At 69.1% G+C, this 56,446-nt stretch carries 53 protein-coding genes, 1 tRNA gene and 1 other RNA gene (1 of these 55 cut by a window edge); 27 read left to right on the forward strand and 28 right to left on the reverse strand.

Annotation, left to right across the window (positions count from 1 at the left end; genetic code table 11):
• On the forward strand, positions 1-678 hold the 3' portion of the coding sequence (locus RCP80_RS09910) for a serine hydrolase domain-containing protein (protein ID WP_308482162.1). It extends 147 nt beyond the left edge of the window; only the last 678 of its 825 coding nucleotides appear in the window; its start codon lies beyond the left edge, outside the window; the stop codon is at positions 676-678.
• 115 nt (positions 679-793) lie between these two features.
• Positions 794-1,306 carry a DUF3145 domain-containing protein gene (locus RCP80_RS09915; protein ID WP_308482163.1) on the forward strand — a complete coding sequence of 171 codons (513 nt, stop codon included), beginning with the start codon at positions 794-796 and terminating at the stop codon, positions 1,304-1,306.
• Positions 1,307-1,391: 85 nt separating this feature from the next.
• Here the strand turns inward: RCP80_RS09915 and RCP80_RS09920 are convergent, their stop codons facing one another.
• From RCP80_RS09920 to RCP80_RS09935, 4 genes are all read right to left on the reverse strand, one after another.
• Positions 1,392-1,919 carry a hypothetical protein gene (locus RCP80_RS09920; RefSeq protein WP_308482164.1) on the reverse strand — a complete coding sequence of 176 codons (528 nt, stop codon included), beginning with the start codon at positions 1,917-1,919 and terminating at the stop codon, positions 1,392-1,394.
• 1 nt (position 1,920) lies between these two features.
• Positions 1,921-4,278, reverse strand: coding sequence for a glycoside hydrolase family 183 protein (locus RCP80_RS09925; RefSeq protein ID WP_308482165.1), 2,358 nt, complete (start codon positions 4,276-4,278; stop codon positions 1,921-1,923).
• Positions 4,279-4,460: 182 nt separating this feature from the next.
• A complete protein-coding gene (locus RCP80_RS09930) occupies positions 4,461-5,375 on the reverse strand; it encodes a diacylglycerol kinase (protein WP_308482166.1) in 915 nt (304 codons plus the stop codon).
• Positions 5,372-6,964 (reverse strand): FAD-binding oxidoreductase, encoded by a 1,593-nt coding sequence (locus tag RCP80_RS09935; protein WP_308482777.1) that lies wholly within the window; start codon positions 6,962-6,964, stop codon positions 5,372-5,374. The genes RCP80_RS09930 and RCP80_RS09935 overlap by 4 nt, the downstream gene beginning before the upstream one ends.
• 32 nt (positions 6,965-6,996) lie before the next feature.
• On the opposite strand from RCP80_RS09935, the gene RCP80_RS09940 reads away from it, so the two are divergent.
• Together RCP80_RS09940 and RCP80_RS09945 are read left to right on the forward strand one after the other, a co-directional pair.
• Positions 6,997-7,575, forward strand: a complete 579-nt coding sequence (locus RCP80_RS09940) for a TetR/AcrR family transcriptional regulator (protein ID WP_308482167.1) — start codon at positions 6,997-6,999, stop codon at positions 7,573-7,575.
• Complete coding sequence (locus tag RCP80_RS09945) at positions 7,572-9,107, forward strand: glycerol-3-phosphate dehydrogenase/oxidase (RefSeq protein ID WP_308482168.1); 1,536 nt, start codon at positions 7,572-7,574, stop codon at positions 9,105-9,107. The genes RCP80_RS09940 and RCP80_RS09945 overlap by 4 nt, the downstream gene beginning before the upstream one ends.
• Positions 9,108-9,114: 7 nt before the next feature.
• Here RCP80_RS09945 and RCP80_RS09950 read toward each other — a convergent pair whose 3' ends face one another.
• Entirely contained in the window at positions 9,115-9,381 is a 267-nt protein-coding gene (locus tag RCP80_RS09950) for a helix-turn-helix domain-containing protein (RefSeq protein ID WP_308482169.1), read from the reverse strand.
• 78 nt (positions 9,382-9,459) lie between these two features.
• Between RCP80_RS09950 and map the strand changes: the two genes are divergently transcribed.
• Positions 9,460-10,227 carry a type I methionyl aminopeptidase gene (gene map, locus RCP80_RS09955; protein WP_308482170.1) on the forward strand — a complete coding sequence of 256 codons (768 nt, stop codon included), beginning with the start codon at positions 9,460-9,462 and terminating at the stop codon, positions 10,225-10,227.
• Between the two features lie 13 nt (positions 10,228-10,240).
• Here map and RCP80_RS09960 read toward each other — a convergent pair whose 3' ends face one another.
• The 7 genes from RCP80_RS09960 to aceE form a co-directional block, all read right to left on the reverse strand.
• Positions 10,241-11,662, reverse strand: a complete 1,422-nt coding sequence (locus RCP80_RS09960) for an acyl-CoA carboxylase subunit beta (protein ID WP_308482171.1) — start codon at positions 11,660-11,662, stop codon at positions 10,241-10,243.
• 26 nt (positions 11,663-11,688) lie between these two features.
• On the reverse strand, positions 11,689-12,939 hold the full coding sequence (gene kasB, locus RCP80_RS09965) for a 3-oxoacyl-ACP synthase KasB (RefSeq protein WP_308482172.1): 1,251 nt from the start codon (positions 12,937-12,939) through the stop codon (positions 11,689-11,691).
• 99 nt (positions 12,940-13,038) lie between these two features.
• Positions 13,039-14,289, reverse strand: a complete 1,251-nt coding sequence (gene kasA / locus RCP80_RS09970; RefSeq protein WP_308482173.1) for a 3-oxoacyl-ACP synthase KasA — start codon at positions 14,287-14,289, stop codon at positions 13,039-13,041.
• Positions 14,286-14,579, reverse strand: a complete 294-nt coding sequence (acpM, locus tag RCP80_RS09975) for a meromycolate extension acyl carrier protein AcpM (RefSeq protein ID WP_308482174.1) — start codon at positions 14,577-14,579, stop codon at positions 14,286-14,288. Before acpM ends, kasA begins: the two co-directional genes overlap by 4 nt.
• A gap of 90 nt (positions 14,580-14,669) precedes the next feature.
• Positions 14,670-15,611: an ACP S-malonyltransferase gene (locus RCP80_RS09980; protein WP_308482778.1), complete on the reverse strand. Its 942-nt coding sequence runs from the start codon at positions 15,609-15,611 to the stop codon at positions 14,670-14,672.
• A 146-nt stretch (positions 15,612-15,757) separates the two neighbouring features.
• Positions 15,758-17,053, reverse strand: coding sequence for a PucR family transcriptional regulator (locus tag RCP80_RS09985; protein WP_308482175.1), 1,296 nt, complete (start codon positions 17,051-17,053; stop codon positions 15,758-15,760).
• 104 nt (positions 17,054-17,157) lie between these two features.
• On the reverse strand, positions 17,158-19,947 hold the full coding sequence (gene aceE / locus RCP80_RS09990) for a pyruvate dehydrogenase (acetyl-transferring), homodimeric type (RefSeq protein ID WP_308482176.1): 2,790 nt from the start codon (positions 19,945-19,947) through the stop codon (positions 17,158-17,160).
• Between the two features lie 136 nt (positions 19,948-20,083).
• Between aceE and RCP80_RS09995 the strand changes: the two genes are divergently transcribed.
• The 4 genes from RCP80_RS09995 to RCP80_RS10010 all read left to right on the forward strand — a co-directional run bounded on the left by RCP80_RS09995 (position 20,084) and on the right by RCP80_RS10010 (position 21,768).
• Positions 20,084-20,641 (forward strand): Rv2240c family protein, encoded by a 558-nt coding sequence (locus RCP80_RS09995; RefSeq protein WP_308482177.1) that lies wholly within the window; start codon positions 20,084-20,086, stop codon positions 20,639-20,641.
• 112 nt (positions 20,642-20,753) lie between these two features.
• The gene (locus RCP80_RS10000) at positions 20,754-21,182 is read left to right on the forward strand and encodes a DUF3052 domain-containing protein (RefSeq protein WP_308482178.1); all 429 of its coding nucleotides are present in this window, start codon (positions 20,754-20,756) and stop codon (positions 21,180-21,182) included.
• A complete protein-coding gene (locus RCP80_RS10005) occupies positions 21,182-21,640 on the forward strand; it encodes a peroxiredoxin (protein WP_308482179.1) in 459 nt (152 codons plus the stop codon). Before RCP80_RS10000 ends, RCP80_RS10005 begins: the two co-directional genes overlap by 1 nt.
• Positions 21,641-21,693: 53 nt before the next feature.
• Positions 21,694-21,768 (forward strand) — tRNA-Val (locus RCP80_RS10010).
• 156 nt (positions 21,769-21,924) lie between these two features.
• Here the strand turns inward: RCP80_RS10010 and RCP80_RS10015 are convergent.
• The 5 genes from RCP80_RS10015 to RCP80_RS10035 all read right to left on the reverse strand — a co-directional run bounded on the left by RCP80_RS10015 (position 21,925) and on the right by RCP80_RS10035 (position 27,321).
• Complete coding sequence (locus RCP80_RS10015; RefSeq protein ID WP_308482180.1) at positions 21,925-23,508, reverse strand: MFS transporter; 1,584 nt, start codon at positions 23,506-23,508, stop codon at positions 21,925-21,927.
• Between the two features lie 217 nt (positions 23,509-23,725).
• Entirely contained in the window at positions 23,726-24,349 is a 624-nt protein-coding gene (locus RCP80_RS10020) for an SOUL family heme-binding protein (protein WP_308482181.1), read from the reverse strand.
• Positions 24,350-24,376: 27 nt separating this feature from the next.
• Positions 24,377-26,089, reverse strand: a complete 1,713-nt coding sequence (locus RCP80_RS10025) for an amidohydrolase (protein WP_308482182.1) — start codon at positions 26,087-26,089, stop codon at positions 24,377-24,379.
• 12 nt (positions 26,090-26,101) lie between these two features.
• Positions 26,102-26,497 (reverse strand): VOC family protein, encoded by a 396-nt coding sequence (locus tag RCP80_RS10030; protein ID WP_308482183.1) that lies wholly within the window; start codon positions 26,495-26,497, stop codon positions 26,102-26,104.
• A gap of 11 nt (positions 26,498-26,508) precedes the next feature.
• The gene (locus tag RCP80_RS10035) at positions 26,509-27,321 is read right to left on the reverse strand and encodes an oxygenase MpaB family protein (RefSeq protein WP_308482780.1); all 813 of its coding nucleotides are present in this window, start codon (positions 27,319-27,321) and stop codon (positions 26,509-26,511) included.
• 45 nt (positions 27,322-27,366) lie between these two features.
• Here RCP80_RS10035 and RCP80_RS10040 point away from each other — a divergent pair, with 45 nt between their 5' ends.
• Positions 27,367-28,353, forward strand: a complete 987-nt coding sequence (locus RCP80_RS10040) for a cobalamin biosynthesis protein (protein ID WP_308482184.1) — start codon at positions 27,367-27,369, stop codon at positions 28,351-28,353.
• On the opposite strand, the gene RCP80_RS10045 is transcribed toward RCP80_RS10040, so the two are convergent.
• The 3 genes from RCP80_RS10045 to RCP80_RS10055 are packed head-to-tail and all read right to left on the reverse strand — an operon-like array spanning position 28,307 to position 30,280.
• A complete protein-coding gene (locus tag RCP80_RS10045) occupies positions 28,307-29,128 on the reverse strand; it encodes an SURF1 family cytochrome oxidase biogenesis protein (RefSeq protein WP_308482185.1) in 822 nt (273 codons plus the stop codon). The genes RCP80_RS10040 and RCP80_RS10045 overlap by 47 nt on opposite strands.
• Positions 29,125-29,613, reverse strand: coding sequence for a low molecular weight protein-tyrosine-phosphatase (locus tag RCP80_RS10050; RefSeq protein WP_308482186.1), 489 nt, complete (start codon positions 29,611-29,613; stop codon positions 29,125-29,127). Before RCP80_RS10050 ends, RCP80_RS10045 begins: the two co-directional genes overlap by 4 nt.
• Positions 29,606-30,280 (reverse strand): HAD-IA family hydrolase, encoded by a 675-nt coding sequence (locus RCP80_RS10055; protein ID WP_373693481.1) that lies wholly within the window; start codon positions 30,278-30,280, stop codon positions 29,606-29,608. Before RCP80_RS10055 ends, RCP80_RS10050 begins: the two co-directional genes overlap by 8 nt.
• Before the next feature lie 43 nt (positions 30,281-30,323).
• On the opposite strand from RCP80_RS10055, the gene RCP80_RS10060 reads away from it, so the two are divergent.
• The 3 genes from RCP80_RS10060 to RCP80_RS10070 are packed head-to-tail and all read left to right on the forward strand — an operon-like array spanning position 30,324 to position 33,273.
• A complete protein-coding gene (locus tag RCP80_RS10060; protein ID WP_308482187.1) occupies positions 30,324-31,445 on the forward strand; it encodes a Nif3-like dinuclear metal center hexameric protein in 1,122 nt (373 codons plus the stop codon).
• Positions 31,445-32,173: a zinc ribbon domain-containing protein gene (locus RCP80_RS10065; RefSeq protein WP_308482188.1), complete on the forward strand. Its 729-nt coding sequence runs from the start codon at positions 31,445-31,447 to the stop codon at positions 32,171-32,173. Before RCP80_RS10060 ends, RCP80_RS10065 begins: the two co-directional genes overlap by 1 nt.
• Positions 32,170-33,273 carry a bifunctional RNase H/acid phosphatase gene (locus tag RCP80_RS10070; RefSeq protein ID WP_308482189.1) on the forward strand — a complete coding sequence of 368 codons (1,104 nt, stop codon included), beginning with the start codon at positions 32,170-32,172 and terminating at the stop codon, positions 33,271-33,273. Before RCP80_RS10065 ends, RCP80_RS10070 begins: the two co-directional genes overlap by 4 nt.
• A 3-nt stretch (positions 33,274-33,276) precedes the next feature.
• Here the strand turns inward: RCP80_RS10070 and RCP80_RS10075 are convergent, their stop codons facing one another.
• A complete protein-coding gene (locus RCP80_RS10075; RefSeq protein ID WP_308482190.1) occupies positions 33,277-33,852 on the reverse strand; it encodes a helix-turn-helix domain-containing protein in 576 nt (191 codons plus the stop codon).
• Between the two features lie 48 nt (positions 33,853-33,900).
• On the opposite strand from RCP80_RS10075, the gene RCP80_RS10080 reads away from it, so the two are divergent.
• A complete protein-coding gene (locus RCP80_RS10080; protein WP_308482191.1) occupies positions 33,901-34,527 on the forward strand; it encodes a class I SAM-dependent methyltransferase in 627 nt (208 codons plus the stop codon).
• A 45-nt stretch (positions 34,528-34,572) separates the two neighbouring features.
• On the forward strand, positions 34,573-35,859 hold the full coding sequence (locus RCP80_RS10085; protein WP_308482192.1) for an HNH endonuclease: 1,287 nt from the start codon (positions 34,573-34,575) through the stop codon (positions 35,857-35,859).
• Positions 35,860-35,865: 6 nt separating this feature from the next.
• Here the strand turns inward: RCP80_RS10085 and RCP80_RS10090 are convergent, their stop codons facing one another.
• Both RCP80_RS10090 and RCP80_RS10095 read right to left on the reverse strand, forming a co-directional pair.
• Complete coding sequence (locus RCP80_RS10090; RefSeq protein ID WP_308482193.1) at positions 35,866-36,294, reverse strand: VOC family protein; 429 nt, start codon at positions 36,292-36,294, stop codon at positions 35,866-35,868.
• 9 nt (positions 36,295-36,303) lie between these two features.
• The gene (locus RCP80_RS10095) at positions 36,304-36,729 is read right to left on the reverse strand and encodes a helix-turn-helix transcriptional regulator (protein WP_308482194.1); all 426 of its coding nucleotides are present in this window, start codon (positions 36,727-36,729) and stop codon (positions 36,304-36,306) included.
• Positions 36,730-36,773: 44 nt separating this feature from the next.
• Between RCP80_RS10095 and rnpB the strand changes: the two genes are divergently transcribed.
• Positions 36,774-37,162: RNase P RNA component class A (rnpB, locus tag RCP80_RS10100), an RNA gene on the forward strand.
• 2 nt (positions 37,163-37,164) lie between these two features.
• On the opposite strand, the gene RCP80_RS10105 is transcribed toward rnpB, so the two are convergent.
• Positions 37,165-38,646, reverse strand: coding sequence for a CYTH and CHAD domain-containing protein (locus tag RCP80_RS10105; protein ID WP_308482195.1), 1,482 nt, complete (start codon positions 38,644-38,646; stop codon positions 37,165-37,167).
• 162 nt (positions 38,647-38,808) lie between these two features.
• Here RCP80_RS10105 and RCP80_RS10110 point away from each other — a divergent pair, with 162 nt between their 5' ends.
• The gene (locus RCP80_RS10110; RefSeq protein ID WP_308482196.1) at positions 38,809-40,620 is read left to right on the forward strand and encodes a fatty acyl-AMP ligase; all 1,812 of its coding nucleotides are present in this window, start codon (positions 38,809-38,811) and stop codon (positions 40,618-40,620) included.
• A 43-nt stretch (positions 40,621-40,663) separates the two neighbouring features.
• Positions 40,664-41,473 carry an enoyl-CoA hydratase/isomerase family protein gene (locus RCP80_RS10115; protein ID WP_373693482.1) on the forward strand — a complete coding sequence of 270 codons (810 nt, stop codon included), beginning with the start codon at positions 40,664-40,666 and terminating at the stop codon, positions 41,471-41,473.
• Here RCP80_RS10115 and panB read toward each other — a convergent pair.
• A complete protein-coding gene (gene panB, locus RCP80_RS10120) occupies positions 41,464-42,339 on the reverse strand; it encodes a 3-methyl-2-oxobutanoate hydroxymethyltransferase (protein ID WP_373693521.1) in 876 nt (291 codons plus the stop codon). The genes RCP80_RS10115 and panB overlap by 10 nt on opposite strands.
• 162 nt (positions 42,340-42,501) lie before the next feature.
• Here panB and RCP80_RS10125 point away from each other — a divergent pair, with 162 nt between their 5' ends.
• The 9 genes from RCP80_RS10125 (at position 42,502) to ahpD (ending at position 54,337) form a co-directional block, all read left to right on the forward strand.
• Positions 42,502-43,911, forward strand: coding sequence for a WS/DGAT/MGAT family O-acyltransferase (locus RCP80_RS10125; RefSeq protein WP_308482198.1), 1,410 nt, complete (start codon positions 42,502-42,504; stop codon positions 43,909-43,911).
• A gap of 37 nt (positions 43,912-43,948) precedes the next feature.
• Complete coding sequence (locus tag RCP80_RS10130; protein WP_308482199.1) at positions 43,949-45,496, forward strand: alpha/beta hydrolase; 1,548 nt, start codon at positions 43,949-43,951, stop codon at positions 45,494-45,496.
• Between the two features lie 70 nt (positions 45,497-45,566).
• Complete coding sequence (locus tag RCP80_RS10135; protein WP_308482783.1) at positions 45,567-47,081, forward strand: alpha/beta hydrolase; 1,515 nt, start codon at positions 45,567-45,569, stop codon at positions 47,079-47,081.
• Between the two features lie 60 nt (positions 47,082-47,141).
• Positions 47,142-48,482, forward strand: coding sequence for a type I glutamate--ammonia ligase (glnA, locus tag RCP80_RS10140; RefSeq protein WP_308482200.1), 1,341 nt, complete (start codon positions 47,142-47,144; stop codon positions 48,480-48,482).
• Positions 48,483-48,524: 42 nt separating this feature from the next.
• A complete protein-coding gene (locus RCP80_RS10145; RefSeq protein WP_308482201.1) occupies positions 48,525-51,500 on the forward strand; it encodes a bifunctional [glutamine synthetase] adenylyltransferase/[glutamine synthetase]-adenylyl-L-tyrosine phosphorylase in 2,976 nt (991 codons plus the stop codon).
• A gap of 65 nt (positions 51,501-51,565) precedes the next feature.
• Positions 51,566-52,192: a PaaI family thioesterase gene (locus RCP80_RS10150; protein ID WP_308482202.1), complete on the forward strand. Its 627-nt coding sequence runs from the start codon at positions 51,566-51,568 to the stop codon at positions 52,190-52,192.
• Positions 52,189-53,046: a TIGR03619 family F420-dependent LLM class oxidoreductase gene (locus RCP80_RS10155; protein WP_308482784.1), complete on the forward strand. Its 858-nt coding sequence runs from the start codon at positions 52,189-52,191 to the stop codon at positions 53,044-53,046. The genes RCP80_RS10150 and RCP80_RS10155 overlap by 4 nt, the downstream gene beginning before the upstream one ends.
• A 167-nt stretch (positions 53,047-53,213) precedes the next feature.
• The gene (locus tag RCP80_RS10160; protein ID WP_308482203.1) at positions 53,214-53,801 is read left to right on the forward strand and encodes a peroxiredoxin; all 588 of its coding nucleotides are present in this window, start codon (positions 53,214-53,216) and stop codon (positions 53,799-53,801) included.
• Between the two features lie 2 nt (positions 53,802-53,803).
• Complete coding sequence (ahpD, locus tag RCP80_RS10165; RefSeq protein ID WP_308482204.1) at positions 53,804-54,337, forward strand: alkyl hydroperoxide reductase AhpD; 534 nt, start codon at positions 53,804-53,806, stop codon at positions 54,335-54,337.
• A gap of 67 nt (positions 54,338-54,404) precedes the next feature.
• Here the strand turns inward: ahpD and RCP80_RS10170 are convergent, their stop codons facing one another.
• The 3 genes from RCP80_RS10170 to dtd are packed head-to-tail and all read right to left on the reverse strand — an operon-like array spanning position 54,405 to position 56,439.
• Entirely contained in the window at positions 54,405-55,556 is a 1,152-nt protein-coding gene (locus tag RCP80_RS10170) for an acyl-CoA dehydrogenase family protein (RefSeq protein ID WP_308482205.1), read from the reverse strand.
• Positions 55,557-55,569: 13 nt separating this feature from the next.
• Positions 55,570-55,962: a DoxX family protein gene (locus RCP80_RS10175; RefSeq protein WP_308482206.1), complete on the reverse strand. Its 393-nt coding sequence runs from the start codon at positions 55,960-55,962 to the stop codon at positions 55,570-55,572.
• Positions 55,963-56,007: 45 nt separating this feature from the next.
• The gene (gene dtd / locus RCP80_RS10180; protein ID WP_308482207.1) at positions 56,008-56,439 is read right to left on the reverse strand and encodes a D-aminoacyl-tRNA deacylase; all 432 of its coding nucleotides are present in this window, start codon (positions 56,437-56,439) and stop codon (positions 56,008-56,010) included.
• Positions 56,440-56,446 lie beyond the last annotated feature (7 nt).

Here is a 56,446-nt window from a genome sequence, read left to right on the forward strand (position 1 = left end):
ATCCAGGTGGCCGTCGAAGAGGGCGCGGTGGAACTCGACACCGCCGCCGGACCGCCGGGCGCCACCGTGCGCCATCTGCTCGCGCATGCCTCGGGGCTGGCGATGCGCGACGCTTCGGTGCTCGCGAAGCCCGGCGCCCGCCGGATCTACTCCAACTACGGTTTCCAGGTCGCGGCCGAGGCGGTCGAGTCCGCCGCCGACATCGAGTTCGTGCGGTATTTGAGCGAGGCGGTCTTCGTGCCGCTGGGCATGACCGGGTCATCGCTGTCGGGCGGGGCAGCGGCGGCGGGTTTCGGCGGCACCTCGACGGTGGCCGATCTGGCGGCGTTCGCGGGCGACCTGCTGACCCCGGCGCTGGTGTCGCCGCAGATGCACGCCGACGCCACGGCCGTGCAATTCCCCGGACTGGCCGGCGTGTTGCCCGGTTTCGGGTCACAGCGGCCTAACGATTGGGGCCTGGGCTTCGAGTTGCGCGACGGCAAGAGTCCGCACTGGACGGGCACCGCCAACTCGGCGGCCACCTTCGGTCATTTCGGGCAATCAGGCACGTTCATCTGGGCCGATCCCGCGGCGGAGCTGGCGCTGGTGGTGCTGACGGACCGCAATTTCGGGGAGTGGGCGCAGCCGCTGTGGCCTGCGCTCTCTGACGAAGTCCTGAGAGAATTCGGGGCACACTAGCGCAACAGCTGCCTCACAAGGCACAATAGACACGCGCGACACACAACTTGTGATGCTCGTTGGTTCACCGAGGCCGTTGGGGAAGACGTCCCTCGTCGAACTGAAGGAGCAGCCCATGCGTGCGTCGAACCAATTTGCCGACGCGACTACAGGCGTGGTCTACATCCATGCCTCACCCGCGGCGGTATGCCCACACGTCGAGTGGGCGCTTTCGTCGACCCTGAATGCCACGGCGAAGCTCACCTGGACGCCGCAACCGGCGATGCCCGGGCAGCTGCGTGCCGTCACCAACTGGGTGGGCCCGGTCGGCACGGGCGCGCAGTTGGCGAACGCGCTGCGGTCCTGGTCGGTGCTGCGCTTCGAGGTCACCGAGGATCCCAGCGAGGGCGTCGACGGTCAGCGCTTCTGCCACACCCCGCAACTCGGATTGTGGAGCGGGGCCATGAGCGCCAACGGCGACACCACGGTCGGGGAGATGCGCCTGCGTGCCTTGATGGCCGCCGGCGCCGACACCCTGGCCGCCGAACTCGACACGGTGCTGGGCACCGCCTGGGATGAGGCGCTCGAGGACTTCCGCAACGGCGGCGACGGCGCCGAGGTCAGCTGGCTCAGTCGCGGGGTGGGGTAGCGCGGGGCCCGAGAACCGGACGGGCCCGCCCTGCTCGCTTGCCGCCAGTGTGCGCGCGGGGTACGACAGGTCAGGACCGTAGCGTTCAGCCGTCGTGCTGCCACAGGCAGTAGCCGCTGAGCTTGAGCGTGAACAACCGATCCGAAACCCGCACGCGCAGCGGCTCACCGGGCCCGCCTGTCAACGGCTGCGGGTCGGAGGTCTGACCCGCCGCGACCACCTCGACCTGCTCGGCACCGCACCGGGTGTCGACGGATTGCGGTGTTCCCGTCCAGGTTCCAGCGCTGATCTCGGGATTGCGCATGCCGCTGAGCACGAGTTCGGGGCCGGTGGTCAGCCAACGGTCGGGTGCCGGGTAGGGATCGCGGTAGGTCTGCCAGGTGCCCTCGGCGCATTCCAGCAGGTTCTTCGCGCGGCTCGGGGCGGAATCTGCGGGCGGCGGAAGCGGCGTCAGCGCGCCATCGAGGTGCGCGGCGCACGGCGCGCCGGCCTGCGGCAGCGGCGGCGGGACCGACGGCGGTGGCCCGGGTTGGGCGTGGGCGCACCCGGTCGCCGCGACCGCGGCGGCCGCCGTAGCGGCCACCGCGGTCAGCGCGAGTCGGAGTTGCCTCACCTCAGGTGATGACCAGCTGACTCAGGTCGGATTCCATGAACTTCACGTTGTAGCTGTTCCAGAAGGACACGTTGTAGTAGAGGTACTGCTCGTTGCCCTCGCCGGCCGCGGCGGTGCCCGACAGCGGATGGATCATGGGCGCGTACATCCCGGTCCGGCCCGACAACGGGTTGTTGGCGATCAGGGTGTGGGTGTTCGACCAGGTGCCCTGCGGCGAGTCGGACACCCGCATCACCACGTTGTTGCCGCCGTCGGTGTAGGTCACCACGTACTTGTCGAGGTACTCGTTGTACTGCACCGACATCTCGCTGACGTTGCCGCCGGTGGGCAGTCCGCCCACGATGAAGCCGTTGAAGAAACCGGCGAACATCTTGTTGAGCTGACCGAGGAAACCATCCTTGGGCAGGAACGAGATGTAGTTGCTGTTGCCGCCGCCGATCACCGAGGTGGCCGCCGACGGGTCACCGGTCACCCAGTTGCCGGTGCCGTCGGCGTTCTCGCCGGCCCAGTACTGGTAGGCGCCCAGGTCGGTGAACTGGCTTTCGGGAACCCGCGCCAGATAGGCCGAGCCGGCCCGGCCCGACGGGGTGCCGTAGACGTAGATGTACTTTTCGGTCTGCTCCGGGGTGGTCCACGAGTTCGGGTCGTCGTCGGGGCCCTGCACCAGCGCGTTCTGCTGGAAGTTCTGGTTGCCGAATTCGAAGTTCTTGTTGGCCCGCAGCCACCCCGAACCCCGCACGGTGTCCGGGTCCACGGTCCAGGTCTCGCCGCCGTCGGTCGAGACCGCGATCGCGGAGTAGTTGGTGGTCCAGCTGCCGGGGTTGTCCCAGGTGCGCACCGACATCACGGTGGCGTACTGGGTGTAGGTGCCGTCCTCGGCGTTCTGCACCGCGATCGCCGACGTGGGGATCATCGTGTAGGTGGTGCCGAACCAGCCGGTGTAGCCGGGGTCGTAGATGATCTGCGCGGCACCCGCGGCCGGGGGCTGCAGGCCGTACCACGTCGGTGTGCCCGGTACGCCGGGACCGGCACCGGCGTGGATCAGCGCGTCCCGGAACGAAAGACCGTCGGCCAGGTTGGTGTCCACCGAACGCAGCAGCACATTGTTGCGCCACCCCGTCGTCATCGCCTGATCGTCGAAGGTGTCACCGAACAGCGTGTAGACGATCGGTGTGCCGTCCTCCTCGTATCCGCCGACCCACATGATGCCGAGGTCGGTCCCGCCGATGAACCAGTTCTTGGTCTTGTCGCCGGTGATGAATCCCAGGTCGCGCAGGATGGACGGACCGGAGATCTCCGGCGCGTCGGTGAGGCCCGGATTCGCCTGCCACGGCTGCGTATCCGCGGCGGCGACCGCGGCCAGCGGCTGCACATCGGTGGACACGGCCGGGGCGTCGGCGTCCTTGGCCGAGGTCAGTGCCGCGCCTCTGGGGTTGAGCACCCGCTCGGACTCGCGTCGGGCCGCGGCGGCCAGCGCCCACAGCGCCGCCGACGGACCCGGGGCAACGGGGCTGGTCCCCGCGGCCAGCGGCGACAGGCCGGCCGCCACCAGCAAGGCCGAAACCATCGACGTGCCGGTGACCTCGGCGGCCTCGGGTGCTTCGAGCGTGACCGTCTCCGTCGGGGCCGCCGCCGCGGCGAACGCGGTGATGGGCGCCGGGGTCAGGTTGCGGGCGGGAATCGTGATCAGCGTACGAGCCGGACCGGTGAGCGCGGCGAGTCCGCGCGAAGATTCGGTGGCGACCGCGTCGCCGAGCCGGCGGGCGGGCGTTTCGGTGCGCCCGGTCCCGCTCGGCGGCGTCGGGGCCACGGCGGCCGGGCCGAGTTGCGTGGCATCGGATTTGCCGGTCTTGTCGCGCGCCGCGGTGGACGCCTCGCTGGCCTCGGGGTCGGCCGGGCGCGGGCGTAGGTTGGCCAGCGGGCGCTCTCCCGCGTCGGTGCCGTCGGCGGGGACGGCGGCGAGGTTCTTGCCGGCGTCCTCGAGCTTGGACCGCAGCGTTGCTTGCCGTTCGCCGAGTTGCGACTGCGCGCGCTCCAGCCGGCTCTGGGTGCGCTCGAGGGCGGACCCGGCCCGTTCGGCGCTCGCCTCGGCCTGCTTGCGGACGCGCTCACCCAATTTCGACAGCGGCCCCTTCCGTGGGGTCTTCGCGGTGTCGTCGTCGGAGGTCTTCGCCGGCTTCGTGCTGCTGCCGGAGCCGTTGGAATCCGAACCGGACGAGCTGCTCGCACTGTCCGAGCTGCTGCTGGCGCCGCCGGAGTCGTCGGCGACGGCGATTCCCGTCCCGGTGGTCAACGCCACGCCGATACCGAGGGCCACCGCGAGGGCGCCGACGCGGCCGATGCAATTAGCTGATTCCATGACGCTCCGTTACGTATTGACCAACGTGTCGAGCCTGCCGAAAGTGATGCCCAACTGCGACGTGAGCACGTTACGACGCGCTTATTCGCCGATCACATCTTTAACAGAAGTCTCACAGATGCATAGCTTTGCGCCCGGGATTTGTTACCGAACGGACCGAAATTGCGCGCTTCGGCTCGGAGCTAGCCGCTCGGGTCGGGGCGCAACAGCCGCAGGGCCGCGGGGACCGCGGTGATCTGGGCGGGCAGGGCGCAGGCGAAGTCGCCGTCGGCATAGGCATTGATGCCCGGACATTCCACCGCCACGGTGCCGACCCGGCGGGTCGTGACGGTGTCGAGTTCGACGTGCGTGCCCTTGAACACCGTGGGGAACAGCCGGATCAGCCGGCCGCGGGAGGCCGAGGCGATCATCGTGACGTCGAGCAGCCCGTCGGTGGGGTCGGCGCCGGGACAGATCAGCATGCCGCCGCCGTAGCTGCGGGTGTTGCCGATCGCGGCCATGGTCAGCTCGGTGTCGAGGGGCGCGCCGCCGTCGAAGGACAGCCGGAACGGCAGCAGTCGCAGCTTCGAGAGCTCGGCGAGCATCGCCAGGTTGTAGCGCATCCGGCCGTGCGGCCACCGCATCCGGTTGGCCCGATCGCTGACCAAGGAGTCGAAACCGGTGGCGACGACGGTGCCGAACCATTTTCGGGTGCCATCGGCGCCTTCGATGAGACCCAGATCCACCGTCGCGGCCAATCCGTCGGCGACCACATCGGCGGCGGCCTCCGGGTTGCCGGTGGGGATGCGGTATTCGCGGGCGTGGTCGTTGCCGGTGCCGGCCGGGACGATGCCGAGCGGAACGTCGTTGCCGGCCAGCTCCTGCAGCGCCAGGGCGATCGCGCCGTCGCCGCCGACGACCACCAGCGCGTCGGTGCCGAGGTCGAGCTGTTCGCGGATCAACTGCCGCGCATGGGCGGCGTCGCGACCCACGACCGCGGTCACGTCGACACCGCGCTGCTGCAACCGGGCGATCGCGCGTTCGGCCGCATGCGGCGCGTTGCCATGCCCGGATGCCGGATTGGTCAGCACCGTCACCCGGGAGATGGCCCTCGTCACGGAATCAGCTTGCCCGGGTTGAGGATTCCGGCCGGATCCAGCGATTCCTTGACCGCCCGCAGGATCTGGACCCCGAGCTCGCCGACCTCATCGGTCATCCACGGCCGGTGATCGGCGCCGACTGCGTGATGGTGGGTGATGGTGCCGCCGGTGCGCATGATCGCCGCCGAGGCGGCCCTTTTCACCGCGCCCCACTGCGCGATCACCTCGGCCGGGGTGTCGCCCCGCTGGCCGGCGACCACGGTGAAGTACAGCGAGGCCCCGGTCGGATACACATGGGAAATGTGGCACATCACCAATGCCGGCGTGCCGGATTCGGCCAGCGACTCCGTCAGCGCCGCGGTCACGGCGGCCTTGAGGGCCGCCAGATTCGACCAGCTGGTGGCCGTCTCGAGGGTTTCGCACAGGGCGCCGGAGGCCAGCAGCGCATCGCGCAGATACGGCGCGGCGAACCGGCCCTGCTCCCAGGCCCGTGCGGGCTCCTCGCCCAGCGAGGTCGCGCCGTGGACCTCCAGCAATGCGCGGGTTTCGGCGTGCCGGCTCGCGGTGTGTTCGGCGGTGCCCTCGAACAGCGTGACCGCCAAACAGCCGCCGGTGATCTGCTGTGCGCCGATGTGCTCGGTGGTGGCCAGGTTCACCCCGGTCTCGGCCTCGTCGGAAAGCCGGATCACCGTCGGGCCGGTGCCGGTCTGCACCACCGCGCGCAATGCGGCGGCCCCGGTGCTGAAATCGGGGAAGGACCACGCCTCGTAGCGGGTGGTGGCCGGCACCGGATGAACCCGCAACCGGACCCGGGTGATGATGCCGAAGACGCCCTCGGAACCGACGATCAACTCGCGCAGGTCCGGTCCGGCCGCCGATTCGGGGGCCCGGCCCAGCTCGAGCACCCCCGCCGGCGTCACCGCGGTCAGCCCGCGGATCATGTCGTCGAATCGACCGTAGCCCGCCGAGTCCTGACCGGACGAGCGGGTGGCCGCGAAGCCGCCGATGGTCGCGAACTCGAAGCTCTGGGGGAAGTGCCCCAGCGAGAAACCGTGCTCGCCGAGCAGCGCCTCGGCCTGCGGACCCGTCACGCCGGCGCCCAGTTCGGCCTCCCCGGACACCTCGTCGAAATCGAGCAGTCGGTCGAAGCGGCGCAGGTCCAACGTGATCGCCGCGGCGAACGGGCCGCGGATCGGGTCCAGACCGCCGACCACACTGGTGCCGCCGCCGAACGGGACCACCGCGATGCCGTGCTCGGAGCAGTACCGCAGGATTTCGGCGATCTCTTCCTCGGTGCCGGGGGTGAGCACCGCATCCGGCGCGTCCTGCGCCCCGCGGTCGGCCCGGCGCAACAGATCCGGAGTCGACTTGCCGCCGGCCCGCAGCAGCCGGGCGTGGTCGTCGGTGCTGCAGTGTGGCGCGCCGACGAGGCCGGCCAACGCAGCGCGGTCGGTCTCGGCCAGCGTGCAGGCGCGCACCCGGACCTCGTCGAGTGGCAGTTCGGGCCGGTCGACCTCCGCTACGCCGAGCGCCTGCGCCAGCAGCGCGCGGATGCCCTCGGAAAGCGGCTTGGCCGCGGCCGGGTCGCCCCAGGCGTTCCATTTCATCGGAGGAAGAATCATGCGTTACAGTATTACAGATGCTGTCAATCAGTAATGCAGATTCGGACGTCGGCGAGCGGATCCTCGCCGCCGCGGCCAGCTGCGTGCGCGACTACGGCATCGACCGGGTGACGCTGGCCGAGATCGCGCGCCGGGCCCGGGTCAGCCGACCGACGATCTACCGGCGCTGGCCGGACAGCGACGCGATCCTCGCGGCCCTGCTCACCCGCCGGATCGCCGAGGTGGCGGCCGAGGTGCCCAAGCGGGGCGCCGATCGCGCGGCGATCGTCGGGCGGATCGTGGCGGTGAGCCAACGCCTGCGCGACGACGAGCTGCTGATGGCGGTCATGCATTCCGCGCCCGAATTCGCGATGACCTACATCACCGAGCGCCTCGGCACCAGCCAGCAGCGGCTGATCGACGCACTGGCCACCGACCTGATGGCCGCCCAGGCGCACGGCAGCGTGCGCGCCGGGGACCCGCGTCAGTTGGCCACCATGATCGTGCTGATCACCCAGTCGACGATCCAGTCCGCGCAGATTGTCGAACCGATCCTGGCCGCCGATGCGCTGGCGGTCGAGTTGTGCCACGCCCTGAACGGATACCTCCAGCCATGACCAGCTACAGCGCCCTCAACGCCGACCGGCGCCGCACCGAGTTGACCGAACTGGCCGACGGGCAGGTGCCGGACGTGTTGGTGATCGGCGGCGGCATCACCGGCGCCGGCATCGCCCTGGACGCCGCGACCCGCGGACTGAGCGTGGTGTTGGTCGAGCGCCACGACCTCGCGTTCGGCACCAGCCGGTGGAGCTCCAAGCTGATCCACGGCGGGCTGCGCTATCTGGCCACCGGAAACGTCGGGATCGCGCGCCGCAGTGCGGTTGAGCGCGGGATCCTGATGACGCGCAACGCACCACACCTGGTCCGGGCGATGCCACAGTTGGTGCCGCTGCTGCCCACGATGGGGCGCGCCGAGCGCGCGCTGGTGCGCACCGGATTCCTCGCCGGGGATGCGCTGCGCCGGCTGGCCGGCACCCGGGCCTCGACGCTGCCCCGCTCCCGCCGCATCGGCGCCGAGGAGGCCGTCCGACTTGCCCCCACGGTGTCGCGCGAGGGCCTCGACGGCGGATTGCTGGCCTACGACGGCAAATTGATCGACGACGCGCGGCTGGTGGTGGCCGTCGCGCGCACCGCGGCCCAGCACGGCGCCCGCATCCTGACCCGCGTGGCGGCCGCCGAGCTCACCGGCCGATCGGCCCGCTTGACCGATGCCCTCACCGGCCAGTCGTTCGACGTCACCGCGCGCGCGGTGATCAACGCGACCGGGGTGTGGGCCGGCGCGCTGGACTCGTCGCTGCAGCTGCGGCCCAGCCGCGGCACCCACCTGGTGTTCGACGCCGCCGCCTTCGGTAATCCCGTTGCCGCCCTGACCATCCCGATCCCGGGTGCGCTCAACCGGTTCGTCTTCGCCATGCCCGAGCAGCTCGGCCGCGTCTACCTCGGACTGACCGACGAGGACGCCCCCGGCCCCATTCCCGATGTGCCGCAACCGACCGCGGCGGAGGTCGACTTCCTGCTCGACACCGTCAACACCGCGCTGGCCACCAGGCTGTCGACGGCCGACGTGCTTGGCAGTTACGCGGGCCTGCGGCCGCTGATCGACGCCGGGGCGGGCAGCACGGCCGACATCTCGCGCAACCACGCCGTCATCGACGCCCCCTCCGGCGCCATCAGCGTTGTCGGCGGCAAGCTCACCGAGTACCGGCATATGGCCGAGGACGTCCTCGATCATGCGGTCGCCGCGCGCGGACTCGCGGCCGGACCCTGCCGGACGCGCAACCTGCCGCTGCTCGGCTCGCCGGCCAACCCGGGTGCCCGGATCGCGCAGGCGCCCTCGGCGCTGCCGTCGTCGCTGGTGGCCCGCTACGGCGGGGAGGCCGCCAAGGTGGTCGTGTCGGCGACCTGCGAGCGCCCGAACGACCCGGTCGCCGACGGAATCGATGTCATCCGAGCCGAATTCGAGTACGCCGTGACCCATGAGGGGGCGCTGGACGCCGGTGACATCCTGGACCGGCGCACCCGGATCGGCCTGGTGCCCGCCGACCGCGAGCGCGCCGCGGCGGCCGCGCAGGAGTTCGTGGGCGGCTGAGCGCCCGTCAGCGCGCCGGTTCCGAGTCGTACGCGCCGCGCCAGACGTCGACGGCCTCCTGGACGGGGATGCTCAGCGCCTCGCACACCCCGACGATCGTCCCGAACCCCGGGCTGGGCATCCGGCCGACCTCGATCTTGCGCAGGGTCTCCGGGGAAATCCCGGCGGCGCGGGCGACGACGCCCGGGTCGCGGCCGGCCCGCGCGGTCCGGATCAAGCTGCCGAGGCGCTGGCCTGCCAATAGTTGTTCGTGCGTGAGGGGTTCGCGGACCATGCCGAAATCGTAGCGGTATTTGAATACCGCCGGTGGTAGCGTGCGTCGGTATATAAATACCGACAGAAATGGGTGCGCGTGATCGAACTGAAGACCCCGAGCGAGATCGACAAGATGGCCACCACCGGCCGCTTCGTTGCCGAGACCCTGGCGGCGCTCTCGGAGCGGGCCGCGCCCGGCGTGAACCTGCTGGAGCTCGAACAGCAGGCCCGAAATCTGGTCGAGCGTCGCGGTGCGGTGTCCTGCTATTGGGACTACGCGCCGTCCTTCGGTAGCGGCCCGTTCCGCAACGTCATCTGCCTGTCGGTCAATGACGCTGTCCTGCACGGTCTTCCGTTCGACTACGTGCTGCGGGACGGGGACCTGCTGAGCATGGACTTCGCGGTGTCGATCGACGGCTGGGTCGCCGACGCCGCGGTGTCGGTGTCGATCGGAGCCGGGTCGGCCGCCGACGCCGAGCTCATCGGCTCCACCCGGGAGGCGTTGGCGGCGGGGATCGCGGCCGCCGTGCCCGACGGCCGGCTCGGGGATATCGCCGCGGCCATCGGCGGCGTCGCCCGCCGCTACGGCTACCGGGTGAACGACGACTTCGGCGGACACGGGCTGGGCCGGACGATGCACGAGGATCCGCATGTGCCCAATCGCGGGAAGGCCGGTCGCGGTCTGCGGCTGCGACCGGGCATGACGCTGGCGTTGGAGCCGTGGTGGTCGGCGACCACCGAGAGAATTGTCTTCGACCCCGACGGTTGGACGTTACGGATCGCCGACGGGTCCCACGGGGCGCACTACGAGCACACGATCGCGATCACCGAGGACGGTCCCCGGGTGCTGACCGCGCTGGAGTAGCAGCCGAGCGGGATTACAGCGGGATGTTCTTGTGCCGACCGCGGCGGGCCGGCGCCTCCGCCAGGGCCTGGGTCAGCACGCTTCGGGTCTGCGCGGGGTCGATCTTGGCGTCCACGACGCCGATCTCGATGGCGCTGTCCACGCCGCCGGCGATCCGCTCGTGCTCGAGCGCAAGTTCCTCGTGCAACGCGTCGCGCTCGTGGTCGGGGGCGGCCGCGAGCTTCCTCTTGTGCAGGATGCCGACCGCGGCCTTGGCGCCCATCACGGCGACCTCGGCGTCCGGCCAGGCGAATACCTTGGTGGCGTTGAGGGACCGCGAGTTCATCGCGATGTAGGCGCCGCCGTAGATCTTGCGGGTCACCAGCGTGACGCGGGGGACCGACGACTCGCCGAAGGCGTGCAGCAACTTGGCGCCGCGGCGGACCACGCCGCCCCACTCCTGATCCACCCCGGGCAGGTAGCCGGGCACGTCGACGACGACCACGAGCGGAATGCCGAAGCCGTCGCACAGGCGCACGAAACGCGCTGCCTTCTCGGCGCTTTCGGAGTTCAGGCAGCCACCGAGGCGCAGCGGGTTGTTGGCCAGCACGCCCACGGTGCGGCCGGCCAGCCGGCCCAGGCCGACCACCATCGACGGGGCCCACTTGGCCTGGAATTCCTCGAACGGCGCATCGTCGTCGAGCAGCGCGTTGATCAGCGGGTGCACGTCGTAGGCACGCCGCGCGGATTCGGGCAGCAGCGCCTTGAGGTCGGTGTCGCCGGCCTCGGCCTTGCTGCGGTCGAAATGGCCCTGCTGGCAGAAATAGCTGACCAGGCGACGACCGCGGGCGTAGGCGTCGAGCTCGTCGTCGGCGACGATGTGGCACACGCCGGACTTGCGGTGGTGGGTGTCGGGGCCGCCGAGGCTGGCCATGTCGACGTCCTCACCGGTGACGCTGCGCACCACGTCGGGGCCGGTGACGAAAACCCGGCTGTCCGGCGCCATGATGATGACGTCGGTGAGCGCCGGTCCGTAGGCGGCGCCGCCGGCGGCGAACCCCACGACCACCGAAATCTGCGGGATGTAGCCGGAGGCGCGGATCATCGCCTCGAAGACCAGGCCCACCGCATGCAGCGCCTTGACGCCCTCGGCCAGCCGCGCCCCACCGGAGTGCCAGATGCCCACGATGGGACTTTGCTCGGCGATCGCGAGGTCGTAGGCGTTGACGATGTGGCGGCAGCCCTCGACGCCCATCGCACCGCCCATCACGGTGCCGTCGGTGCAGAACGCAATGGTCCGCACACCGTTGACGGCGCCCGCGGCGGCCAGCACACCCGAGCGGTCCCTCTCGTGCAGCAGCTCGACGCTGCCGTCATCGAAGAAGGCGGACAGTCGCAGCAGGGGATCGCGTGGATCTAGCGACTCGTTTACCGCTTCGGGGGCCATGGTCGTCATGTGTGTCTCCTAAGCCTTTCGTGGCTCTAGTACTTGCCGAAGGCGAGTGCGACGTTGTGCCCGCCGAATCCGAATGAATTGCTCACCGCGTAGCGAAAATCGCCGCTGCGCGGCTTGCCCGCCACCACATCCAGATCGATCTCGGGATCGAGATTCTCCAGATTCAAGGTGGGCGGGATGATGCCGTCGCGCAGGGCGAATAGCGTCAGGATGGACTCGACCGCACCTACCGCGCCCACCGAGTGGCCCAGGGCCGACTTCGGTGCGTACACGGCGGGGCGGTGACTGCCCATCGCGTTGTTGATGGCCCTGCCCTCGGCCACGTCACCGACGCTGGTGGCGGTGGCATGGGCGTTGATGTGATCGATGTCGGTGGGGGACAACCCGGCGAGTTCGATCGCGCGGGTCATCGCGTAGCCCGCGCGCTCGCCGTTGGGGTCCGGGGCCACCATGTGGAAGCCGTCGGAGGTGATGCTGGCGCCCATCAGGCGGCCCAGGATTTTGGCGCCGCGGGCCTTGGCATGCTCCTCGGTCTCGATCACCATGAGCGCGCCGCCCTCGCCGAACACGAAGCCGTCGCGGTCCTTGTCGAACGGTCGGCAGGCGCCGGCCGGGTCGTCGTTGTTGGTGGACATCACGATGCGCATCTGGGCGAAGCCCGCGATCGGCACGGCCTCGATCTTGGTCTCGACGCCGCCGCAGATCGCGATGTCGGCCTCGCCGAGCACGATGTTGCGCCACGCCTGGGCGATGCCCTCGGATCCGGAGGCGCATGCCGAGACCGGGGTGATGACCCCGGCCTTGGCGTGGCGCTCCAGGCCCACGACGGCGGATGCGCCGTTGGGCATGTACATCTGAACGACCAGCGGGGATACCGCCCGGATGCCGCGTTCGCGCATGCCGTCATAGGCGAACACCAGGGCTTCGGAACCGCCCATGCCGGTCCCGATCGACACCATCAAGCGAGTGGTGTCGACCTCGGGGGAACCGGCGTTCTCCCATACGCGACGGCCGAGCACCGTCGCCATCCGTTGCAGATAGGACATACGCCGCAGCTCTACCTTGGTGAGCTCGCTGTCAAAATCTTCGAGCAGGTGCCCCCCGATGCGCACCGGCAGGTCGTACTGTTCGACGAACGGATCCTCGAGTCGACGGATGCCGCTTTGACCGTCCAACAGTCCTTTCCATGTTGACTCCGCGTCGGTTGCCAACGCGGTCGTCATTGCGATGCCGGTGACAACAACGTTGGGGAGACCGTTTCCAGTAGTCGCTCCCATGCTGCTGCGTATGCCCCTTCTGCTGATACCGACCTGGTCGGATGGCCGGATTCCTACGCGGTTCGCTGCGCAAGCTCCGCGAACCGCTCCGTCATCCGGCTAGTACTTCCCGAAGGCGAGCGCGACGTTGTGCCCGCCGAAGCCGAACGAGTTGTTGATGGCGTATTGGTAATCGCCATAGCGGGGCTCGCCGGCCACGATGTCCAGATCGATTTCCGGATCCGGAGTCTCGTAGTTGAGGGTTGGCGGGATGACACCGTCGCGCAGTGCCAGCACCGTCAGCGCCGATTCGAGCGCGCCCACCGCGCCGATCGAGTGGCCCAGCGCCGACTTCGGCGCATAGACCGCGGCGTGACCCACTCCGGCCACGCGCAGCGCGTTGGCCTCGGCGGTGTCACCGATCGGGGTTGCGGTGGCGTGGGCGTTGACGTGTTGGATGTCGTTGGCCGACAGGCCAGCGGTCTCCATCGCGCGCAGCATCGCCTTGCCGGCGCGCAGGCCGTCCGGCGCCGGCGCCACCATGTGGTAGGCGTCCGACGTGATGCCTGCACCCATCAGTCGGGCCAGCGGCTTGGCGCCGCGGGCCAGGGCATGCTCTTCGGTCTCGATGATCAGCAGCGCGCCGGCCTCACCGAACACGAACCCGTCGCGGTCCTTGTCGAACGGACGCGAGGCACCGGCCGGATCGTCGTTGCGGGTGGACATGGCGCGCATCATCGAGAACGCCGCGATCGGCAGCGCCTCGATGGCACCTTCCACGCCGCCGCAGACGGCGAAGTCGGCGTCACCCATGACGATCTGCCGCCAGGCGTGGGCGATGGCCTCCGAACCCGAAGAGCAGGCCGACACCGGGGTCATGACCCCGGCACGGGCACCCAGCTCCAGGCCGGCGACCGCCGCGGCACCGTTGGGCATGATCATCTGAACGGCCAGCGGGGACACCTTGCGGGGCCCGCCCTCGTTCATCAGGTCATAGGTTTCGACGATCTTCTCGCCGCCACCGAGCCCGGTGCCGATGACCACCGTGAAACGCTCCGGGTCCACCTCAGGTGTGCCTGCGTTGTCCCAGAGTCGACGGGAGAGCAGCTTGGACATCCGCTGCACGTAGGACATGCGGCGCATGTCGATTCGCGTCATGTGGTCGTCGACGTTGTCGACCAGGTGCCCACCGATCCGCGCGGGCAGGTCCCACTTGGCGACCCAGTCGTCCTCGAGTACGCGGATGCCGCTCTCGCCGGCCAGCAGGCCCTTCCACGTGCTCTCGATGTCCGCGGCAAGCGCCGTGGTGGCCTCCACGGCGGTCACCACGACGTTGGGGAAACCGCCGTTAGCAGTGGAAGGTCTGGTCACTGGCTGAACTTATCGCGAAGGGCAGCAGCGGCCTCGGGGTTCTCTTCCTCGAGCTTCTGGATGTAGGAGACGACGTCACCCACGGTGCGCAGGCCGGCGAGGTCCTCGTCGGGGATCTTCACGCCGTACTTGTCCTCGGTCTGAACCGCGATCTCCACCATCGACAGCGAGTCGATGTCCAGGTCGTCGACGAACGACTTCTCCGGGGTGACCTCGGAAGGCTCGATACCGGTTACCTCTTCGATGATCTCGGCGAGACCGGCGATGATTTCTTCTTGGCTAGCGGCCACAGTGTGGCTCCCTTCATTCTTTCTAATGTCCCGAGAACGGATGCGCCACGGGGTTCGTGCGTATGTGGTTGTACCGGTGAACAGTTCGCGTTACAGCGCAGCGAGTCCGTCCAGGTCTGCGGGGGTCTTGACGGCATGCGTCGGGACACCCCGAAGTTCGCGCTTGGCGATGCCGACCAGGGTTCCGGCGGGCGGGAACTCCACGATCGCGCTGAGTTGCCGGTCGCGCATCGTCTGCGTGCACAGATCCCAGCGGACCGGCTTGGTGAGCTGGGCGACCAGCTTGGTCATCGCATCGGCGGCCGAGCTGACGGGCCGGCCGTCGGCGTTGCTCAGCAGCGTGACGCGTGACGTCGCGGCGTCGCCGAAAATATCGGTGGTCTGCACCGCGGCCGCGGCGGCCGAATAGCCGTCGGTGGCCGAGGCCATGAACTGCGTGTGGAAGGCGCCGGCGGTGGCCAGCTGGCGCACCCGGGCCTTGGCCGGGGGGTTCTCCGCGAGCTTGGCCAGCGCCTCGACGCGGCCGGCCGCGACGATCTGACCGGCGGCGTTGCGGTTGGCCGGGACCAGGTCGAGATCGGCGAGGGCCGACAGCACCTCGGCCTCGTCGCCGCCGAGCACCGCGGCCATGCCGGTCGGCTCGTCGTTGCAGGCCTTGGCCATCTCTGCGCCGCGGGTGGCGGCCAGCTTCACGGCATCGTCGGCACTGATGATCCCGGCGATCGCGTACGCGGCGATCTCGCCGACCGAATGACCGGCGACGATCACCTCGGCCGTGGCCAGCAGGCCCCGGCGGGTCAGTTCTTGATGCGCCAACAGCGTGGTCGCCACGACCAGGGGCTGGGTCACCGCGGTGTCGGTGATCTCCTCGGCGGTGGCGGTGGTGCCCAACCGGGCCAGGTCCAGGCCGCTGATCTGCGACCAGGCGGCGAGCTGCTCGGCCGCCGCGGAGGCACCCTCGGAGGGCTCGAGCCACGGGGTCAACATTCCCGGGGTCTGCGAACCCTGCCCGGGAGCGAGCAGCGCAATCACAGGTGTCGGTTCAGGCACATGTCTAAGAGAACACTGTGAAGCCGCATTTGCGGGGTGTAAGACATTATGAACCTTGTCTTATGTTTTTGTGGAGAGCCTACAAAACGGCACGTGATGCGACGTCATCGAGATCAGACCGCGACCTGTTACGCCTGCTGGCCGCCGCCGAACGCGTCCATCGCGACCGTGGTGAGGTGCTTCACTGCGCTCTTTGACATGCGTGGAGGGTGTGACTGGGTGGTCAGCCGACCGACCGTCGCGGCCACCCGTAGCACATACGCGTCCCGCGGCGCGGTCGGATCGCGACCCGTGAAATCGGCGATGCGCTTCAGACGGTAGCGAACGGTATTTGGATGAACGAACAACTTGCGCGCGCACGCTTCGATCGCACCGCCGGAGTCGAGATAAGCGTCCAATGTCTCGGTCAACGCCGGACCCGCGTCGGCCAGTGGTCGCATCACGTCGGAGTGCAGCGTGGCGATGGCGGATTGATCGCCCATCAGGGCGCGTTCGGGCAGGAGTTCGCGCGCCGAGACCGGCCGCGGCGCCGCCGACCAGCCGGCCACCGCCGTCATTCCGGAAATCGCTTCACTGGCACTGTGATACGCGGCGATCAGCGACGGCGCGGTGGGGCCGACCACGACCGGCCCGGTCGAGAATGCGGTCAACAACTCGGCAAGGAATTTGTCCGTAGGGGACAACGGCCCCGACACGATCGCGACCAGCCAGGTGCCGTGGATGTCGGTCAGCGCGGCGCGACCGTGCCGCAGGGCGGCCTCGCGGATGTCCTGGCTCGCCACGTCGACCCGATCCTCCGGCGGGGTCCCCACCACGACCGTGGCCGGCGCGTTGGTGTCCCAGTTCAACGCGGCGGCCCGCGACAGCAAATCCTGGCCGGTGTCGCCGCGCACCACGGCGTCGACGACGCTGGCCTCCATCCGGCTGTCCCACGAACCCCGGGCCTCGGCGGCATCGGCATAGGCCTTGGCCGCTGCGAACGCCAGATTGCGGCTGTAGCGCAGGATGCCGATGGTCAGCGCGATGCGCTGCTCGTCGTTGCGCGCCAGCATCGGCACGACTTCTTCGAAGAACTCCATCGACACCCGCACCATGTCGACGGTCTGCCGCAGGGCGATGTGCCGGGTCAGGTCCTGAGGCACCAGCGCGAAGGCCTCCGCGGTGTATCCGACGTCGCTGTCCGGGTCGTGCAGCCACTCGGCGAAGTTGACCACCGCCGTCTGCAGCACCAGTTGCACGCTGGCGCGCTGCGAGGCCTCCAGGCCGGCGAAGAACGGCAACCGCTCCTGCATGGCCTGGGCGGCGTCGGTTGCGAGCCGGCCGGAGTGCTGCTTGAGCCGGCGGCGCAGCGAGTCCGGCACGTTCTCCAGCAACTCCTGCGGAGAACGTGCCGGCTCGAACGACACCACGGATTTGTCGGTCATCCCTAAAACTTACGCCGTTTTTCTGGCGGAAGCTCCAAATTCGGCCGGTTCGACGAGCGGTGTAGTTCCGCGAGGAAGAGGCCGGGCGGCAATTGAACCGATCACTAGGCGCTGCCGGTGTCCTTGAACGAGACGCCGGCGGCGAACACATCGTCGATCTGGTACTGCTTGGCGGCCGCCACGCTGACCGACGGATCGATCTCACCGTCGCGCGCCAGTGCCGCGAGCACCGCGACCACGACGGACTCGGCGTCGGTGTTGAAGTACCGCCGCGCGGCCGGGCGGGTGTCGGAGAAGCCGAACCCGTCGGTGCCGAGCGTGACGTAGGTGTTGGGCACCCACGGCCGGATCTGTTCGGGCACCGCGCGCATCCAGTCCGAGACCGCCACCACGGGCCCGTGCGTGTTTCTGAGCGCCTGCGTCACATAGGCCTCACCGGCCGGTTCGCCAGGGTGGCGCAGCCGGCGCTTCTCCAGTTCCACGCCGTCCCGGTTGAGCTCACCCCAACTGGTCACCGACCAGACGTCGGCGGCCACGTCCCACTCGGCGGCCAGCATGTCGGCCGCGCGCAACGCCTCCGGCATGGCCACCCCCGAGGTCAGGATCTGCGCGGTGCTGGTGCGCCTCTCGGTGGCGGCGCGGTAGCGATAGATGCCGCGCAGCAGCCCCTCGGGGTCGAAGTCCGCCGGCTCGGCGGGCTGCACGTAGGGCTCGTTGTAGATCGTCATATAGAAGAAGACGTTCTCCGGGTCCTCGCCGTACATCCGGCGCAGACCGCTTTCGACGATGTGGGCGATCTCGTAGCCGAACGCCGGGTCGTAGGCCACCACGGCCGGGTTGCTGGAAGCCAGCAGCAGCGAGTGGCCGTCGGCGTGCTGTAAACCCTCGCCGGTGAGCGTGGTGCGGCCCGCGGTGGCGCCCAGCACGAAACCGCGGGCCATCTGATCGGCCGCGGCCCAGAATCCGTCGCCGGTGCGCTGGAACCCGAACATCGAATAGAAGATGTAGATCGGGATCATCGGCTCGTTGTGCGTCGAGTACGACGTGCCCACCGCGGTGAACGAGGCCGTCGAACCGGCCTCGTTGATGCCCTCGTGCAGGATCTGGCCGATCTCGCTCTCCTTGTAGGCCAGCATCAGCTGTGCGTCCACGGAGGTGTACAGCTGCCCGTTGCGGTTGTAGATCTTGAGGCTCGGGAACCAGGAGTCCATCCCGAAGGTGCGGGCCTCGTCGGGGATGATCGGTACCAACCGCGGCCCGATGTTCTTGTCCCGCAACAGTTCCTTGAAGGTCCGCACGGTCGCCATCGTGGTGGCGATCTCCTGCTGTCCGGAGCCCTTCTTCAGCGGCTTGTAGGCGTCGGGGCCCGGCAGCGTCAACGCCTTGCTCTTGACCCGGCGCTCGGGCAGGAAGCCACCGAGCGCGCGGCGACGGTCCAGCAGATAGCGGATTTCCGGGGCCTCCGGGCCGGGGTGGTAGTACGGCGGCAGATACGGATCGCGTTCGAGCGCCTCGTCGCTGATCGGGATGCGCTGGGTGTCGCGGAAGTCCTTGAGGTCCTGCAGCGCAAGCTTCTTCATCTGGTGGGTGGCGTTGCGACCCTCGAAGTGCTTACCGAGCGTGTAGCCCTTGATGGTCTTGGCGAGGATCACCGTCGGCTGGCCCTTGTGCTGCAGGGCGGCGCGGTAGGCGGCATACACCTTGCGGTAGTCGTGGCCGCCGCGCTTGAGGTTCCAGATCTGGCGGTCGCTCATCTGCTCGACGAGCGCCTTGGTGCGCGGGTCGCGGCCGAAGAAGTGGTCGCGGACGTAGCCTCCGTCGTTGGCCTTGTAGGTCTGGTAGTCGCCGTCGGGCGTCGAGTTCATCAGATTGACCAGCGCGCCGTCACGGTCGGCCTGCAACAACACATCCCACTCGCGACCCCAGACCACCTTGATGACGTTCCAGCCCGCGCCCCGGAAGAACGACTCCAATTCCTGGATGATCTTGCCGTTGCCGCGCACGGGGCCGTCGAGTCGCTGCAGGTTGCAGTTGACGACGAAGGTCAGGTTGTCCAGCCCCTCGAGCGCGGCGACGTGCAGCAGGCCGCGGCTTTCGGGCTCGTCCATCTCCCCGTCGCCGAGGAAGGCCCACACATGCTGGTCGGTGGTGTCCTTGATGCCCCGGTCAGCCAGGTAGTGGTTGAACCGGGCCTGGTAGATGGCGTTCATCGGGCCCAAGCCCATCGACACCGTCGGGAACTGCCAGAAGTCGGGCATCAGCCGCGGGTGCGGATACGACGGGATGCCGCCGCCGGGGTGACTGTGCTCCTGGCGGAAGCCGTCGAGTTGGTCGGCGGTCAGCCGGCCCTCGAGGAAGGCGCGCGCATAGATGCCGGGGGAGGCGTGGCCCTGGATGAAGATCTGATCGCCGCCGCCGGAATGGGACTTGCCGCGGAAGAAGTGGTTGAAGCCGACCTCGTAGAGCGCGGCCGAGGAGGCGTAGGTGGAGATGTGGCCGCCCACTCCCACGCCGGGGCGCTGGGCGCGGTGCACCATGATCGCGGCATTCCAGCGGATCCACGCGCGGTAGCGCCGCTCGACATCCTCGTCGCCCGGAAACCACGGTTCGAGTTCGGTGGGAATGGTGTTGACGTAATCGGTCGAGGTCAGCGCGGGAATCGAGACACGCTGCTCGCCGGCGCGCTCCAGCAGGCGCAGCATCATGTAGCGGGCCCGGGCGGGTCCCGATCGGGCCAGCATGTCGTCGAAGGATTCCAGCCACTCACCCGTCTCGTCGGGGTCAATGTCGGGCAGGTACGAGGCCACGCCTTCCCGGATGACTCGGACGCGATCGGGTTCACCTGCGGTGCCGGAGTTTTGGGCCAGGTCTTGGCGCACGAACTCGGTCGTCAACGCAACACTCCTTGATAGGCGACGCGGGGATTTCCCGCATTCCCTCACTATCCTGCCCCCTTTGTGTTGCTCGTCGCATGCGGCCCGTATCCACCACCGCACCGCACGAGCGTCCGCAGCCGGTAACGTCACCGCTGTGCGGAGGGGAATCAGGCCTGCGGGAACGCTCGTTGCCGGACTTGCCGCGGCCGGGATGCTCGGGGTGGCCGGGTGCACATCGATCGTCACGGGCGACGCCTCGGTCGACGCCGCCGACGTGCCCGCCTACCGGACATCGGTGTCGGTGTCGCAGTCGGCGGCCTCGGTGACCTCCAGTGTGCGGGAGTCCCAGCGGCAGGCGTCGGTCACCACGCAGGCCGTCCGCACGGTGTGCGAGACCCTGAGCACCAGCAGCGCCGAGGCCGTCAAGACGGTCAACGCCTACGTCGCCGCGGTGAACTCGGGGGGCGACATCGCGGCCACCGTCGACCCCGCGCGCGAGGCCCTGAACAGCAGCGCAGGCCGGGTTTCGGCCGAGATCAACGACACCCTGCCCGCCGAGTTGCGCGATGCGCTCACGGCCTGGGCGGATGCCTCCCGCGCGGCCGGCGAGGTGCTGGCCGGCCCGGCCGGTCCCGCGGAGTTCAACTCGGCGATCGACCGGGTGAACACCACCCGAACCCGGGCCTTGAACCTGTGCGACACGGCGTACTGACGGTGCGATTTCCGACGGTCCCGGTGCGTTGCTCATGACCGGCTTATGCCGCTGTGCGACGATTAGACAATTCGGTCATTAATCACCATCACGGTGCTAAGGGAGGTCAACGGTGGTCGCGGCGGACAGCGCCTCGAACTATGCCCAGAAACTGGGCATTCAAAGAGATCAAGTAGTGCAGGAACTGGGCTGGGATGAGGACACCGACGACGACATTCGTGCCGACGTCGAAGATGCCTGCGGCGCTGAACTGCTCGACGAGGACGCTGACGAGGTCATAGATGTCGTGCTGCTGTGGTGGCGCAACGACGACGGCGATCTGGTGGACGCGTTGATGGACGCCATTACCCCGTTGAGTGACGACGGGGTGATCTGGGTCCTGACACCCAAGACCGGCAAGCCCGGTCATGTCCAACCAGCAGAGATCGCCGAATCGGCACCCACCGCGGGGCTGATGCAGACCTCGTCGGCCAACCTGGGCGACTGGAGTGCCAGCAGGTTGGTGCAGCCGAAGTCGAAGGCCGCCGGGCGGCACAGCTGATGCTGGCCCCAGGCGAGACGGCCCCCGACTTCACCCTGAGAGACCAGCACGGCCAACCGGTTTCGTTGGCGGACTACCGGGACGCCAAGAACGTCCTGGTGGTCTTTTTTCCGATGGCTTTCACCGGCATCTGCCAGGGCGAGCTGGACGAGATCCGCGACAACCTGCCGCGTTACGAGAACGACCAGACCGCGACGGTCGCGATCTCGATCGGCCCGCCGCCCACCCACAAGATCTGGGCACTGAACAGCGGCTACCTGTTTCCGGTCCTGTCGGACTTCTGGCCGCACGGCGCGGTCGCGCAGGCCTACGGCGTGTTCAACGAGCACGCCGGTGTGCCCAACCGGGGAACCTTCCTGGTGGACAAGTCGGGCGTGATCCGGTTCGCCGAATGCAAGGAGCCCGGCGAGGCGCGCGACGAGAAGGTGTGGGCTGCGGCGCTGGCCGCGCTCAACTGATCGGGACCGCAATTGGATTCTGGGCCGGGGTTTTCGGTAGCCTGCCACGGCACGGGCGTGTAGCTCAGCGGTAGAGCTCTGGTTTTACACACCAGCGGTCGTAGGTTCGATCCCTATCGCGCCCACCAACGTATTCCTATGTGCGAGGTCAACTCAGGCCGGAGTGGTGTCAACAGTGCTGACCGGTTCGAGCCCGTGAGCCCAGCGCTCCCCCCGACCGCATGCAGCGCTTGGTCGATGCGGCGCCGTTCCCGCAGCGACAGGAAGAACGAACCCCGCGGTGCTCACCCCAGCTTGCGCACGGCGACCAGGTGCTGCGGCAACCCGTCCACCCAGCGTTCGACGGCTTGCTCGATGACCAGATCCTGCCCGGTCAGCCGCCGGTGGTGCTGGTGCAGGTGCTCGCCCCAGGACCGCACCACGAACGTCTCGACGAACGTGTGCTCGCGCTCCGCGCTGCGGTAGAGCCGCCACCGCGCCGCGCCAGTACGTTTACGGGACCGGCCCATCACGGTCATCGCCGCCAGGAACTCGACCTCATCCGCTGGTTCGACCCGATACTCCGTCATCACCAGGACCGGACCGTCGAGCGGCTCGGGCTCGAAGACCAACGTCGGCTCCGGCCAATGCGTCGACGGCGTCAGGTCGATGTTGCCGGTCTTGGCGTGCAGCGGCCACCACAGCGCCGACAGTGCGCAGCAGCCCAGCAGCGCCGCGCTGACCAGCAGGCTGGTGACGGTCGACGTCGCACCGGCGAGCAACCCCCACCACAATGACCCCAACGCTTGGCCGCCCATGAAGATCATCAGATACACCGACAGTCCGCGGGCGCGCACCCAACCCGGCAGGCTCAGCTGCATCGACGCGTTGAGCGTCGCCAGGCACAGCAGCCAGGCGGCACCGCCCATCACCAGTGCCACCATCACCACGGCGAAGACGGGTACCAACGCCAGCACCACCGTGGCGGCGGCGAACCCGACGGCGGCGATGATCAACAGCGGGTTCTCGTCGAACCGGAATCGCAAGCGGGACAACCCAACGGCACCGAGCACCGCACCCAGGCCGAGCGCCCCCAACAGCAATCCGTAACCCGACGAGGACAACCCCAGTTGGCGACTGGCGACCACCGGCAGCAAACCCCACAGTGCGCTGGCAGGGGCGATGAACAACGCGGTCCGCAGCAGGATCCGTCGCACGATCGGTGAACTGCGGATGAACCGCGCACCGGCACCGAGCGCAGACAGCGCGCGCTCGGCGGGAAAATCCCGCTGCGGGGCGGCGGGCCGCCACATGATCAACACGGCGACGATGCCCACGAACGATACGGCGTTGAGCGCGAACACCACCGTCGGACCGGACAGCGACACCAGCGCCCCGGCAATCGCCGGCCCGATCGAGCGTGCCGCGTTCAAGCTCATGCTGCCCAGCGCGGCCGCCGCCGGGATCTGTTCGGGGGGAACGAGATCGGGTTGGATGGCCTGCCAGGCCGGCCCGGTCAGCGCCGTACCGCAGCCGATCACGAACAGCAGCAGCAACAGCACCGTCGGGGTGGTCAACCCCGCGCCGGTCAGTATCGCCAGTAGAGTCACGGCTGCCGCCATCGCGCCCTGGGTGGCAAGAAGCAGTCGCCGACGGTCGACGAGGTCGGCCAGCACTCCCGCCGGTAGGGCCAGCAGCATCACCGGCAGCGCGGTGGCGGTTTGTACCAGCGGCACCAGTACCGCCGCCTGCGGATCGTCGACGAGCATCCATTGCGCGCCCACCGTCTGCATCCATGTGCCCAGGAACGAGACGAACTGCGCGATCCACAACGCCCGGAAGACCCGCGACCGCAGTGGCGCCCACGTCGACATTCGCGCCGTGGTCATGTCCTACCGCCACATAGCCTCACCGGGTCAATGTATCGACGTCGGGCCCGTCGGGATGGCGTAGGGCGAACCCGCTTCAACCCTGGATACCCGGCAATCAAGAAACAAGTGAGTGCTGTCGGCCCGTTCACCGACGGCTCCGGTACGACCGTGAAGTCCGGTCGCTACCTGCGTGCCGGCGCCGATCAACTCGTCAAGGCCGCCGGGTAGGGCGAAACTACGCGACGATCGGCACCGCGACCTCATTGCGCCGCCGCCACGGGATGGTCCACGGCGGGTCGTAGAACCAGGCGACGACTTCGCCGTCGGACTCGATTCCGCTGTCCTGCAACACCTTGAACAGCTCCGCCGCCTGCCGGGTGACCGCCAAGGGACTGCGGTCGCCGGTGAAGCGCAGGACCGCGAACGTCTCGGGCGGCACCTCGACCAGGCGCACCTCGTCGTCGTTGGGCACCGGCAGGGTTTGCAGCGACCACTTGGCCGGCATGTAGAACCGGATCACCGATCCGCCGTGCGGTCCGGGCAGTTGGGCGACGGGCGCCGTCATCGCGATCTTGTCGCTGGACTGGGCCACCGGGGCGGTCATGGCGATCGAGGCCCGGCGGTTGTTGGCACCGAAGATGTAGCCGGCCAGCCGGCGAAAGCCGGTGCTGCGGGCCTGTTCGTCGTCGCCGAAAACCGTGGTCTCGGCCGCGAGGCGGGGACCGTACCGGCGGATCTCGACAGCCTCGGACAGCGGTTCGGACAGATACATCGGCTCCTCGGTGCCGATGCGGATACCGACGATGCCGCCGAGGCCCTCGGCCACCTGGGCGATGCCGGAGACGATGCGCGTGATCATGGCACCGGTGTACCCACTGGCGAGGCCTCAGCAACACCCACCGGCGTGCCGGCGCTGCGCGAGATGGGCATGGTCGGTGTTGTCGCCGGCCCCGACCGCGGCCAGGAACTCGTCGAGGTCGACCCGCCGACCGCCCAGCCAGGTCCCGGCGACCCGCACCGTGTCGATCAGCTCCTCCGGTGCCACCGTCCACGGATCGGCCGTCAGCTCCGTGAAGTCGGCGAGCTTGCCGACTCTGATCGATCCGACGAGATGTTCGCGGCGCAGCGTCCGCGCGGCGTCGACGGTCTGCGCGCGCCACGCCTGCTCGAGGGAGATGGCCTGATTGGCGCCATACACCCCGCCCGCGCGGGTGCGACGCGTCACCGCGGTCGCGATGTTCATGATCGGCGCCGGCGGCGAGACCGAGCCGTCGTTGTGCAGCGAGACGCAGGCACCCGAGGCGACGGCGTCCGCGAAGGCCGCCCACTGCTCGCCGCGCGCGGGCTCGAACATCTGCCCGGCCAGCAGGTCGCCCCAGTAGTAGTACTGGAACGGGGCCATCGACACGTGCACGCCGAGCCGGGCCGCGCGGTCGAAGTGCGCGCGGGTGCCCGCACCGGCGTGCTCGAGCCGCCACCGGTGGTCACTACCGAGTAGGCGGTGCCGGGTCAACGCGTCCTCGTAGGCGTCCAGTGCCAGATCCAGGGCCAGGTCACCGTTGGCGTGAAAGGCCATCTGCCAGCCGGCCGGTGCCGCCACGTCGAGGATCGCGCCGAGTTGGTCGCGGTTGTAGTTCATGGATCCCGCGCCGCCGGCGGTCGCCGGGTCGATGCCCGCAGTGCGGGTCGCGGGCGTATCGAGGTAGGGGAACGAGATCGCGATGTTGCCGACCCACGGCGAACCGTCGGTCCACAACTTGACCCCGGCCTTGGTCAGCATTTCCTCGCCGGCGGCGAAACTCGCCGGCTCGGCGTAGGTTTCGGTGAGCGACATCTCCCACATGCTCACCCGCAGCGGGCACGACGGCGCCGCGGCCAGCGCCTCGTAGCCGGCGGCGAACTTCGGGTCATAGGTCATGTCCGAGGCGGAGGTGTAGCCGCCGCGCGACATCAGCGCGTAGTAGCTCGCGCCCGAGAGCAGCGGATCGCCCATCTGTGCCAGCAGCGGCCCGGTCACCGCGGTGAGCACCGGTAACTCGAAGCCCTGCCCGTTCAGTGCGCCGTCGGGGTTGCGTCCGTAGTGCGCGGCCGTCGGGTCGTGCGGCGGCGCGCTGTCCCAGCCGTACTGGCGCATCAGCGCGGAGTTGAAATACACGCCGTGCCCGGAGTTGTCGGTGACGACGGCGACCCGGTCGCCGAAGATGCGGTCCAGCTCATCGGCGTTGGGGGCCGGGTGGCCGTGCAGCAGCGCGTCGTAGCCGGCGAACCACAGCGGGGTGTCGGGGGCGGTGTCGGCGATCGCGGCGGCGAACGCCGCCTGGACACCCGCCCAGGTCGGCACATCCCACGGTGCGATCGAACGCGCCGGCGCCTGCGTTGCCACCCCGCTGATCAGCGGATGGCTGTGCGGCTCAACGAATCCCGGTGCCAGGACCGCGGCGCCGGTGTCGATGACGGCCGCGTCGGGCAGGGCCGCGGCGCACTCGGCCAGGGTGCCGACGGCGACGATGCGGCCCTCGCGCACCGCGACGGCATCGGCGCGGGGGCGCTCCTCGTCCATCGTGAGCACCGAGGCGGCGGTCAGGATCGCGTCGTCCATGACGCCAGTGTGTCAGCCCGGCGGCGCGAAGAGCTCCAAAGCGATGCCATCGGGATCGCGGAAACTCAGCCCCGAGCCGTAATGCGCGTCGACGATGCCGCCGTGCGCCACCCCGAGTTCGTCGAGGCGCGACGCCCAGGTCTGCAGTTCTGCCCGCGATGCGACCCCGAACCCGATGTGGTCGAGGCCGACCCGAAACTCGCTGAACTTCTCCTCGACCGGGGCGGCGCCGTGCTGATGGATGCCGAACAGGGTCCCGCCGTCCAGCGCCCAGACCACGTGGTGGAAGCCGCCCTCGGTGTCCTCGTCGAGCGCGGGCTCGGCCTCGAACAGGGCGCGGTACCACGGGACGCTGACGGACAGGTCGCGAACGGTCACAGCGACGTGGGCGATCGTGGGAAATGCCATGAGAACTCCTCCTAGACGATCCGCTGGCCGCGGCGGGCCCGGGCCCGCATGTCCCAGAGATAGAGCTCGTAGCCCAGGATCCAGGCCCGGTGCGGGATCAGCCGGTCGGCCAGCCGCAGCGCCGCCAACAGCCACTCGAATCGGCGTTGCGCCGCCGATCCCCAGGACAGTCGCATCATCGCGCGGAACTCCGGCGGCAGGAATCCCGTCGTGGCGAACAGGTTGAACCGGCCCGCGGTGGCGCGCACCGGCCACGGCAGGAACGCCATCGAGGCCACCCCACGCAGATGTTCGCGCACCGGTGGGTCGATGTTCAGCTCGTCCAGGCTGCGCTTCCAGTACTCGTCGAAGGCCAGCCGGTCGGCGGGCCACATGTCCGCGCGCACCTGCAGCGTGGTGCCCAGCCGGCGGGCGTCCTGATAGACCGCGTCGGCCGCCTCGTCGTCGAGGGGCCCGTACAGAAACTCGTGCTGGTCGATGTAATAGCGATACAGACACGCCGCCACCCACAGCTGTAGTTTGGGGTCAAAAGCGTTGTAGCGCACCGGAGATGACGTCGTCGAGCGGACCTGCGCGTGCGCGGTGTCCACGGCGTCGCGGATCAGTTTCCGGTCGTCCTCGGTGCCCATGGTCGCGACCGCCAGGTAGGTGCCGGTGGTGCGGGCGCGTTTGAACGGGTGCTTGTAGACGTTGCCGCTGTCCACCGGGCTCTCCAGGACGCCGTAGCCGACACCCGGCAGCGCCAGCTGCATGATCACGTTGGCCGCCGGCAGCAGCGCCGCTGCCGGGTTGAGCAGGTCGACGACCCGCGTCGGCCGCTGCACTGGGCTCATGCCATCGAGTAGACCACCTATGAGACGCTGCTGAGGATGATTCCGCCCAGAACCCGGGCGCGGGCCGCCGGTGTTCTCCTCGGATACCTCGCCGACCTGCTGCTCGCCGATCCGCGTCGATACCACCCGGTCGCCGGGTTCGGCACCGTGGCCGCCGGTGCGGAACGGCTCACCCATCGCGACAGCCGGGCTGCCGGCGCCGCGCACGTCGCGCTGTTGCTCGGCGGGCTCGGTGCCGCGGCGGCGTTGGCGGCGCGCGCGGGCGACCGCGCGGGGCCGGTCTGGTCGACGACCGCAGTGGCCGCCGCGACCTGGGTCGCGCTGGGCGGAACGTCGTTGTCGCGCACCGGAACCGCGATGGCCGGCCTGCTCGAGGCCGACGACGTGGCCGGCGCCCGAGCGCTGCTGCCCGCGCTGTGCGGGCGCGATCCGCAGTTCCTCGACACCGACGGGATCGCCCGCGCGGCACTGGAATCGGTGGCCGAGAACACCTCGGACGCCACGGTGGCACCGCTGCTGTGGGCCGCGGCCGGGGGAGCGCCGGGCGCGCTGGTCTACCGCGGCATCAACACCTTGGACTCGATGATCGGGCACCGCTCTCCCCGCTACCTGCGATTCGGTTGGGCCGCAGCGCGAATCGACGACGTCGCGAACTATCTGGGGGCGCGCCTCGCGGGCGTCCTGACGGTGGCCTGCGCCCCGTTGGTCGGCGGCTCGGCGACCGGCGCGTTGCGCGCGTGGCGACGCGATGCGCGGCGCCATCCCAGTCCGAATGCCGGGGTGGTGGAGGCGGCGTTCGCGGGAGCGCTCGGGGTGCAACTCGGCGGGCCCACCCGGTACCGCCACGAACTGCAGCTGCGGCCCACCCTCGGGGCCGGGCCCGACCCCGCCGCCGCGGACCTGCGCCGCGGGGTGGTGTTGTCGCGGTGGGTTCAGGCCGGGGCCGCGGTGACCGCGGCGGGGCTGGTCGCGGCGCTCAGCGGCGTCGGCCGTAACGGTCGGCGAGCTTGTCCTCGACCGTGACCGGCGGCGGCGCGCTGCCCTCGGGGGTCGGTGCCGGACGCTCCCGGCGCCGGGCCTTGACCTCGGTGTAGACGAAGTAGCCGAGTCCGATCGGGGCCAGAATTCCGAACGCGATCCACTGGATGCCGTAGGACAGGAACGGTCCGGCATCCAGGTGCGGCAGATCGCGAACGCTCAGCGCACCGGGTTGCTCGGGGGTCAGCTGCAGATACGAGCCGGTCAACGGGACGCCGAACATTGGCGCCAGCTGTGCGGTGTCGATGGCGTAGACCTGCTGCACCCCGTCTTCGTCCAGCGGGGCCCGGTCCGGCGGCGCATTTTCGCTGTCGCGCAGCCGTGCCGTGATGGTGACCTCACCGGTCGGAGCCGGTTCGATCTGCGGCATCCCGGTGCCCTGCACGGGCCGCACCCAGCCGCGGTTGATCAACACCGTCGGCCCGTCTTTCACGACGAACGGGTTCAGCACCTCGTAGGACGCCTCGCCGTCGATCACCCGCAACCGCGCCAGGATCTGTTTGTCGGCCAGGTAATGTCCGGTCGCCGTGACGCGCCGCCACTGCGCCTCGTGCGCCTCGGAATCCTGATGCGGCAGAAAGGTCCGCAGCGGTACCGGATCCTCCTGGACCGCTCTGCTGATCTGGTCCATCTCCCGTGAATTCTGGGAGTTCTTGTTGAGCTGCCACGGGGCCAGCACCGTGAAGCACAGGTAGGCGAAGGCCAGGGCCACGATCGCCAGCACGATCCAGCCGGGTCGCAACCAGGACGGCCACTTCACGGCGCGTGGCCTTCCAACCTGTCGTCGATCCAGCCGTGCAAACCGGGCAGGGCCGCCTCGATGACCGTGAACACGTCCTCGAAGTCGGTCATGCCGCCGTAGTAGGGATCCTCGACGTCCAGGGGATGCCGGGCCGAGCGGGGATCGAACGACCGCAGCATCCTGACCCGTTCCGGTTCGACGCCGAGTTGCGTCAGCAGCCGCATGTGGTTGCGGCCGAGCGCGATCACCAGGTCGGCCGCCAAGTGGTCATCGCCGACCTGGGCGGCCACATGGTCGCTGGGGTAGCCGTGCGCCTCGAGCACCTTCCGGGCGCGGGAGTCGGCTGCGTCGCCGGCATGCCAGCCGCCGGTGCCGGCGCTGCTCACCCGTACCCGCTCGGCCAGGCCGCGGTCCGCGATCTGGTGGGCGAACATCTTCTCGGCCATCGGCGAGCGACAGATGTTGCCCGAGCAGACGAAGGTGACGTGCACGCGATCAGACACCGAGCACCTCGCGTAACGCGGCCACGTCGTCGACCAGCTGCGGCGCCGGCGCCTCGGGAGTGAAGTCGTCGCGTCCGTACCCCCAGCCGACGACCACGGTGTCGATGCCATGCGCGGCGGCGCCCTCGACGTCGTGCAGGCGGTCACCGACCATGAGCACGCGCTCGGGCAACGGGGTGAGCTGGGCCAGCGCGTGGGCCACCACATCGGCCTTGAGCGCGCGGATCCCGTCGGGGCTGGCCCCGGCGATGACCTCGAAGTATCCGTCGAGTCCGAAGTGCGTCAGGATGCGCTGCGCGGTGGGCTCGGCCTTCGAGGTGGCGACGGCCATCCGCACGTCGGCGGCCCGCAGGTCGATCAGCAGCTCCTCGACCCCGGTGAACGGGGTGTTCATCGACCAGCCGCGCGAGACGTAGTCGGCCCGGTAGGCCGCGATCGCCGCGTCGGTGCGCTCGCCCAGACCCATCGCGGCGAAGGTGTGATGCATGGGTGGTCCGATGATCCGGCTGACCAGGTCACCGGCCGGTACGGGGGCTCCGACCTGCTCCAATGCGTGGCAGAAGCTCGCGACGATGCCCTCGGCGGAGTCGGTGAGGGTGCCGTCGAGGTCGAAGATCACCAGTTGGGGTTGTTCAGTGGTCAGCAGGGTAGGGGCCAGTTCGGTCACGCCACCATTGTCCCCGATGCGCGGACCACTACTGTTTGCAGGCGTGAGTGTGCGCTTGGGTGAGGTCATGGCGGTGCTGGACGCCGCTTATCCGCCGGAGCTGGCGCGGTCCTGGGATTCGGTTGGTCTGGTCTGCGGCGATCCGGACGAGCCCGTCGACTCGGTCACCGTCGCGGTCGATGCGACGGCCGCCGTCGTCGACGAGGTGCCCGCGCGGGGGCTGCTGCTGGCGCACCACCCGCTGCTGTTGCGCGGGGTGGACACCGTGGCCGCAAGCACCCCCAAGGGTGCGCTGCTGCACCGGCTGATTCGCACGGGCCGGTCCCTGTTCACCGCCCACACGAATGCCGACGCGGCAGCGCCCGGGGTCTCCGACGCCTTGGCGCAGACCCTCGGGTTGACCGTCGAGGACGTGCTGGAGCCCGCGCCCGGCGGAGCCGATCTGGACAAGTGGGTGATCTTCGTGCCCGGTGAATCCGCCGAGGCCGTCCGCACGGCGGTGTTCGCGGCCGGGGCCGGCCAGATCGGCGACTACTCGTGCTGCAGCTGGAGCGTCACCGGCACCGGCCAGTTCCTGCCGCACGAGGGCGCCGCACCGGCCGTCGGCGCGGTCGGGAGCGTCGAGCGGTTGCCCGAGGACCGCATCGAGGTGATCGCGCCCGCCGGTATCCGGGGCCGGGTGCTCGCGGCGATGCGCGCGGCCCATCCCTACGAGGAACCGGCCTTCGACGTCTTCTCGCTGGCGTCGTTGCCGGCCGGCGTGGGGATCGGCCGGATCGCGACGCTGCCGGCGCCGATGCCGTTGGGCGAGTTCGTCGCCCGGATCGGCGCGGCGCTGCCCACCACCACCTGGGGCGTGCGGGCCACCGGCGAGCCGGACCTTGCGGTGTCTCGGGTGGCGGTGTGCGGAGGCGCGGGGGACGGACTGCTCGACCGGGCCGCCGGTGCCGGGGTGCAGGCCTACGTGACCGCCGATCTGCGCCATCATCCCGCCGACGAACACACCCGCCGATCCGGGGTGGCCCTCGTCGACGTGGCGCATTGGGCCAGCGAGTACCCGTGGTGCGCGCAGGCGGCCGGACTGTTGGCGGCCGAATTCGGCGACGCGCTGCCAGTACGGGTCAGTGATATTCGGACCGACCCTTGGACACTGGGAGTGAACTGATGAAAGCCGACGCCTGGCAACAGCGTTCGTTACTCGAAATCTCGGAGCTGGACGCCGAATTGGCCCGGATCGCGTACCGCGCCGGCCACCTGCCCGAGCAGCAGCGGTTCCAAGAAGTGGAGGCCGAGCAGCAGGCGGCCCGCGACCGGGTGGCGGTGCTGCAGATCGCCGCCGAGGACATCGACGCCCAAGTGGCGCGGCTGGAATCCGAGATCGACGGGGTGCGCCAGCGCGAGGACCGGGACCGCGTCCTGCTCGCTTCGCCCGACACATCCTCGAAGCAGCTCACCGAACTGCAGCACGAGTTGGAGACCCTGCAGCGCCGGCAGTCGTCGTTGGAGGACTCGCTGTTGGAGGTCATGGAACGCCGCGAGGATCTCGAACGGCAGATCGCCGAGGAGTCGGCCGGCATCGAGAAGCTCGACGCGGACCTGGCGGAGGTGCGCCGCGAGCGCGACGCCGTCTTGGCTGAGATCGAGAACACCCGCACCGAACGCACACAGCGCCGGGAAACCCTTACCGCCGGCATCGATCCCGCACTGTTGGCGCTCTACGAGCAGCAGCGCGCCAAGGCGGGTATCGGCGCCGGTGCGCTGCAGGGCAGGCAGTGCGGCGCCTGCAGCATCGAGATCGACCGCGGCGAGATCGCGCGGATCACGGCCGCGGCCGAGGACGAGGTGCTGCGCTGCCCCGAGTGCAACACGATTCTGTTGCGGGTCAAGCGATGAAGGTTCTCGTCGAGGCCGACGGCGGCTCCCGCGGCAACCCCGGCCCCGCCGGGTTCGGCGCGGTGGTGTTCTCGGCGGACCGCTCCGTCGTGCTCGCCGAGAGCAAGGCCGCGATCGGCGTGACCACCAACAACGTCGCCGAGTACCGCGGCCTGATCGCGGGACTGACGGAGGCGGCGAGCCTCGGGGCCACCGAGGTGTCGGTGGCAATGGACTCCAAGCTCGTCGTGGAGCAGATGTCGGGGCGGTGGAAGGTCAAGCACCCCGGCCTGATCGAGCTGCACCGGGAGGCCCGCGGGGTGGCCGCACAGTTCGACCGGGTCGACTACCGCTGGATTGCGCGCGCCGAGAACTCCCACGCGGACCGATTGGCCAACGAGGCCATGGACGCCGCGGCCCAGCTCGCGGGCGAAGCCAGACCGGCTGCCGCGGAAGCGAAGTCCGCGCCGCAGGAGAAGTTGGCGGCGCCCGGGTGGACGGGGGCCAGCGGCACCCCGACCCGGCTGCTGCTGCTGCGCCACGGTCAGACCGAGTTGTCGGTCCAGCGTCGCTACTCCGGACGGGGAAATCCCGAACTCACCGCGCTGGGCCGCCGGCAGGCCGAGGCCGCGGCGGGCTACCTGGCGCGCAAGGGTGGCGTCGCGGCGGTGATCTCCTCACCGCTGCAACGCGCCCACGACACCGCGGCCGCCTCGGCGAAGGCGCTCGGGCTCGAAGTCAGCGTCGATGAGGACCTCATCGAGACGGACTTCGGCCGCTGGGAGGGCCTGACGTTCGGCGAGGCCGGCAGCGCGGATCCGGACCTGCACGGCCGGTGGCTGCGCGACACCAGCGTCACCCCGCCCGGCGGGGAGAGCTTCGACGACGTGCATGCCCGGGTGCGCCGGGCGCGCAACCGCATCATCGCCGAGCACGGCGGTGCCACGGTGCTGGTGGTCTCCCATGTCACGCCGATCAAGACGCTGCTGCGGATGGCGCTCGATGCCGGGCCGACGATCCTGTACCGGTTGCACCTGGACCTGGCGTCGCTGTCGATCGCGGAGTTCTACCCCGACGGGCTGGCCTCCGTGCGGCTGGTCAACGACACGTCGTATCACTGAGCGTCAATCCTGCAGGTGGATGCGCTCACCGTGCGGACCCAGGATGGTGATGGCTTCCACCGGCCCGTCGACCGCCCCGAACCAGTGCGGCGTCCACGTGCTGAACTCGACGGCCTCGCCCGCGGTGATGGTGAAATCCCGCTCGCCGAGGATCAGCCGCATCCGACCCGACAGCACATACATCCAGTCCTGACCCTCGTGCACCGGGAGTTCGGCCGGCGGGGTGCGTCGTCGCGCACTGACCCGGATCTTGAACGCGTGCAGTCCGGCCGCGGGACCGTGCCGGGTCAGCGGCCAGAACGTCACGCCGTCGTGGGTCTGCGGCGTGCCGCGCACCCGGGGGTCGTGCTGTTCGGGTTCGCGCAGCAGGTCGTCGGTGCTGACCGACAGGGCCGCGGCCAGGCGGGGGAGATGGTCCAGCGCGAGGCGGCGTTTGCCGGATTCCAGCCGACTCAGCGTCGAGATGTCGATCTGGGCCCGGGAGGCCACGTCCTCGAGGGTCAGGCTTTGTTGGGTGCGCAGTTCGCGCAGTCGGCGGCGCACCCGCAGATCGACGTCATCGTCCGGTTTTGCCGACATGGCAAATCATCTTGCCATCATCTGCGGGACGCGGGCAAGCTTGGATCCATGGAAAGCACTGACACACAGCAGATGTGGGAAGACCGCTACGCGGAGTCGGAGCGGATTTGGAGCGGACGCCCGAATGCTCGGCTGGTCGAGGTGGTCTCCGACCTGCCGACCGGCACCGCGCTCGAGTTGGGCTGCGGGGAGGGCGGCGACACGGTGTGGCTGGCCCAGCGTGGCTGGCAGGTTGTCGCCGTCGACATCGCCAACACCGCCCTGCAGCGCGCGGCCGAGGCGCTGACGGCTGCCGGCGACGACCTGGCGACGCGCGTGCGGTTCGAACGGCACGACCTGACGGTCTCGTTTCCCCAGGGGTCCTACGACCTGGTGACGGCGCACTTTCTGCACTCGCCGCACGGGTGGGACCGGAATCCGCTGATGCGACGCGCCGCTGCGGCCGTCGCCCCCGGCGGCAGGCTGCTCATCGTCGACCACGCCGAGGCGCCACCGTGGTCCGAACGGATCCACGATCACGAGTTTCCCAGCGCGGAGGCGGTGGTGGCGGGCATGGAACTGGATCCGGCCCAATGGGAGCGCGAGCGGGTGGAACGCGCCGAGTGGGAGGGCACGGGTCCCGACGGTCGGCCGGGCAGTCTGGTGGACAACGTGATCGTGCTGCGTCGTCGCTGACCAGCGGGAATTGGCGTGTCGTACCCCCATGCCACAATCGAAAGCATGTTCGAAGGAGTGGTGGAGGTGGGGCCCGGCGCCGATGAGGCGGCGTTGGTGGCGCATATCGGCGAGTTGGAGACGTTGAAGGCGCGCGCGACCGCGGCGCAGGCGCGGGCGACGGCCGCGTTGGCGCAGCGCAGGGCCGCCGCGGAGGTCGAGCGCGGGGTGCCGGCGGCGCGGCGGGGTCGTGGGTTGGCCTCGGAGGTGGCGTTGGCGCGGCGGGATTCCCCGGCGCGCGGTAATCAGCATCTGGGGTTCGCGAAGGCGTTGGTGTTCGAGATGCCGCATACGTTGGCGGCTCTGGAGCAGGGGCTGCTCTCGGAGTGGCGGGCGACGTTGATCGTGCGGGAATCGGCGTGTCTGGATGTCGAGGATCGCCGCGTCCTGGACGCCGAGTTGTGCGCCGATGCGGCGGCCTTGGTCGGTCGGGGCGACGCGCGGATTGTCGCGGAGGCCAAGGCGATCGCGTATCGGCTGGACCCGCACGCCGTGGTGGACCGCGCCGCCAAGGCCGCGTCGGAGCGCACCGTGACCATCCGGCCGGCCCCGGACACCATGACCTACCTGACCGCGCTGCTGCCGGTGGCCCAGGGCGTCTCCGTCTACGCCGCGCTCAAGCGCGAGGCCGACGTGTGCTGTGATGGTCGCTCCCGCGGCCAGGCCATGGCCGACTCCCTGATCGAGCGGGTCACCGGCCAACCGGCGGAGGCTGCCGCTTCGATCGCGGTCAACTTGGTGCTGACCGACGAGACGCTGCTCGCCGGCGGTGCTGACCCGGCGCGGGTGGCCGGATACGGGCCCATCCCGGCTGCGGTGGCGCGCACCCTGGTGCGGGCGGCTGTGGAGGATGAGCGCTCCCGGGCAACGCTGCGTCGGCTTTACAAGCATCCGGTGTCGGGGGCGTTGGTGGCCATGGAGTCGAGGTCGCGGAACTTCCCGAAGGGTTTAGCCGAGTTCATTCGGCTTCGCGACGACACGTGCCGGACGCCGTACTGCGATGCGCCGATCCGGCATACCGACCACGTGACACCGAATGTCCGCGGCGGCGCGACCTCGGCCGCCAACGGGCAGGGGCTGTGCGAGGCGTGCAACTACGCCAAGGAAGCCGACGGTTGGCGGGTCAGCGCCTGGGCCGACGAGAATGGTCAGCACAGCACGGAATTCACCACACCCACCGGGCATCGCTATCGATCCACGGCCCCGCCGGTGCTGCCGGGTTCGCCGCCGACCGAGACCAGCGAGCTGGAGCGTCACACCAGGCTGCTGCTGTGTGACCTGCACGCCGCGTGAGCGTGCTCAGCCGGTTGGCAGCTCGGCGAGCTGGGTCAGGCGCACGCTGTTGCCCGACGGGTCCCGGAAGCCCGAATCGACGCCGTAGGGCGTATCGAAGGGTGCCTCGGTGAATTCGACGCCCCGTCCGCTGAGTTCCCGGTATGCGGCGTGGCAGTCGTCGGTGGTGAGGAACACCGTGCCGGCGAACCCCATCGCGACGAGGTCGAGCAGTTGGCGCTGGGTGGCGTCGTCCATCATCGGGGGACCGGGCACGGCCATCAGCACGATGCTCACGTCGTCCTGACCCGGCGGGCCGACGGTCAGCCAGCGGAACCCCTCCATCTCCGGAAATGAAACATCCTGGCGCACTTCCATTCCGACCTTCTCGGTCCAGAACGTGCAGGCGACATCTTGGTCGTGGACCCAAAGCTGGGCGCTTCCGATTTTCAACATGGCGGAAACCTACGACGCGGACGCGTGCCGCGTCTTCTCCTGGTGTGCTGTCTTGCGGGTGTGCTGGCGCAGTATGCAACTGGGCACCCGGGCGTAGGCCGCGGCAGCGGGCAGGCTCGCGCGGTACGCCGCCGGCGGTCTGCCGTAGACCCGGGCGAAGGTCGTGGTGAACGACCCGACGCTGGAGAAGCCGACCATTGCGCAGATGTCGGCCACCGAGCGGTCGGTGTAGCGCAGCAGTGCGGCGGCCCGCTCCAAGCGGCGCGACTGCAGATACGCGCTCGGCGATTCGCCGAATGTGCGGGTGAACATCCGGCTGAAATGGGCCCGCGACAGGCCGGCCGCGGCGGCGAGATCGGTCACGGTGATCGGGTCGGCGTACCGGGCGTCGACGAAGTCCTTGGCGCGCATCAGGTAGCGCGCGGGCGGCAACATTTTCCCAGTATGACCCATTGATCGGGTACGTTGATGGGCGCGAACGAGTTGGCTGGGCGGCCGCGGAACCTGACGGTTTCGAGGAAAGTCCGGACTTCACAGAGCAGGGTGATTGCTAACGGCAATCCGGGGTGACTCGCGGGACAGTGCCACAGAAAGCAGACCGCCAGCAATGGTAAGGGTGAAAGGGTGCGGTAAGAGCGCACCAGCATTCCGGGTGACCGGAGTGGCTAGGCAAACCCCACCCGAAGCAAGGCCAAGAGGCCGTGCCCAGCACGGCTGCGCAGGCGCTCGAGGGCTGCTCGCCCGAGCCTGCGGGTAGGCCGCTCGAGGTACCCGGCGACGGTGTACCCAGATGGATGGTCGCCACCGCACTGCGCCGGTCCACCGGAGCGGTGCGGGACAGAATCCGGCTTACACGCCAACTCGTTCGCCCTAATTCATGGCCTTGGCCAGCGCCTTGAGCGCCGCGTCGAGGTGCTCCCGGCAGCGCTCCGCCAGATCGTCCTCGCGCTGATACAGCACGCCGTAGGTGAAGGTGTCCTCGCCGGCGGCGTGCGCGGCCTCGGCTTGCTGGCTGAGGTGGTTGCGGCTGACGACGGCGTCCTGATGGTCGCCGAGCAGCGACTGGATGGTCTTGGCCGCCTCGGACACCTTGCGTTTGCCGGTGGCCGCGGCGGTGTACCGCAACCGCTTGGCGCCCTTGCGAATCCGGTGTAGCGCCTCGTCGCGGTCCTCGGCCGCGTCCGCGGCGGCGGCCTTGGCGTTCTTGGCGGCCTTGCGGACTCGCTTGTAGGCGGCGTCGAGGCTCACCGGCTTGTGCTCGGCGTCGGCGTCGGCCGGTCCGGCGGTGGCGGCCAACTCCTCGAGCGCATCGAGCAGGCGAAAATACCGGGGCGTGCGCATCGCCTTCAGCGAACGCCGCAGCCCGGTTTCGTAGCGGCGCTGGGCGCCGTCGACGAGACGCTCGCGCACCGAGCCGCGGATCAGCTCCGGCGGCAGCTCGTCGAGGGCTTCGGCGTACTTCGCGGCCAGCACCTCGGCGTCACGGGCCACTCCGAGGACGGCCGCCAGCTGGCGCAGTTCGTCGAGCACCCAGGCGTCGTCGGTCAGGCCGAAGGAGTCCTCGGACTCCTTGAGCAGGCTGCGCAGCTTGCGGATCGTCACGCGCATCTGATGCACCGCGTCGAAGGTGTCGGAGCGAACCGCGCGATCCCACAACAGCAGCTCGCCCACGAGTTCGGCGACCGCGCGGTGCACCGGGTCGGTGGGTGCCAGCTCGGCGGGCCGGTCACCGACCGTCGTGTCCAACACCCGGGCCAGCTTCGATCCGTGTGCCGCCGGCGTCGCGCCGGCGTCCAGCAGCCGGTTGCCCAACCGGTCCAACAGCATCCGGTCGTCGGTCTCGACGAGCTCGAGCTCCCATTCGCGCCACTGCTGCTCGGCTTCGCCGGCCGAAGCGCTGACGTGGTCGTCGCAGAACTCGGCCAGGACCGCACCGTCGGTGCCCCGCAGCCGCTGCAGGTGCCGTGTCGTCTCGATCCGCGCGACCGGCCCGAGTGGGCGCTCGCGCACCACGGCCAGTACGACATCACGCAGCTGCTCGGGGACCTCCTCGGACTCCAGCGGCGCCACCACCTCGGTGCGGGCATCGGGCCCGGCCGGCAGCTTGAGGTGCCAGCCGGCGTCGTCCCCGCCGGTGCGACGACGCAGCGTGATTTTGTTGGCAGCGAGGTCGTGCCCCGGTGTGTCGAAATAGACAGCATCGAGTGTTTGTGACGGCGACCTCTCGGCGTGGCTGACTGAAGTCAGTCCCTCGAACGAGGGCGAAACCGCGTCGGCGGCGACGTCGTACTTGCGCTCCACCTCTGTGTAGCGGTTGCCTTTCGACTTCTGAGCTGCCGTTTTGGCCGTCATGTCACCTTCGATCGACAGGGCGAGGTCCTGCTCTCAGGATGCCACACGCGTCTCACCGGTCGCGCGTTTTGACCCACGCCCCGACCTGAGCGGCGGTGGGCGCGACACGACGAATGGACCCGATCGCGCCCGCTTGCCTCAGAGACCTCTTAGAATTGCCTCATGAGCATCGGGTCGAACACGCTACGGGTCGAGGATTACCTCGACGGGGAGGGCAATATCGCCCTCCCGGCGGGTACGACGTTGACCTCGTACTTGGAGCACAACGTCGCCCTCCTCGGAGACGAGGCCGCCTACCGCTACCTGGATTACACCCACGACCGTAACGGCGTGGCGATCGAGATCACCTGGTCCGAGCTGGGCTCCCGGCTACGCGCGGTGGCCGCGCGGCTGCAGCAGATCACCGCTCCGGGCGACCGGGTGGCCATCCTGGCTCCGCAGGGCGTCGACTATGTGGTGGCCTTCTTCGCGGCGATCGCCGCCGGCAACATCGCGGTGCCGCTGTTCGCCCCGGAGCTACCCGGCCATGCCGAACGCCTCGAGGCCGTGCTCTCCGACGCCAAGCCCACGGTGGTGCTGACCACCTCCGAGGCCGCGGCACCCGTGCAGGACTTCCTGCGGCCCCGGCCACGGCAGCGTCGCCCCCGCGTACTGGCGGTCGACGCGGTGCCCGTCACCGTGGGCGCCACGTTCGTCGCCCCCGAGATCGACACCGACGACATCGCCTATCTGCAGTACACCTCGGGGTCCACCCGCGTCCCCGCGGGCGTGGAGATCACCCACCGTGCGGTGTGTACCAACGTGTTGCAGATGATCCTCTCGGTGGGGTTGGACCGCGATATCCGCAGCGTCAGCTGGCTGCCGCTGTACCACGACATGGGCCTGTTGATGATCATGTTCCCGGCGCTGTGCGGCGGCCACATCACGCTGATGTCACCGTTGGCGTTCGTGCGGCGCCCGAGTCGCTGGATCGCCGAACTCGGCGCCCAGGGCCAGGCCGGCCGAACCTTCGCCGCGGCACCGAATTTCGCCTTCGAACTGGCGGCCACCCGGGGTCTGCCCGCCCCCGGGGAACACCTGGACCTGAGCAATGTGGCGGGTCTGATCAACGGTTCGGAACCGGTCAGCATGGCCTCCATCGAGAAGTTCACCGCGGCGTTCGCGCCCTACGGCCTGCCGGCCACCGCCGTCAAACCGTCCTACGGCATGGCCGAGGCCACGCTGTTCGTGTCCACGGTGGATCCCGATGCCGCCCCGAGAGCGGTCTATCTCGACCGCGACCAACTCGGCGCGGGCACCGCCGTGCAGGTGGCGCCGGACTCGCCGAACGCCATCGCCCAGGTGTCCTGTGGCACGGTGGCCCGCAGCCAGTGGGCCGTGATCGTCGATCCCGAAACCGACACCGAGTTGGCCGACGGTCAGGTCGGCGAGATCTGGTTGCAGGGCGACAACATCGGTCGCGGGTACTGGCGCCGTCCCGAGGAAACCGAGCTCACCTTCGGTAACAAGCTGCAGTCCAGGCTGGCCATCGGCAGCCGCGCCGATGGCACCGAGTACGGTGAAACCTGGCTTCGCACCGGTGATCTCGGCGTTTTCGTGGATGGCCAGCTGCACATCACCGGCCGGATCAAGGACATGATCATCGTCGACGGCCGTAACCACTATCCGCAGGACATCGAGGCCACCGTCGCCGCGGCCTCGAGCGCGATCCGCGCCGGTTACGTGGCGGCCTTCGCGGTTCCGGCCGACGACGGCGCCGGCGAGCAGCTGGTGGTCATCGCGGAGCGCGCGGCCGGGGCCGGCAAGGTCGATCCCGCACCCGTGCTCGCCGCGGTCCGGGCCGCGGTCTCGCGGACCCACGCGCTGCCGATCGCTGATGTCCGGGTGGTGGCCGCCGGCACGATCCCGCGCACCACCAGCGGCAAGCTGGCCCGCCGGGCGTGCCGGGCCGAGTACCTGGCCGGGCGGATCTAGGGGGGTCGACCCCGATACCACCGGGGGCGATAACGTCACGGTCATGAGTACCGAGCCGGCCACGCCCTCCGAGATGACCTACGAGACCCTGCTGTTCGCGCAGGACGGCCCGATTGCGCGGGTCACGCTCAATCGACCCGCAGCCGCCAACGGCATGAACGACGTGATGACGCGCGAGCTGGCGGACGTGGCCACCCGCTGCGCGGTGCCGGGCACCAAAGTGGTGGTGCTGACCGGAGCTGGCCGGTTCTTCTGTGCCGGAGGCGATCTCAAGGCGATGGCGACCTCCCCGCTGGGGCCCGGTCCATTCGTCAAGGGCATCGCCGACGACCTGCACCGGGCCATCTCGACCTTCGCCCGGATGGACGCGGTACTGATCACTGCGGTCAACGGTGTCGCGGCCGGGGCCGGCTTCTCGCTCGGTGTCAGCGGTGACCTGGTGGTGGCGTCCGCGTCGGCGTCGTTCACCATGGCCTACACCAAGGCCGGGCTGAGCCCCGACGGCGCCGCCTCCTACCACCTGCCGCGGCTGATCGGTGCCCGGCGCACCGGTGACCTGATGCTGACCAACCGCACGCTCTCGGCGGCCGAGGCGCTGGACTGGGGGCTGGTCAACTACGTGGCCGACGACGCCGATTTCGCGGCGCGGGTCGACGAGTTGGCCGCCGGGATCGCCTCGGGCGCTGCAGGATCGGCGGCCGCGGTCAAGAAGCTGCTACTGGCGTCGTACGATAACGACATCGAGACCCAGATGGCGTTCGAAGCCCAGCTGATCGCGGAGAACGCCGACGGCGCCGACGGTCGCGAGGGCATCGACGCGTTCCTGAACAAGCGGGCGCCCAACTACGGCTGAAAGCAGTGCTCCTCGGCCGGGAAGGTGCCGCCGGCGACCTCGTCGGCGTATTGGCGTGCCGCCCGGCCCAATTCGGCGCCGACCTCGCCGAAGCGCTTGACGAACTTTGCCGTCCGGCCCGCGGTCATCCCGGCCATGTCCTGCCACACCAGCACCTGGGCGTCACAGTTGGGTCCGGCGCCGATGCCGACGGTGGGAATGGTCAGCTTGCCGGTGATCTGGGTCGCCAGTTCGGCGGGCACCATCTCCAACACGACCGCGACGGCGCCGGCCTCGGCCACCGCGATGGCGTCGTGGACGGTCTGCTCGGCGCCGTCCCCGCGGCCCTGCACCCGGAAGCCGCCGAGGCCGTTGACGCTCTGCGGGGTGAAACCGATGTGCGCGATCACGGGAATGCCGGCCTGCGTCAACACGGCGATCTGCTCGGCGACACGTTCGCCGCCCTCGAGTTTGACGGCGTGCGCCCCGGTTTCCTTGAGGAATCGGGTGGCCGTCGCGAGCGCCTGCTGCGGGCCGGCCTCATAACTGCCGAACGGCAGATCGGCGACGACGAAGGCGTGCGGCGCGCCGCGCACCACCCCACGTACCAGCGGGATCAGCTCGTCGACGGAGATCGGCACGGTGGTGTCGTAGCCGTATACGACGTTGGCGGCCGAGTCGCCCACCAGCAGCACCGGAATGCCGGCGTCGTCGAAAACCCGCGCGGTGGAGTAGTCGTAGGCGGTGAGCATCGACCATTTATGGCCTTCGCTCTTCCATTTCTGCAGGTGATGAGTGCGCACCTGGGGGCGGGGCTTGGTCGCCGACGCGGTGGCGGCACCGCCGTAGACGGGTTGATCAGAGGCTGAAGACGTCGCTGCAGACATCATTGTCGTGTCCCTTGTCATTGTCGGGTCGATCCTCGAGGCCCATCCGGGTCCCCGGGTCGATTGACGCTTCCCAAGTCTGCCATCGAGACGCGCCAAGGTGAACAGCCAGATGAGTGGACTTTCTCACACGCTTGCGGCGCGCGGCCTTACGATCGGCGGATGCCCGGTTACCAGCGGCTCAGCGGCCTCGACGCCAGTTTCCTGTATTTGGAAACGCCCAAGCAGCCCTTGCACGTGTGTTCGCTGATCGAAATCGACACCTCCACCATCCCCGGCGGCTACAGCTTTGACCGGCTGCGCAACGACCTGGCGGTGCGGATCACGGCCATGCCGGAATTCCGGGAGAAGCTCGCGGACAGTTTCCTCAACATCGATCATCCGGTCTGGGTGGAGGACGAGGACTTCGACGTCGCCCATCACGTGCACCGGGTGGGCCTGCCCGGCCCCGGGGGGCGGGCCGAGTTGGCGGAGATCTGTGGACATTTCGCATCGCTGTCGTTGGATCGCAGCAAACCGTTGTGGGACATGCTGGTCATCGAGAACATCGACGGCGCCGATGCTTCGGACGGCCGGTTGGCGGTGATGATCAAGGTGCATCACGCCGCGGTGGACGGCGTGACCGGCGCCAACCTGATGTCGCAGCTGTGCACCACCGAGGCGGACACGCCGGCGCCGGAACCCGTGGCCGCGCCCGGCGGTGCCGGCCAGTTGGAGATCGCCCTACGCGGCTTGGCGCGCTTTGCCACCCGGCCGGTGAACCTGGCCACCAAGGTGCTGCCCGACACGGTCACCACCGTGGTCGACACCGTGCGTCGCGCGCTCGACGGTTCTGCGATGGCCAGCCCGTTTCGGGCCCCGCAGACCGCGTTCAACGCCAGCATCACGGGCCGGCGCAACATCGCCTTCACCGAGGTGGACCTCGAGGACATCAAGACCGTCAAGAACCATTTCGGCGTCAAGGTCAACGACGTGGTCATGGCGCTGGTCTCCGGCGTGCTGCGCCGGTTCCTGATCGAGCGCGGTGAGCTGCCGGACAGTTCGCTGGTGGCGATGGTCCCGGTTTCGGTGCACGACCGGTCCGACCGACCCGGACGCAACCGCGTCTCGGGGATGTTCGCCAGCCTGCACACCGAGATCGACGACCCGGCCGAGCGCCTGCTGGCCATCGCCGAAGCGACTTCGGTTGCCAAGGAACACAGTTCGGCCATCGCGGCGTCGCTGCTGCAGGACTGGTCGCAGTTTGCGGCCCCGGCGGTGTTCGGCGTGGCGATGCGGGTCTACGCCGGATCGCGGCTGACCGAGGCGCGGCCGGTGCACAACCTGGTGCTGTCCAACGTGCCGGGGCCGCAGGTGCCGCTGTATTTCCTGGGCGCCCAGGTCAAGGCGCTCTACCCGCTGGGCCCGATCTTCCACGGGTCGGGGTTGAACATCACCGTGATGTCGCTCAACGGCGCGCTGGACGTCGGATTGATCTCTTGCCCGGAGTTGCTGCCGGACCTGTGGGACCTCGCCGACGCCTTCGCCGCCGGCATCGACGAGTTGCTGGCGGCCGCCGCAGACACGCGTTGACAAGCGCCGCGGCAAACTCATGGCAGCATTGGTTGCCATGAGCCTGCTTCGCCCTCGGTCGTTCCTGCGCGCCACGATTGTCGTGACGGCGGTGACGACGTTGGCCCTGGGCGCCGTGGGGTGCGCCAAGGTCATCGACGGTCGGGCCGCCCTGGCCGAACCCCGGATCGGCGAGCCAGTGCGCTGGGAGCCGTGCAAGTTCACCGGCGGCGCCGAACTGGAACTGCCCCCGGACACCGAGTGCGGCCGGATCGCGGTGCCGGTCGATTACGACGACGCCGACGACCCCGACGCGGAGCTGATTCAGCTCGCGCTGATTCGTTTCCCGGCCACCGGGGACAAGATCGGCTCGCTGGTCGTCAACCCGGGCGGGCCGGGGGAGTCGGGCATCGAGGCCGCCATCGGGATGGTGGACCTGCTGCCCGAGGAGGTGCACGAGCGCTTCGACTTCGTCGGATTCGATCCGCGCGGAGTGGCGTCGTCCAAGCCGGCGCTGTGGTGCAACTCCGACGCCGACAACGACCGGCTGCGCGCGGACCCGCAGGTGGACTACACCCCCGAGGGTGTCGAGCACATCGAGAACCAGACCAAAGAGTTCATCCAGCGCTGCGTCGACAAGATGGGCACCGACTTCCTGGCCAACGTCGGAACCAACAACGTCGCCAAGGATCTGGACCAGATCCGGGCCGCCCTCGGTGACGACAAGCTGACCTACCTCGGATACTCCTACGGCACGCGGATCGGTTCGGCCTACGCCGAGCAGTTCCCGCAGAACGTGCGCGCGATGATCCTCGACGGTGCCGTCGACCCGAACGCGGATCCGATCGAGGCCGACATCAACCAGGCCGCGGCGTTCCAGGGCGCGTTCGACGACTACGCCGCGGACTGCGCCACCGACCCCACCTGCCCGCTGGGCACCGACCCGGACAAGGCCGTCGACGTCTACCGCGACATGGTCGAGGCGCTGGTGTCGGAGCCGGCCTCGACCAAGGATCCGCGCGGGTTGTCCTACAGCGACGCCGTCGTCGGGACCATCATGTCGCTGTACTCACCGGCGCTGTGGCGGCACCTGACCCAGGGGCTGAGCGAGCTGCGCGAGGGCAAGGGCGACACCATGCTGATCCTGTCCGACATGTACATGCGCCGAGATGCCAACGGGCACTACACCAACGCGACCGACGCGCGGATCGCGGTCAACTGTGTCGACAAGCCGCCGATCACCGATCGTGAGACCGTCGTCGAGACCGACCGCCGCATCCGGGAGGTGGCGCCGTTCATGAGCTACGGCGAGTTCACCGGACACGCGCCGATGTCGACGTGCGCGTTCTGGCCGGTGCCGCCGACCAGCGAGCCACACGAGATGTCGATTCCGGATCTGCCGGCGCCGCTGGTGGTCTCCACCACCGGAGACCCGGCGACGCCGTATCAGGCCGGCGTGGAACTGGCCGAGCAGCTCAAGGGCGGGCTGATCACGTTCGAGGGCACCCAGCACACCGTGGTGTTCCAGGGGGAGGCCTGCGTCGACGAGTTGGCGTCGGCGTACCTGATCGACGGCACGATGCCGCCGCCGGATTCTCGATGCTGAGCCGCCGTTTCCGTACCGATACCGGAGCGTGACCGACCGGGGCCAACGGCGGGCCATGGCGCATGCAACGATGGGCGGCATGCAGCGCTGGAAGCACGTGGGCACTGCGCTGCTCAGCGGTGCACTGTTGTTGTTCGGCGCGCCCTTGCCGACCGCGGTTGCGGAACCGCAACCGGTTGTCCCACAGGCTAATTGGGGATCGTGCCAGCAGTTCTACGAGGACCCTGGCGGTATTCCCGGCGCGCAGTGCATGCTGCTGCCCGTCCCGTTGAACTACGACCAGCCCGCGCTGGGCACGGTGAACCTGGCGGTCATCCGGGTGCCGGCCTCGGGCGCGCGCATCGGCGCGCTGTTCGTCAACCCCGGCGGCCCCGGCGCCTCCGCCGTCGACACCGCGGCCAGCATGGGGGCCGCGTTGGCCGGTTCGCCCATCAACGAACATTTCGACCTGATCGGCTTCGACCCGCGCGGTGTCGGCTACTCGACGCCGGAGTTGCGGTGCCGCACCGACGCCGAATTCGACGCGTGGCGCCAAGAACCGATGGCCGACTTCAGCCCGGCCGGTGTCGCCCACATCGAGGCGCTGTACCAGCAGTTCGCCGACCGCTGCGCGGCCCGGATGGGCCCGGAGTTCCTGGCCACGATGGGCACCCACCATGTCGCCCGCGACATGGACACCGTGCGTCAGGTCCTCGGCGAGGAACAGATCAACTACCTCGGGTTCTCCTACGGCACCGAAATCGGCACGGCCTACCTGCAGCGCTACGGCCAACACGTGCGCGCGATGGTCCTCGACGGCGCGATCGACCCCACCGTCGACCCGGTGAACAAGAGCATCAACCAGATGGCCGGCTTCCAGCAGGCCTTCAACGCCTACGCCGCGGATTGTGCGCAATCCGCACAGTGTCCGCTGGGCCAAGACCCCACGCAGTGGGTGGCCAGGTATCGCCAGCTTGTCGACCCGCTGGTGGTCCGGCCCGCGCCGACCGGCGACCCCCGCGGCCTCGGTTACGCCGATGCCATCACCGGCACCTTCAACGCGCTCTACAGCCAGCGGCTGTGGAGTTTCCTGACCAGCGGGCTGCTGGGCCTGCAGCGGGGCACCGCCCCGGGAGATCTGCTGCTGCTCGCCGACGAGTACGAGGGCCGCGACCCGAGCGGGCGCTACCGCAACAACCAGGACGCCTTCCACGCGGTGCGTTGTGTCGACGCGCCGACCTCCCCGGATCCGGCCGTGTGGGCCGCCGCCGACCAGCGCATCCGTGCCCTGGCACCGTTCGCGTCCTACGGCGGCTTCACCGGCTTCGCCCCGCGCGACATCTGCGCGTTCTGGCCGGTGCCGCCCACCTCGGCACCGCAGCCCGCCGCACCCGCGCGGCCCGGCACGGCGGTGGTGGTGTCGACGACCGGCGACCCGGCCACGCCGTACCAGGCGGGCGTCAGCCTGGCCCAGCAGCTGCAGGCGCCGCTGATCTCGTTCGAGGGCACCCAGCACACCGTGGTGTTCAGCGGGCACGAGTGCATCGATGCCACGGTCGTCAACTACTTGGTCGACGGCGTGGTGCCCGGCAACATGCGGTGCTGAGCGCCGGCCTCGCGACACGCTTGTAACACAGAATTAACAGCCGCTGCCTAGGCTCGCACCATGGACCGTCAGAAGGAATTCGTGCTGCGCACGCTCGAGGAACGGGACATCCGATTCGTCCGGCTGTGGTTCACCGACGTGCTCGGATACCTCAAGAGCGTGGCAATCGCGCCGGCCGAACTCGAGGGCGCGTTCGAGGAGGGCATCGGATTCGATGGCTCCTCCATCGAGGGTTTCGCCCGGATATCGGAATCCGACACCGTCGCCCGGCCCGATCCGTCGACCTTCCAGGTGCTGCCGTGGACCGACGACGGCGGCCAGCAGCATTCGGCGCGGATGTTCTGCGACATCACCATGCCGGACGGCTCACCGTCGTGGGCCGACTCCCGGCATGTGCTGCGTCGGCAGCTCGCCAAGGCCTCCGACCTCGGGTTCTCCTGCTACGTGCACCCCGAGATCGAGTTCTTCCTGCTCGAGCCCGGCCCCTATGACGGCAGCGTCCCGGTGCCCGCGGACAACGGCGGCTACTTCGACCAGGCCGTGCACGATTCGGCGCCGAACTTCCGGCGGCACGCGATCGAAGCGCTGGAAGCAATCGGCATCTCGGTGGAGTTCAGCCACCACGAGGGCGCGCCCGGCCAGCAGGAGATCGACCTGCGCTACGCCGATGCGCTCTCGATGGCCGACAACGTGATGACCTTCCGCTACGTGGTCAAGGAGATCGCGCTGCGCGAGGGCGTGCGCGCCTCGTTCATGCCCAAGCCGTTCAGCGAATACCCGGGCTCGGCGATGCACACCCACATGAGCCTGTTCGAGGGCGAGACCAATGCCTTCCACAGCCCCGACGATGTGCTGCAACTGTCCGACGTGGGCAAGTCGTTCATCGCCGGGATCCTCGAACACGCCAACGAGATCAGCGCGGTCACCAATCAGTGGGTGAACTCCTACAAGCGGTTGGTGCACGGTGGCGAGGCCCCGACCGCCGCGTCGTGGGGTGCCGCCAACCGGTCGGCGCTGGTCCGGGTGCCGATGTACACCCCGAACAAAGCTGCCTCGCGACGCGTGGAGGTGCGCAGCCCCGACTCGGCGTGTAACCCCTACCTGGCCTTCGCGGTGCTGCTGGCCGCCGGTCTGCGCGGCGTCGAGAAGGGCTATGTGCTGGGCCCGCAGGCCGAGGACAATGTCTGGAGCCTGACGTCCGAGGAACGCCGGGCCATGGGTTACCGCGAGCTGCCGGGCAGCCTCGGCAACGCGCTGCACGCGATGGAGAACTCCGAGCTGGTCGCGGAAGCGTTGGGGGAGCACGTGTTCGACTTCTTCCTGCGCAACAAGCGCGCCGAGTGGGAGTCCTACCGCAACAGCGTCACGCCGTTCGAGCTCAAGCAGTACCTCGCGCTGTAGCGCGGTTACTGCGCGGGCCTCCAGTGCGTTAACGTTGCTGCCGTGTCCAGACCCGTGACGCAGCGGCCCACCGTGCCGGGGGTGGGGCGGCTCGGTCTCGTCGAGCGCACCGCCCCGGCGGATTTGACGCGCCTGGGGTGGGACACCGACGCGCACGTGGAGTTGCTGTGGTCGCTGTCGCGGGCCCCGGACGCCGACGTCGCGCTGCGCGCCCTGGTGCGCCTGGCCGACGCGCTGGAATCCGGCTGGCACGAACTGGACGGCGCGCTGCAGAAAGACAAGGTGCTGCGCGGGCGGCTGTTCGCGGTGCTCGGGTCATCGCTCGCGCTCGGCGATCATCTGGCGGCCCACCCGCAGTCCTGGCGGCTGCTGGCCGGATCCGACGATCCGGCCGAGGGCCTGCCCTCGGCCGCGGAGCTCACCGCGATGTTCCTCGACTGCCTGGCCCAAAATGAAGGCCCCGCAGCCGTTCTCGAGCTGCGCACGCTGTACCGGGACCGGATCCTGGTGCTGGCCGCGCGCGATGTGGCGCCCACCGTCGAGGATGAGCCGGTGTTGTCGCTGGCCACCGTCGGGGCGCACCTGGCCGACCTGGCCGACGCGGCACTGACCGCGGCGCTGCACTACGCCGTCGGCGAGGTGTGCAAGCCGGACGATCCGGCGCCCAGATTGGCCGTGGTCGCGATGGGCAAATCCGGGGCGCGGGAATTGAACTACGTCTCCGACGTCGACGTCATCTTCGTGGGGGCGACCGCGGACGCGATCGAAACCCGGGTGGCGGGCGAGATGATGCGGATGGCCTCGGAGACCTTCTTCGAGGTGGATGCGGCGTTGCGGCCCGAGGGTAAACAGGGCCCGCTGGTGCGCACGCTGGACTCCCATGTCGCCTACTACCAGCGGTGGGCCAAGACCTGGGAATTCCAGGCGCTGCTCAAGGCCCGTCCCGCCGTCGGCGACGCCGCACTGGGGCAGCAATACGTCGACGCGCTGCTGCCGATGGTGTGGACGGCATGCGAACGCGAGGACTTCGTCTCCGATGTGCAGGCCATGCGCCGTCGGGTCGAGGAACTGGTGCCGGCCGACGTGCGGGACCGCGAGATCAAACTGGGCACCGGCGGCCTGCGCGACGTCGAATTCGCGGTCCAGCTCCTGCAATTGGTGCACGGCCGCAATGACGAAGCGCTGCACGTGGCCTCCACCGTGGCCGCGTTGGCCGCGCTGGGGTCGGGGGCCTACATCGGACGCGACGATGCGGCCAACATGACCGCCTCGTATGAATTCCTGCGCCTGCTGGAGCACCGGCTGCAGTTGCAACGGCTCAAACGCACCCATCTGCTGCCCGCACCCGAGGACAACGAGGCGCTGCGCTGGCTCGCCCGCGCCGCCCACGTGCGCCCCGACGGCACCCACGACGCCCTCGGCGTGCTGCGCAAGGAACTCAAGCGCCAAAGCGTGCGGGTCTCGCGGCTGCACGCGAAGCTGTTCTACCAACCGCTGCTGGAGTCCATCGATGCCTCGGTGGAGTTGCGGGGCGGGATGAGCGCCGACGCCGCCGAGCGTCAGCTCGCCGCACTGGGCTATCAAGCACCGGCCAGCGCACTGAGTCACCTTGCGGCACTGTCGAATCAGAGCACGCGCCGGGGTCGCGTGCAGACGATCCTGCTGCCCACGCTGCTGGACTGGCTTTCCGACACCCCGGATCCGGATGCGGGCCTGCTGCAGTACCGCCGGCTCTCCGAAGGGCTCGGGGAGTACCGCTGGTTCCTGGCGACGCTGCGCGACGAGAGCGCGGTGGCCAAGCGGTTGATGCGGGTGCTGGGGACCTCGGCCTATGTGCCGGATCTGCTCCTGCGTGCGCCCGAGGTGATCCAGGCCTACGCCGACGGACCCAGCGGGCCCAAGCTGCTCGACGTGGACCCCGAGGGGGTGGCGGGGGCGTTGGTGGCCGCCGCCGGCCGGCAGTCCGATCCGGCCAAGGCCATCGCCGCCGCGCGCACGCTGCGCCGGCGCGAACTGGCCCGGATCGCCTCGGCCGACCTGCTCGGGTTCCTCGAGGTGCGCGAGGTGTGTCGGGCCCTGACCGCGGTGTGGGTGGCGGTGCTGCAGGCCGCGTTAGAGGCCGTCACCCGGGTCAACGTCGACGCCGACGGCACCGCGCCGGCCACCATCGCGGTGATCGGCATGGGCCGCCTCGGCGGCGGGGAACTGGGCTACGGCTCGGACGCCGATGTGATGTTCGTCTGCGAACCGACCGCCGGCGTCGAGGAGGCCAAGGCTGTCAAGTGGGCGGTGCTGATCGCCGAACAGATCCGCGCGCTGCTCGGCACCCCGAGTGTCGATCCGCCGTTGGAGGTGGACACCAACCTGCGACCCGAGGGGCGCAACGGCCCGCTGGTGCGGACGCTGGCCTCCTACGAGGCCTATTACCGACAGTGGGCCCAGCCGTGGGAGATCCAGGCGCTGCTGCGGGCGCACCGGGTGGCCGGCGACCTGGAGTTGGGCGAGCGGTTCCTGCTGATGGTCGACAGCACGCGGTATCCGCCCGGTGGCGTGTCCGCCGACACCATGCAGGAGATCCGCCGGGTCAAGGCCCGCGTCGACGCCGAGCGGTTGCCGCGCGGCGCGGACCCCAACACCCACACCAAGTTGGGCCGCGGCGGTCTGGCCGACGTCGAGTGGACCGTGCAGCTGTTGCAGTTGCGCTACGCGCACCAGATCCCGGCGCTGCACAACACCTCCACGTTGCAGACCCTGGATGCGATCGGCGCGGCAGAGCTGATCGCCGAGAGCGACGTCGATCTGCTGCGGCAGGCCTGGCTGACCGCGACCCGAGCCCGCAACGCCCTGGTGCTGGTGCGGGGCAAACCCACCGACCAACTGCCCGGGCCGGGCCGGCTGCTCAACGCGGTTGCCGTGGCGGCCGGCTGGCCCGACGACGACGGCGGCGCGTTCCTGGACAACTACCTGCGGGTGACGCGGCGCGCCAAAGCGGTGGTGCGAAAGGTCTTCGGCAACTAGCGCCGCGCGGGTCCAAAGTGGGCCCCGCGCGGGTTTTATTGAGTCGTCAATGCTAAGACAAGTAGATGCAGTTCACCGATGAGCCCGTCGACGCCGACGAGGCCAGGCGCCAGCGGGCCCGCTACGAACCGTTCACCGAGGCAGTGCGGGACTTGATCGACGCCACGATCCGCACCCAGGCCGGCGCCGCGGACATCGCCGCCGCGCAGCGCTCGATCGAGGCGGTGACGGCGCGGCTGCGCGCCACCCAGATCGACGGTCCGTACGGGGTCCAGTTCACCACCGAGGGCGACGGCATGTCCTGGGGCAACCCGGTGATCGGCGTGCGCAATCCGATGGCACCGCCGCTGCGGGTGGAGTCCGACGGCGCGCGGTGCTGGGCGGAGTTCGATCTCGGCGCGGCCTATGAGGGCCCGCCGAACCACGTCCACGGCGGGGTTTCGGCGTTGATCCTCGACCACCTGCTCGGCGAGGCGGCCAGCGCGGGCGGGAACACCCCGGTGTTCACCGGCACCATCTCGATCAAGTATCTGCGCGGCACGCCGCTGGGCGCGCTGCGGGCCGAGGCCTGGGTGGAGCGGGTGGACGGGATCAAATCCTATGCGCGCGGGGTCATCTCCGATATCACCGGAATTACCGTCGAGGCCGACGGGGTCTTCATCACGCCGCAGTGGGCGCGCGATCCCCGGTGAAGTTCTACGTCAGCACGGCGTTTTTGGATACCCGGGAGGCCGTCGAGATCGCCCGGGCCGCAGATGATCTCGGCTATGCCGGCATCGCCATTCCCGATCATGTGGTGAACCTCGAGACGTTGCAGACGCCCTACCCCTACACCGAGGACGGGCAGCGCCGTTGGGACCCGTTCACCGATTGGCCGGACCCGTGGGTGATGATCGGCGCGATGGCGCTCGTGACGACCCGGCTCCGGTTCGTCACCACCGTCTATCTGCCCGCCATGCGCGATCCCTATTCGGCCGCCAAAGCCATTGGTACGGCCGCGGTTTTGGCCCAGGGCCGGTTGGAACTCGGGGTCGGTGTCGGATGGTGCGCCGAGGAGTTCGAGCTGCTCGGCCAGCAGTTTGCCCGGCGCGGCAAACGCACCGACGAGATGTTGGAGTTGATGAAGGCGCTGTGGGCGCCCGGCTGGACGGAGTTCGCCGGCGAGTTCTACACGACTCCCAGGCTGGAGATGGAGCCGACGCCGCCGGCCATTCCGATCTACGTGGGCGGGCTCTCCGACATCGCGCTGCGGCGTGCGGCGCGCCACGACGGCTGGGTGGGCGACCTGATCACCACCGACCAGGCGCTGCAGCGGGTGGACCAGCTACGGGCACTGCGCGCCGAAATGGGCCTGACGATGGACGATTTCGCCGTGTTGACCCCGCTGGTCGATGCCTTCACACCCGAGCACTACGCGCGGGCCGAGGCCGGGGGCATCACGGGAATAGTGACGATGCCCTGGGTGTTCTACCCAGCGGGCCGCGGCGGCCTGGCCGATAAGATCGACGGCCTACGCAGGTTCCGCGACGATCACCCGGCGGAGTGACCGCGCCGCATCGAAGCCATTGCGGTCAGCGACATCTGCTGCTACCGAGCAGATTTCGGCACGCACATGTGGCGTCAATCACGTCGGGGGAGGTTTCCAAATCGGGTATTCCAATGCACAATGGGAAACGGAATACTTGAATAATTCCAGAAAAGGGTGTGTTTCCTATGACTCTACTGACAATCGGTGACCAGTTTCCGCAGTACGACCTCACGGCGGTCATCGGTGGTGACCTGTCGAAGGTCGATGCGAAGGCTCCCGAGGACTACTTCACCACGGTGAGCAGCTCTGACCATCCCGGTAAGTGGCGCGTCGTCTTCTTCTGGCCGAAGGACTTCACCTTCGTCTGCCCCACCGAGATTGCCGCCTTCGGCAAGCTCAACGATGACTTCGAAGACCGCGACACCAAGGTCCTCGGCGTGTCCGTCGACAACGAGTTCGTCCACTTCCAGTGGCGGGCCCAGCATGACGACCTCAAGACGCTGCCGTTCCCCATGGTCAGCGACCTCAAGCGGGATCTCGCCACCGCCGCCGGTGTGCTGAACGCCGACGGCGTCGCGGACCGTGCCACGTTCATCATCGACCCGAACAACGAGGTCCAGTTCGTGTCCGTCACCGCGGGCTCGGTCGGCCGCAACGTCGACGAGGTGCTGCGGGTGCTCGACGCCCTGCAGTCCGACGAGCTGTGCGCGTGCAACTGGAAGAAGGGCGACCCCACGATCAACGCGGGTGAGCTCCTGTCCGAGGCGGTGTAGTCGTGAGCCTTGACAACATCAAGGAGGCCCTTCCGGAGTATGCGAAGGACCTCAAGCTCAACCTCGGCGCCATCGTGCGGACCACCGAGCTGACCGAGCAGCAGCTGTGGGGCGCCCTCGTGGCGACCGCGGCGGCCACCAAGTCCGACCGGCTGCTCAAGGAGATCTCCGAGGACGCACTGGATGTGCTGTCCGAGGAGGCCTACCACGCAGCTCTCGGCGCGGCGTCCATCATGGGCATGAACAACGTGTTCTACCGCACCAAGGGCCAACTCGACGGTCAGTACGACGACCTGCGCGCCGGTCTGCGGATGAACATCATCGGTAACCCGGGTGTCGACAAGGTGGACTTCGAGCTGTGGTCGCTGGCCGTGTCGGCGATCAACGGCTGCGGCCACTGCCTGGCCGCACACGAGAAGACCCTGCGGGATTCCGACGTGTCGCGCACCGCGATCTTCGAGGCCATCCGGTTGGCGTCGATTGTTGCGGGCGTGGGGCAGGCGCTGATGACGACCGAGGTGCTGGCCAAGGTCTGAGCGTGACCATACGAAAATGCCCCGGGCACACGGCCATTGCGGCCGGACTGCCCGGGGCTTTCTCGTGCTACAGCGATTTCGCGATGATCTGCTTCATCACTTCGTTGGCGCCGGCGTAGATGCGCTGCACGCGGGCGTCCTCGTACATCCGGGCGATCAGGTATTCGCGCATATAACCGTAGCCGCCGTGCAGTTGCACGCAGCGGTCGACGATCGCGCATTGCTGGTCCGTCAGCCAGTACTTGGCCATCGCGGCCTCGGTGGCGTCGAGCTCACCACGCAGATGCGACACCACGCAGTGGTCGAAGAAGATTCGGCAGGTGCGTGCCATGGTCGCGCACTCGGCGAGTTCGAACGCGGTGTTCTGGAACTCGAACAGGCTGTGGCCGAAGGCCTCCCGGGCCTTGGTGTAGGCCACGGTCTCGTCGACCGCGCGTTCCATCCCGCCGATTGCCTGGGCCGCGACGCACAACCGCTCCTGGGCCAGCTGATCGATCATCTGGCCGAAGCCCTTGCCCTCTTCGGGGCCGAGCAGGTTGGCCACCGGAACCCGCACATCGGTGAACGACAACTCGGCGGTGTCGGCGCCGTGCTGGCCGACCTTGTCCAGTACCCGGGTCACCTGGAAGCCGGCGGTATCGCGCAGATCGACGATCAGCAGCGAGATTCCGCGGGCACCGGCCTTCGGATCGGTCTTGACCGCCAACACCACCATGTCGGCGGACCCGCCGTTGGTGATGAAGGTCTTGGACCCGTTGATCACGTACTCGTCGCCGTCGCGGACCGCGGTGGTGCGGATGGCCTTGAGGTCGGAGCCGGCGCCGGCCTCGGTCATGCCGATGGCGCCGAGCACCTCGCCGGTGGCCATCGGCGGCAACCAGGTCTTCTTCTGCTCCTCGGACCCGTAGTTGACGATGTAGTGCGGAACGATGCCGCTGTGGACCGCGATACCCAGCGACAGGTCACCGGCATAGCCCTGCGCGTCGAAGACGGCCACGTCGTGGGCGAAGGTCCCGCCGCCACCGCCGTATTCCTCGGGCACCGAACACAGCAGCAGGCCGAGTTCGCCGGCTCGGCGCCAGACGTCGCGATCGATGTGGCGTTGGTTGTCCCACTTCTCGACGTGGGCGACGACCTCGCGCTCGAAGAAACCCTTGGCGAGGTCGAACAGCGCCGAAACCTCGTCGTCGTACCAGGACGGAACATGCTTAGTGGCCATGCAGGGCAGGTTATTATCTGCGTTGCACCGCCCAAGATCCGGGACCCGTGAAGACCAGCAGCAGGAGCGCGAAGCAGAACAGCACCGCCGGTTCGCCGCCGTTGTTGATCGGCCAGAAGTCGCTGGGGAAGTGCTGCCAGAAGTAGGCCACCGCCATGTGACCGGCTCCGATGAACGCCGCCTCCCTGGTGAACAGCCCGATGGCGACCAGCGCGCCGACGATGATCTCGATCACACCGGCCCACCACGTCGGCCACGCGAACATCTCCGCGGTGGGCCCGGCGGCCGGCCACCCGAACAGCTTCGACGTGCCGTGCAGCAGGAACAGCAGACCCACCACGATGCGAAAAACGCTCAGCATGTGCGTCGAATAGGTGCCGACGCGCGTACCCAATTGATTGGTCATGTGCTGACGATAGAGCGCGGTGGTGTCGGTTGCGCCAACCCGGGATCACAGTTCGAGCAACAGTGTCACCGGCCCGTCGTTTATTAGCGCGACCTGCATGTTCGCCCCGAACACCCCCTCGGCGACCTCGGCGCCGAGGTCGCGCAACGACGCGGCGAACGCCTTCACCAGCGGCTCGGCGGCCGGCGCCGGCGCCGCGGCGTTCCACGACGGGCGGCGACCCTTCACGGTGTTGGCGTACAGCGTGAACTGGCTGACCACCAGGACCGGCGCACCGACGTCGGACGCGCTGCGCTGATCGTTGAGAATGCGTAGTCCCCAGAGCTTTTCGGCCATCCGGCGAGCCGTGGCCGCGTCGTCGTCATGGGTGACACCGACGAGTGCGACCAGGCCCTGGGTGGCCGGCGCGATGGCGCCGACCACCCGGCCGTCGACCGACACACTCGCCGAAGTCACCCGCTGCACCAGCACCCGCATGGCTCGC

Origin of the sequence: Mycolicibacterium sp. MU0053 (genome assembly GCF_963378095.1) — a bacterium.
GTDB lineage: Bacteria > Actinomycetota > Actinomycetes > Mycobacteriales > Mycobacteriaceae > Mycobacterium > Mycobacterium burgundiense.

What these genes read in the sequence shown, in the direction of transcription:
- RCP80_RS10170 (WP_308482205.1), bottom strand. Translation starts at nt 55,556, where the DNA reads ATGGCCACTAAGCATGTTCCGTCCTGGTACGACGACGAGGTTTCGGCG.
- panB (WP_373693521.1), bottom strand. Translation starts at nt 42,339, where the DNA reads ATGTCTGCAGCGACGTCTTCAGCCTCTGATCAACCCGTCTACGGCGGT.
- RCP80_RS10135 (WP_308482783.1), top strand. Translation starts at nt 45,567, where the DNA reads ATGGGCGGCATGCAGCGCTGGAAGCACGTGGGCACTGCGCTGCTCAGC.
- RCP80_RS09960 (WP_308482171.1), bottom strand. Translation starts at nt 11,662, where the DNA reads ATGACGACCATGGCCCCCGAAGCGGTAAACGAGTCGCTAGATCCACGC.
- RCP80_RS10020 (WP_308482181.1), bottom strand. Translation starts at nt 24,349, where the DNA reads ATGATCACGCGCATCGTCTCCGGCATCGCCCAGGTGGCCGAGGGCCTC.
- RCP80_RS09950 (WP_308482169.1), bottom strand. Translation starts at nt 9,381, where the DNA reads ATGGTCCGCGAACCCCTCACGCACGAACAACTATTGGCAGGCCAGCGC.
- RCP80_RS10005 (WP_308482179.1), top strand. Translation starts at nt 21,182, where the DNA reads ATGCTGGCCCCAGGCGAGACGGCCCCCGACTTCACCCTGAGAGACCAG.
- RCP80_RS10040 (WP_308482184.1), top strand. Translation starts at nt 27,367, where the DNA reads ATGATTCCGCCCAGAACCCGGGCGCGGGCCGCCGGTGTTCTCCTCGGA.
- RCP80_RS10070 (WP_308482189.1), top strand. Translation starts at nt 32,170, where the DNA reads ATGAAGGTTCTCGTCGAGGCCGACGGCGGCTCCCGCGGCAACCCCGGC.
- RCP80_RS10080 (WP_308482191.1), top strand. Translation starts at nt 33,901, where the DNA reads ATGGAAAGCACTGACACACAGCAGATGTGGGAAGACCGCTACGCGGAG.
- RCP80_RS10015 (WP_308482180.1), bottom strand. Translation starts at nt 23,508, where the DNA reads ATGACCACGGCGCGAATGTCGACGTGGGCGCCACTGCGGTCGCGGGTC.
- RCP80_RS10150 (WP_308482202.1), top strand. Translation starts at nt 51,566, where the DNA reads ATGCAGTTCACCGATGAGCCCGTCGACGCCGACGAGGCCAGGCGCCAG.
- RCP80_RS09985 (WP_308482175.1), bottom strand. Translation starts at nt 17,053, where the DNA reads ATGACCGACAAATCCGTGGTGTCGTTCGAGCCGGCACGTTCTCCGCAG.
- RCP80_RS10085 (WP_308482192.1), top strand. Translation starts at nt 34,573, where the DNA reads ATGTTCGAAGGAGTGGTGGAGGTGGGGCCCGGCGCCGATGAGGCGGCG.
- RCP80_RS10160 (WP_308482203.1), top strand. Translation starts at nt 53,214, where the DNA reads ATGACTCTACTGACAATCGGTGACCAGTTTCCGCAGTACGACCTCACG.
- RCP80_RS10025 (WP_308482182.1), bottom strand. Translation starts at nt 26,089, where the DNA reads ATGGACGACGCGATCCTGACCGCCGCCTCGGTGCTCACGATGGACGAG.
- RCP80_RS10175 (WP_308482206.1), bottom strand. Translation starts at nt 55,962, where the DNA reads ATGACCAATCAATTGGGTACGCGCGTCGGCACCTATTCGACGCACATG.
- RCP80_RS09915 (WP_308482163.1), top strand. Translation starts at nt 794, where the DNA reads ATGCGTGCGTCGAACCAATTTGCCGACGCGACTACAGGCGTGGTCTAC.
- RCP80_RS09945 (WP_308482168.1), top strand. Translation starts at nt 7,572, where the DNA reads ATGACCAGCTACAGCGCCCTCAACGCCGACCGGCGCCGCACCGAGTTG.
- RCP80_RS10125 (WP_308482198.1), top strand. Translation starts at nt 42,502, where the DNA reads ATGCCCGGTTACCAGCGGCTCAGCGGCCTCGACGCCAGTTTCCTGTAT.
- kasB (WP_308482172.1), bottom strand. Translation starts at nt 12,939, where the DNA reads ATGGGAGCGACTACTGGAAACGGTCTCCCCAACGTTGTTGTCACCGGC.
- RCP80_RS10030 (WP_308482183.1), bottom strand. Translation starts at nt 26,497, where the DNA reads ATGGCATTTCCCACGATCGCCCACGTCGCTGTGACCGTTCGCGACCTG.
- RCP80_RS10115 (WP_373693482.1), top strand. Translation starts at nt 40,664, where the DNA reads ATGAGTACCGAGCCGGCCACGCCCTCCGAGATGACCTACGAGACCCTG.
- RCP80_RS09925 (WP_308482165.1), bottom strand. Translation starts at nt 4,278, where the DNA reads ATGGAATCAGCTAATTGCATCGGCCGCGTCGGCGCCCTCGCGGTGGCC.
- RCP80_RS10105 (WP_308482195.1), bottom strand. Translation starts at nt 38,646, where the DNA reads ATGACGGCCAAAACGGCAGCTCAGAAGTCGAAAGGCAACCGCTACACA.
- RCP80_RS10110 (WP_308482196.1), top strand. Translation starts at nt 38,809, where the DNA reads ATGAGCATCGGGTCGAACACGCTACGGGTCGAGGATTACCTCGACGGG.
- glnA (WP_308482200.1), top strand. Translation starts at nt 47,142, where the DNA reads ATGGACCGTCAGAAGGAATTCGTGCTGCGCACGCTCGAGGAACGGGAC.
- RCP80_RS10075 (WP_308482190.1), bottom strand. Translation starts at nt 33,852, where the DNA reads ATGTCGGCAAAACCGGACGATGACGTCGATCTGCGGGTGCGCCGCCGA.
- RCP80_RS09940 (WP_308482167.1), top strand. Translation starts at nt 6,997, where the DNA reads ATGCTGTCAATCAGTAATGCAGATTCGGACGTCGGCGAGCGGATCCTC.
- RCP80_RS10065 (WP_308482188.1), top strand. Translation starts at nt 31,445, where the DNA reads ATGAAAGCCGACGCCTGGCAACAGCGTTCGTTACTCGAAATCTCGGAG.
- dtd (WP_308482207.1), bottom strand. Translation starts at nt 56,439, where the DNA reads ATGCGGGTGCTGGTGCAGCGGGTGACTTCGGCGAGTGTGTCGGTCGAC.
- RCP80_RS10095 (WP_308482194.1), bottom strand. Translation starts at nt 36,729, where the DNA reads ATGTTGCCGCCCGCGCGCTACCTGATGCGCGCCAAGGACTTCGTCGAC.
- RCP80_RS10130 (WP_308482199.1), top strand. Translation starts at nt 43,949, where the DNA reads ATGAGCCTGCTTCGCCCTCGGTCGTTCCTGCGCGCCACGATTGTCGTG.
- RCP80_RS09935 (WP_308482777.1), bottom strand. Translation starts at nt 6,964, where the DNA reads ATGAAATGGAACGCCTGGGGCGACCCGGCCGCGGCCAAGCCGCTTTCC.
- RCP80_RS10090 (WP_308482193.1), bottom strand. Translation starts at nt 36,294, where the DNA reads ATGTTGAAAATCGGAAGCGCCCAGCTTTGGGTCCACGACCAAGATGTC.